Origin of the sequence: Streptomyces sp. NPDC096079 (genome assembly GCF_040303145.1) — a bacterium.
GTDB lineage: Bacteria > Actinomycetota > Actinomycetes > Streptomycetales > Streptomycetaceae > Streptomyces.
Genome location: NZ_JBEOST010000023.1, coordinates 57,672 through 110,641 on the forward strand (window position 1 = coordinate 57,672; position 52,970 = coordinate 110,641).

General features: G+C 71.1%; 70 protein-coding genes (2 of these 70 cut by a window edge). 42 read left to right on the forward strand and 28 right to left on the reverse strand.

The features are described 5' to 3' along the window. The 3 genes in view from ABTY59_RS31865 to ABTY59_RS31875 are tightly spaced (each overlapping or abutting the next) and all read right to left on the reverse strand, a layout consistent with a single transcriptional unit that may run on beyond the window. Positions 1-598 carry the 5' portion of a hypothetical protein gene (locus ABTY59_RS31865; RefSeq protein WP_352022562.1) on the reverse strand. It extends 1,025 nt beyond the left edge of the window, so 598 of the gene's 1,623 nt are visible here — the first part of the coding sequence; it begins with the start codon at positions 596-598; its stop codon lies beyond the left edge, outside the window. Then, positions 595-987: a hypothetical protein gene (locus ABTY59_RS31870; RefSeq protein ID WP_352022563.1), complete on the reverse strand. Its 393-nt coding sequence runs from the start codon at positions 985-987 to the stop codon at positions 595-597. The genes ABTY59_RS31865 and ABTY59_RS31870 overlap by 4 nt, the downstream gene beginning before the upstream one ends. After that, positions 968-1,654, reverse strand: a complete 687-nt coding sequence (locus ABTY59_RS31875) for an RNA polymerase sigma factor (protein ID WP_352022564.1) — start codon at positions 1,652-1,654, stop codon at positions 968-970. Before ABTY59_RS31875 ends, ABTY59_RS31870 begins: the two co-directional genes overlap by 20 nt. Positions 1,655-1,888: 234 nt before the next feature. Between ABTY59_RS31875 and ABTY59_RS31880 the strand changes: the two genes are divergently transcribed. Continuing rightward, the gene (locus ABTY59_RS31880; protein WP_352022565.1) at positions 1,889-2,149 is read left to right on the forward strand and encodes a hypothetical protein; all 261 of its coding nucleotides are present in this window, start codon (positions 1,889-1,891) and stop codon (positions 2,147-2,149) included. A 178-nt stretch (positions 2,150-2,327) separates the two neighbouring features. Continuing rightward, entirely contained in the window at positions 2,328-2,864 is a 537-nt protein-coding gene (locus ABTY59_RS31885) for a hypothetical protein (protein ID WP_352022566.1), read from the forward strand. A gap of 131 nt (positions 2,865-2,995) precedes the next feature. Here the strand turns inward: ABTY59_RS31885 and ABTY59_RS31890 are convergent, their stop codons facing one another. The 3 genes from ABTY59_RS31890 to ABTY59_RS31900 all read right to left on the reverse strand — a co-directional run bounded on the left by ABTY59_RS31890 (position 2,996) and on the right by ABTY59_RS31900 (position 6,045). Then, on the reverse strand, positions 2,996-4,276 hold the full coding sequence (locus ABTY59_RS31890) for a hypothetical protein (protein ID WP_352022567.1): 1,281 nt from the start codon (positions 4,274-4,276) through the stop codon (positions 2,996-2,998). A gap of 879 nt (positions 4,277-5,155) precedes the next feature. Beyond that, complete coding sequence (locus ABTY59_RS31895; RefSeq protein ID WP_352022568.1) at positions 5,156-5,632, reverse strand: hypothetical protein; 477 nt, start codon at positions 5,630-5,632, stop codon at positions 5,156-5,158. A 164-nt stretch (positions 5,633-5,796) separates the two neighbouring features. Further along, positions 5,797-6,045 carry a hypothetical protein gene (locus tag ABTY59_RS31900; RefSeq protein WP_352022569.1) on the reverse strand — a complete coding sequence of 83 codons (249 nt, stop codon included), beginning with the start codon at positions 6,043-6,045 and terminating at the stop codon, positions 5,797-5,799. Positions 6,046-6,291: 246 nt separating this feature from the next. Between ABTY59_RS31900 and ABTY59_RS31905 the strand changes: the two genes are divergently transcribed. The 3 genes from ABTY59_RS31905 to ABTY59_RS31915 all read left to right on the forward strand — a co-directional run bounded on the left by ABTY59_RS31905 (position 6,292) and on the right by ABTY59_RS31915 (position 9,283). Beyond that, the gene (locus ABTY59_RS31905) at positions 6,292-7,317 is read left to right on the forward strand and encodes a hypothetical protein (RefSeq protein WP_352022570.1); all 1,026 of its coding nucleotides are present in this window, start codon (positions 6,292-6,294) and stop codon (positions 7,315-7,317) included. 149 nt (positions 7,318-7,466) lie between these two features. Beyond that, positions 7,467-8,342 carry a ParA family protein gene (locus tag ABTY59_RS31910; protein WP_352022571.1) on the forward strand — a complete coding sequence of 292 codons (876 nt, stop codon included), beginning with the start codon at positions 7,467-7,469 and terminating at the stop codon, positions 8,340-8,342. After that, complete coding sequence (locus tag ABTY59_RS31915) at positions 8,339-9,283, forward strand: hypothetical protein (RefSeq protein WP_352022572.1); 945 nt, start codon at positions 8,339-8,341, stop codon at positions 9,281-9,283. The genes ABTY59_RS31910 and ABTY59_RS31915 overlap by 4 nt, the downstream gene beginning before the upstream one ends. A 102-nt stretch (positions 9,284-9,385) precedes the next feature. Here the strand turns inward: ABTY59_RS31915 and ABTY59_RS31920 are convergent, their stop codons facing one another. From ABTY59_RS31920 to ABTY59_RS31980, 13 genes are all read right to left on the reverse strand, one after another. Further along, positions 9,386-10,336: an AcrVA2 family anti-CRISPR protein gene (locus ABTY59_RS31920; RefSeq protein ID WP_352022574.1), complete on the reverse strand. Its 951-nt coding sequence runs from the start codon at positions 10,334-10,336 to the stop codon at positions 9,386-9,388. 247 nt (positions 10,337-10,583) lie between these two features. After that, the gene (locus ABTY59_RS31925) at positions 10,584-11,912 is read right to left on the reverse strand and encodes a hypothetical protein (RefSeq protein ID WP_352022575.1); all 1,329 of its coding nucleotides are present in this window, start codon (positions 11,910-11,912) and stop codon (positions 10,584-10,586) included. After that, positions 11,909-12,292 (reverse strand): hypothetical protein, encoded by a 384-nt coding sequence (locus ABTY59_RS31930; RefSeq protein WP_352022576.1) that lies wholly within the window; start codon positions 12,290-12,292, stop codon positions 11,909-11,911. Before ABTY59_RS31930 ends, ABTY59_RS31925 begins: the two co-directional genes overlap by 4 nt. A 93-nt stretch (positions 12,293-12,385) precedes the next feature. After that, positions 12,386-12,835 carry a hypothetical protein gene (locus ABTY59_RS31935; RefSeq protein WP_352022577.1) on the reverse strand — a complete coding sequence of 150 codons (450 nt, stop codon included), beginning with the start codon at positions 12,833-12,835 and terminating at the stop codon, positions 12,386-12,388. 185 nt (positions 12,836-13,020) lie between these two features. After that, complete coding sequence (locus tag ABTY59_RS31940) at positions 13,021-13,287, reverse strand: hypothetical protein (RefSeq protein WP_352022578.1); 267 nt, start codon at positions 13,285-13,287, stop codon at positions 13,021-13,023. Between the two features lie 155 nt (positions 13,288-13,442). Then, the gene (locus tag ABTY59_RS31945) at positions 13,443-13,784 is read right to left on the reverse strand and encodes a hypothetical protein (protein WP_352022579.1); all 342 of its coding nucleotides are present in this window, start codon (positions 13,782-13,784) and stop codon (positions 13,443-13,445) included. 71 nt (positions 13,785-13,855) lie between these two features. Continuing rightward, positions 13,856-14,437 (reverse strand): hypothetical protein, encoded by a 582-nt coding sequence (locus tag ABTY59_RS31950; protein ID WP_352022580.1) that lies wholly within the window; start codon positions 14,435-14,437, stop codon positions 13,856-13,858. 83 nt (positions 14,438-14,520) lie between these two features. Next, positions 14,521-15,921, reverse strand: a complete 1,401-nt coding sequence (locus ABTY59_RS31955; protein WP_352022581.1) for a hypothetical protein — start codon at positions 15,919-15,921, stop codon at positions 14,521-14,523. Between the two features lie 91 nt (positions 15,922-16,012). Continuing rightward, the gene (locus ABTY59_RS31960; RefSeq protein WP_352022582.1) at positions 16,013-16,462 is read right to left on the reverse strand and encodes a hypothetical protein; all 450 of its coding nucleotides are present in this window, start codon (positions 16,460-16,462) and stop codon (positions 16,013-16,015) included. Between the two features lie 132 nt (positions 16,463-16,594). After that, complete coding sequence (locus ABTY59_RS31965) at positions 16,595-18,100, reverse strand: hypothetical protein (RefSeq protein ID WP_352022583.1); 1,506 nt, start codon at positions 18,098-18,100, stop codon at positions 16,595-16,597. Between the two features lie 143 nt (positions 18,101-18,243). Then, complete coding sequence (locus ABTY59_RS31970; RefSeq protein WP_352022584.1) at positions 18,244-19,206, reverse strand: hypothetical protein; 963 nt, start codon at positions 19,204-19,206, stop codon at positions 18,244-18,246. Between the two features lie 127 nt (positions 19,207-19,333). Continuing rightward, the gene (locus ABTY59_RS31975) at positions 19,334-19,699 is read right to left on the reverse strand and encodes a hypothetical protein (RefSeq protein ID WP_352022585.1); all 366 of its coding nucleotides are present in this window, start codon (positions 19,697-19,699) and stop codon (positions 19,334-19,336) included. Positions 19,700-19,892: 193 nt separating this feature from the next. Next, the gene (locus ABTY59_RS31980) at positions 19,893-21,965 is read right to left on the reverse strand and encodes a hypothetical protein (protein ID WP_352022586.1); all 2,073 of its coding nucleotides are present in this window, start codon (positions 21,963-21,965) and stop codon (positions 19,893-19,895) included. Between the two features lie 275 nt (positions 21,966-22,240). Here ABTY59_RS31980 and ABTY59_RS31985 point away from each other — a divergent pair, with 275 nt between their 5' ends. From ABTY59_RS31985 to ABTY59_RS32055, 15 genes are all read left to right on the forward strand, one after another. Then, positions 22,241-22,531, forward strand: coding sequence for a hypothetical protein (locus ABTY59_RS31985; RefSeq protein WP_352022587.1), 291 nt, complete (start codon positions 22,241-22,243; stop codon positions 22,529-22,531). Between the two features lie 144 nt (positions 22,532-22,675). Continuing rightward, positions 22,676-23,119, forward strand: coding sequence for a hypothetical protein (locus ABTY59_RS31990; RefSeq protein WP_352022588.1), 444 nt, complete (start codon positions 22,676-22,678; stop codon positions 23,117-23,119). Positions 23,120-23,183: 64 nt separating this feature from the next. Beyond that, entirely contained in the window at positions 23,184-23,666 is a 483-nt protein-coding gene (locus tag ABTY59_RS31995; RefSeq protein ID WP_352022589.1) for a hypothetical protein, read from the forward strand. Between the two features lie 139 nt (positions 23,667-23,805). Further along, positions 23,806-24,330, forward strand: a complete 525-nt coding sequence (locus ABTY59_RS32000; RefSeq protein WP_352022590.1) for a hypothetical protein — start codon at positions 23,806-23,808, stop codon at positions 24,328-24,330. 70 nt (positions 24,331-24,400) lie between these two features. Further along, positions 24,401-24,652 (forward strand): hypothetical protein, encoded by a 252-nt coding sequence (locus ABTY59_RS32005; protein WP_352022591.1) that lies wholly within the window; start codon positions 24,401-24,403, stop codon positions 24,650-24,652. A gap of 177 nt (positions 24,653-24,829) precedes the next feature. After that, positions 24,830-25,222 (forward strand): hypothetical protein, encoded by a 393-nt coding sequence (locus tag ABTY59_RS32010; protein ID WP_352022592.1) that lies wholly within the window; start codon positions 24,830-24,832, stop codon positions 25,220-25,222. An 81-nt stretch (positions 25,223-25,303) separates the two neighbouring features. Continuing rightward, entirely contained in the window at positions 25,304-25,822 is a 519-nt protein-coding gene (locus ABTY59_RS32015) for a hypothetical protein (RefSeq protein ID WP_352022593.1), read from the forward strand. A gap of 95 nt (positions 25,823-25,917) precedes the next feature. Further along, the gene (locus ABTY59_RS32020) at positions 25,918-26,652 is read left to right on the forward strand and encodes a hypothetical protein (RefSeq protein WP_352022594.1); all 735 of its coding nucleotides are present in this window, start codon (positions 25,918-25,920) and stop codon (positions 26,650-26,652) included. Between the two features lie 88 nt (positions 26,653-26,740). After that, complete coding sequence (locus ABTY59_RS32025; RefSeq protein ID WP_352022595.1) at positions 26,741-27,001, forward strand: hypothetical protein; 261 nt, start codon at positions 26,741-26,743, stop codon at positions 26,999-27,001. A gap of 71 nt (positions 27,002-27,072) precedes the next feature. Continuing rightward, the gene (locus tag ABTY59_RS32030) at positions 27,073-27,330 is read left to right on the forward strand and encodes a hypothetical protein (RefSeq protein WP_352022596.1); all 258 of its coding nucleotides are present in this window, start codon (positions 27,073-27,075) and stop codon (positions 27,328-27,330) included. A 34-nt stretch (positions 27,331-27,364) separates the two neighbouring features. After that, positions 27,365-27,763: a hypothetical protein gene (locus tag ABTY59_RS32035; RefSeq protein WP_352022597.1), complete on the forward strand. Its 399-nt coding sequence runs from the start codon at positions 27,365-27,367 to the stop codon at positions 27,761-27,763. A 100-nt stretch (positions 27,764-27,863) separates the two neighbouring features. Then, complete coding sequence (locus ABTY59_RS32040; protein ID WP_352022598.1) at positions 27,864-28,709, forward strand: hypothetical protein; 846 nt, start codon at positions 27,864-27,866, stop codon at positions 28,707-28,709. A gap of 62 nt (positions 28,710-28,771) precedes the next feature. Further along, on the forward strand, positions 28,772-29,623 hold the full coding sequence (locus tag ABTY59_RS32045) for a hypothetical protein (protein ID WP_352022599.1): 852 nt from the start codon (positions 28,772-28,774) through the stop codon (positions 29,621-29,623). 16 nt (positions 29,624-29,639) lie between these two features. Next, a complete protein-coding gene (locus tag ABTY59_RS32050) occupies positions 29,640-30,158 on the forward strand; it encodes a hypothetical protein (protein WP_352022600.1) in 519 nt (172 codons plus the stop codon). Between the two features lie 211 nt (positions 30,159-30,369). After that, positions 30,370-31,704, forward strand: coding sequence for a DNA cytosine methyltransferase (locus tag ABTY59_RS32055; RefSeq protein WP_352022601.1), 1,335 nt, complete (start codon positions 30,370-30,372; stop codon positions 31,702-31,704). Between the two features lie 65 nt (positions 31,705-31,769). Here the strand turns inward: ABTY59_RS32055 and ABTY59_RS32060 are convergent, their stop codons facing one another. Beyond that, entirely contained in the window at positions 31,770-32,387 is a 618-nt protein-coding gene (locus ABTY59_RS32060; RefSeq protein WP_352022602.1) for a hypothetical protein, read from the reverse strand. A gap of 131 nt (positions 32,388-32,518) precedes the next feature. Here ABTY59_RS32060 and ABTY59_RS32065 point away from each other — a divergent pair, with 131 nt between their 5' ends. Beyond that, positions 32,519-32,686, forward strand: a complete 168-nt coding sequence (locus ABTY59_RS32065) for a hypothetical protein (protein ID WP_352022603.1) — start codon at positions 32,519-32,521, stop codon at positions 32,684-32,686. Positions 32,687-32,757: 71 nt separating this feature from the next. After that, a complete protein-coding gene (locus ABTY59_RS32070) occupies positions 32,758-32,991 on the forward strand; it encodes a hypothetical protein (protein ID WP_352022604.1) in 234 nt (77 codons plus the stop codon). A 6-nt stretch (positions 32,992-32,997) separates the two neighbouring features. Here the strand turns inward: ABTY59_RS32070 and ABTY59_RS32075 are convergent, their stop codons facing one another. Continuing rightward, positions 32,998-33,336: a hypothetical protein gene (locus ABTY59_RS32075; protein WP_352022605.1), complete on the reverse strand. Its 339-nt coding sequence runs from the start codon at positions 33,334-33,336 to the stop codon at positions 32,998-33,000. A gap of 81 nt (positions 33,337-33,417) precedes the next feature. Between ABTY59_RS32075 and ABTY59_RS32080 the strand changes: the two genes are divergently transcribed. Together ABTY59_RS32080 and ABTY59_RS32085 are read left to right on the forward strand one after the other, a co-directional pair. Continuing rightward, a complete protein-coding gene (locus ABTY59_RS32080) occupies positions 33,418-33,852 on the forward strand; it encodes a DUF8825 domain-containing protein (RefSeq protein ID WP_352022606.1) in 435 nt (144 codons plus the stop codon). Positions 33,853-33,941: 89 nt separating this feature from the next. Next, complete coding sequence (locus ABTY59_RS32085) at positions 33,942-34,145, forward strand: hypothetical protein (protein ID WP_352022607.1); 204 nt, start codon at positions 33,942-33,944, stop codon at positions 34,143-34,145. On the opposite strand, the gene ABTY59_RS32090 is transcribed toward ABTY59_RS32085, so the two are convergent. Next, the gene (locus ABTY59_RS32090; protein WP_352022608.1) at positions 34,132-34,512 is read right to left on the reverse strand and encodes a hypothetical protein; all 381 of its coding nucleotides are present in this window, start codon (positions 34,510-34,512) and stop codon (positions 34,132-34,134) included. The genes ABTY59_RS32085 and ABTY59_RS32090 overlap by 14 nt on opposite strands. Before the next feature lie 254 nt (positions 34,513-34,766). Here ABTY59_RS32090 and ABTY59_RS32095 point away from each other — a divergent pair, with 254 nt between their 5' ends. The 18 genes from ABTY59_RS32095 (at position 34,767) to ABTY59_RS32180 (ending at position 47,829) form a co-directional block, all read left to right on the forward strand. After that, on the forward strand, positions 34,767-35,036 hold the full coding sequence (locus ABTY59_RS32095; protein WP_352022609.1) for a hypothetical protein: 270 nt from the start codon (positions 34,767-34,769) through the stop codon (positions 35,034-35,036). A gap of 145 nt (positions 35,037-35,181) precedes the next feature. Continuing rightward, positions 35,182-35,739 carry a hypothetical protein gene (locus tag ABTY59_RS32100; RefSeq protein WP_352022610.1) on the forward strand — a complete coding sequence of 186 codons (558 nt, stop codon included), beginning with the start codon at positions 35,182-35,184 and terminating at the stop codon, positions 35,737-35,739. 76 nt (positions 35,740-35,815) lie between these two features. Further along, on the forward strand, positions 35,816-36,316 hold the full coding sequence (locus tag ABTY59_RS32105) for a hypothetical protein (protein WP_352022611.1): 501 nt from the start codon (positions 35,816-35,818) through the stop codon (positions 36,314-36,316). A 716-nt stretch (positions 36,317-37,032) separates the two neighbouring features. After that, entirely contained in the window at positions 37,033-37,392 is a 360-nt protein-coding gene (locus ABTY59_RS32110; protein ID WP_352022612.1) for an HNH endonuclease, read from the forward strand. Positions 37,393-37,705: 313 nt separating this feature from the next. Beyond that, complete coding sequence (locus ABTY59_RS32115) at positions 37,706-38,146, forward strand: hypothetical protein (RefSeq protein WP_352022613.1); 441 nt, start codon at positions 37,706-37,708, stop codon at positions 38,144-38,146. After that, positions 38,143-38,391 carry a hypothetical protein gene (locus ABTY59_RS32120; protein ID WP_352022614.1) on the forward strand — a complete coding sequence of 83 codons (249 nt, stop codon included), beginning with the start codon at positions 38,143-38,145 and terminating at the stop codon, positions 38,389-38,391. Before ABTY59_RS32115 ends, ABTY59_RS32120 begins: the two co-directional genes overlap by 4 nt. Positions 38,392-38,510: 119 nt before the next feature. Next, positions 38,511-39,131, forward strand: coding sequence for a hypothetical protein (locus ABTY59_RS32125; RefSeq protein ID WP_352022615.1), 621 nt, complete (start codon positions 38,511-38,513; stop codon positions 39,129-39,131). Between the two features lie 360 nt (positions 39,132-39,491). After that, a complete protein-coding gene (locus ABTY59_RS32130; protein WP_352022616.1) occupies positions 39,492-40,295 on the forward strand; it encodes a hypothetical protein in 804 nt (267 codons plus the stop codon). Between the two features lie 295 nt (positions 40,296-40,590). Then, positions 40,591-42,384 (forward strand): hypothetical protein, encoded by a 1,794-nt coding sequence (locus tag ABTY59_RS32135; RefSeq protein ID WP_352022617.1) that lies wholly within the window; start codon positions 40,591-40,593, stop codon positions 42,382-42,384. A 59-nt stretch (positions 42,385-42,443) separates the two neighbouring features. Then, the gene (locus ABTY59_RS32140) at positions 42,444-43,481 is read left to right on the forward strand and encodes a hypothetical protein (RefSeq protein WP_352022618.1); all 1,038 of its coding nucleotides are present in this window, start codon (positions 42,444-42,446) and stop codon (positions 43,479-43,481) included. A 33-nt stretch (positions 43,482-43,514) separates the two neighbouring features. Next, positions 43,515-43,934: a hypothetical protein gene (locus tag ABTY59_RS32145; RefSeq protein WP_352022619.1), complete on the forward strand. Its 420-nt coding sequence runs from the start codon at positions 43,515-43,517 to the stop codon at positions 43,932-43,934. A gap of 71 nt (positions 43,935-44,005) precedes the next feature. After that, positions 44,006-44,224, forward strand: coding sequence for a hypothetical protein (locus ABTY59_RS32150; protein ID WP_352022620.1), 219 nt, complete (start codon positions 44,006-44,008; stop codon positions 44,222-44,224). An 80-nt stretch (positions 44,225-44,304) separates the two neighbouring features. Continuing rightward, positions 44,305-44,688 (forward strand): hypothetical protein, encoded by a 384-nt coding sequence (locus ABTY59_RS32155; protein WP_352022621.1) that lies wholly within the window; start codon positions 44,305-44,307, stop codon positions 44,686-44,688. A gap of 24 nt (positions 44,689-44,712) precedes the next feature. Further along, on the forward strand, positions 44,713-45,318 hold the full coding sequence (locus ABTY59_RS32160) for a hypothetical protein (RefSeq protein ID WP_352022622.1): 606 nt from the start codon (positions 44,713-44,715) through the stop codon (positions 45,316-45,318). Between the two features lie 66 nt (positions 45,319-45,384). Beyond that, positions 45,385-45,672 (forward strand): hypothetical protein, encoded by a 288-nt coding sequence (locus tag ABTY59_RS32165; protein ID WP_352022623.1) that lies wholly within the window; start codon positions 45,385-45,387, stop codon positions 45,670-45,672. Beyond that, the gene (locus ABTY59_RS32170) at positions 45,669-45,944 is read left to right on the forward strand and encodes a hypothetical protein (RefSeq protein WP_352022624.1); all 276 of its coding nucleotides are present in this window, start codon (positions 45,669-45,671) and stop codon (positions 45,942-45,944) included. Before ABTY59_RS32165 ends, ABTY59_RS32170 begins: the two co-directional genes overlap by 4 nt. A 113-nt stretch (positions 45,945-46,057) precedes the next feature. Then, on the forward strand, positions 46,058-47,299 hold the full coding sequence (locus tag ABTY59_RS32175) for a hypothetical protein (RefSeq protein ID WP_352022625.1): 1,242 nt from the start codon (positions 46,058-46,060) through the stop codon (positions 47,297-47,299). After that, positions 47,296-47,829 (forward strand): hypothetical protein, encoded by a 534-nt coding sequence (locus ABTY59_RS32180; RefSeq protein WP_352022626.1) that lies wholly within the window; start codon positions 47,296-47,298, stop codon positions 47,827-47,829. The genes ABTY59_RS32175 and ABTY59_RS32180 overlap by 4 nt, the downstream gene beginning before the upstream one ends. 44 nt (positions 47,830-47,873) lie before the next feature. Here the strand turns inward: ABTY59_RS32180 and ABTY59_RS32185 are convergent, their stop codons facing one another. The 6 genes from ABTY59_RS32185 to ABTY59_RS32210 form a co-directional block, all read right to left on the reverse strand. Beyond that, complete coding sequence (locus ABTY59_RS32185; protein WP_352022627.1) at positions 47,874-48,317, reverse strand: hypothetical protein; 444 nt, start codon at positions 48,315-48,317, stop codon at positions 47,874-47,876. Between the two features lie 161 nt (positions 48,318-48,478). Then, positions 48,479-48,919, reverse strand: coding sequence for a hypothetical protein (locus ABTY59_RS32190; RefSeq protein WP_352022628.1), 441 nt, complete (start codon positions 48,917-48,919; stop codon positions 48,479-48,481). Next, positions 48,901-50,805, reverse strand: coding sequence for an FtsK/SpoIIIE domain-containing protein (locus ABTY59_RS32195; RefSeq protein WP_352022629.1), 1,905 nt, complete (start codon positions 50,803-50,805; stop codon positions 48,901-48,903). The genes ABTY59_RS32190 and ABTY59_RS32195 overlap by 19 nt, the downstream gene beginning before the upstream one ends. 224 nt (positions 50,806-51,029) lie before the next feature. Next, positions 51,030-51,299 carry a hypothetical protein gene (locus ABTY59_RS32200; RefSeq protein ID WP_352022630.1) on the reverse strand — a complete coding sequence of 90 codons (270 nt, stop codon included), beginning with the start codon at positions 51,297-51,299 and terminating at the stop codon, positions 51,030-51,032. A gap of 963 nt (positions 51,300-52,262) precedes the next feature. After that, entirely contained in the window at positions 52,263-52,718 is a 456-nt protein-coding gene (locus ABTY59_RS32205) for an HAD family hydrolase (RefSeq protein ID WP_352022631.1), read from the reverse strand. Continuing rightward, positions 52,715-52,970, reverse strand: the 3' portion of a protein-coding gene (locus ABTY59_RS32210) for a hypothetical protein (RefSeq protein WP_352022632.1). It continues 8 nt past the right edge of the window; 256 of the gene's 264 nt are visible here — the last part of the coding sequence; its start codon lies off the right edge, out of view; the stop codon is at positions 52,715-52,717. The genes ABTY59_RS32205 and ABTY59_RS32210 overlap by 4 nt, the downstream gene beginning before the upstream one ends.

Genomic DNA, 52,970 nt, shown 5'->3' on the forward strand with positions numbered 1-52,970 from the left:
CCTTCGTGGACATCACCATGCCGTCAGCGTCTGTGCACTCGGCGGCGAGCGGGCTGATCGTCGCGCACTCGATGTCGTTGGACCCGGCGAAGAACTCGAACTTCGAGTCGCGGAACGGGGCCGCCATGGCGCCGATGCTCGGGGAAGCGGACGGGCTGACATCGGGGGCCGCCGCCGTGATCCTCGTCGAATCGCTGTCGCCGAACTGGACGTAGCGGCCCAGCGCCCAGCTTGCCGTCAGTGCAGGCAGGATGGCAGCGATCAGCGCCAGGTTCCGGCGCCGCCTGCCCGCGAGGAGTCCCTTGGCCACGTCGTCCGCCGGCATCTCGACGGGCGGACGCTCCACGCTGGGCGGGGCGGGCGTGCTGACGCCGAGCAGGTCGTCGAGATCGCGGAACTCCGGGCACTGCTCACGGATCATCCGCTCGGCGGCCTCGACGGTGATGCCCGGCAGCACGTTGCGCACGTTGTCCCGCGCGGAGCTGAATGACTGGCCCTCGCGCAGCATGAGCGTGCGCACGCCGTTGAGGTCCCACAGCGCCGCGTCGGCCGGGAAGGGCCCGACGACGATGTCGAGCTTGTTGGTGGGGCTGGTCAACTCTGGGGGTCCTTGGCCTTGCGAGCGAGTATTTCCTTCATCACCGCGGCGGTCTCTTCCACGCGCTCTGGGGTGAGCTCCTCAAGGTCGGAGATCACAACCTGGCCGCCGCCGGGCAGCTCGATCTCGGTGCGGTGCAGAGGGAGGTCATCCAGGCCGTCGTCGGTGCCGGCATCATCGCGGGCTTCCAGCGGATTCAAGGTCCGCATGAAGACCGCCATCATGGCGTCGTGCGTCTGCCGGATACGGGCCGGGTCGCGGGTGTACCCGGGGGCGAGGGCACCGGCGGCCGCTACTGCGCGCCGTGTCTCGGCGTCGTGAGGGAGAGGACCGCCTTCGAGGGCGCGCTCCAGGCGCTCGCCGGCTTTGTCAGCGCGTCGTTGGAACATGGTGAGGCGCCCCTTCTCGTGTGGTCTGGACCCGTACGCCAACGACTTTCCCGCGGCCCGCTGCGATGGTGAGGAGCTCCTCCACCAGTTCGGCGGCTGAGTCCCCCTCCGGCAGCACCTTGGCCAGTCGGCGCAATGACCGTACCGTCAACGTTCGTACTGCACCCTCACTCTTGCCCATGATCTGCGCAGTATGCGTGGGGCTGCATCCGTCGAAGAACCGGAGCCGCAGGCAGGTGCGCTGATCGGGCTTGAGGGCGTTCATGTGCGCGGAGACGGCTTCGGCGAGTTGGCGGCGCTCGACCTGCTGCGGGATCGACAGGCCGGGGCGCGGGCGGTCGAGCTGGAGGTGGTCGGCCTGCAGGACCTCGGTGGGGCGGCGCTGCTCCCTGCGGAGGTGGTCGACCGCGGCGTTGCGCGTGATGGTCGTCATCCAGGCCAGGAGGTTGGTCCCGGGCCGGTAGCGTCCGAGGTTTTGCGCCACCTTGAACCAGACCTCTTGGGCGAGGTCCTCGGCGGTGTGCGGGTCGCGGATGTACTGCCGGACCCAGCCGTACACGGTGGAGTTCAGACGCTGGTAGAGCTCGCTCATCGCGGCGGGTGCGTCGTCCCCGCCGGCGGTCGCACGGGCGATGAGCTGGTCGAAGGTTGCTTCTGGTTCGGTCACGGCCGTGTGTCCCCCCATGTGCCGTCGCGGTGCCCCACGTGCGGTTCGGACTGCCTTGAACTAAGGGAGGATCGTCTTCCGCTATGGCGCGCGAGAAGCATAACCGTCCATCATGCGCCAGTCACCGTACCGTTGGCCAATGGTCCATTCCCCTTGGTGTGCTGTAATCTGCCGGCTGCAGGCGGACGGCGGGGGAGCACCCGGCGCACGCCAGACCAGAAGAGGAGTGCGACCATGCTGACCTTGCCCGTCCCTGCCGCTGCGCCGGTCGACGTCTACGACGCTCTGATGCGCTTCCCTCTGAGGGAGTGGATCCCGGTGCCGGCTGCGGCCGAGCATGTGGAGGGCGTGGGGCTTCCTCGTGAAACGTTGCGGCTCGTGATCCGCACGGGCCGGCGCCGTGGTCTGCTGCGTACGCGGCGCGTGGACGACGCGGTGGGGTTCTACGTGATGCGGATCGACTCTTGCCGAGAGGCTGCGGCACCGCCCGAGTGATTCCTTGGATAACGGGCCAGGGCGCCCCTCCCTCCTAGCCAGCCGCGCCGCGAGGCGCCCGGCCTGTGCGCGCGAAAAGCACCAAGGAGGAGGGGGTGCCCTGGCCCGTTATCCAGAGAGCTCTGCTGGGTAGTAGCGTGGCACGTCCTGACCTGTCGACGTGGGTAGGAGCCGCGCCGTGTCCGTCCCGTTCACCGAGATGTCCGACCCCCTGGTGGAACGGGTCCGCGCGGCCCGCGAGCACGGAGACGACACAGCCGCGAGACAGGCGCTCAAGGAGCTCCTCGCCCTCTACGCGCGGCTCGGCGAACGCCTGGTCGGCACCGTTGAGGAACAGAACGAGTACATCGTGCCGCGGCACCTGGGCTTCCTCCCCGCGGTCCTGCAGTCCCTCGGCGTACGGTCGGGCGACTTTCCCGAACCCCCCGGCCGCCGGCGCCCGCCCTCCCCTCCCCCGGCGCTGGATGTCGAGCGCATCGCCGATCGCTTCGCCCTGATCGGCAACGGCCGCGGCAGCGAGGACCAGGGCGAGGACGCCCCCGGCCGGTTCGACGTGGCGTACCGGCCGCAGGACAACGTGGTCGTCGGCGGTGTCCCGCAGAACTTCGCCGTCATCGACACCGAGGGAAGCAACCTGCCGGTCGCCTGGTACGAGTGCCGCGACTGGGCCGAGGCCATCGCAGCCATGGCCAACAGCATCCGCCGGGCCGCCTGACGGCCTGTATGCTCCTCGCCAGAGCAGTCCCTACCCCTCCGGCGAGGAAGGGGTAGGAAGATGAGGGGCGGCAACCGGGCCAGGTTGCCGCCCCTCTGCATGCCGGCCCCGAACCCGCTCCAGGCCGTGGCTCACACGGCGGCGTACGGCTCCTCAGGGGCGGGCAGGGCCGTCTCCCAGTGGCTCCCCCGGTCCTCGATCAGTTCCCGTGCCGCGGTGATCTCCTCGACCTGCGCAGCGAGCGCCTCGCCCACCACCAGCGGCCCGGCCGCCTCGCACAGCATGCTGAGCTCCTGTGACGTGGACAACACCCTGTCCGGCCGCGCGTCGGCCATCCCCCGGGCACGCTTCGGCCTCTTGCTCACCCCGGGCCGGACGTGCTGGCGGACCGACCGGCGGAGCTCCTCCTGGCGATCCCATTTCTGCGCCTGCTCGAGGCGGCGCGCGGCCATCCAGGCGTCGTAGCGGTCCTCGGCAGCCGGGGCCTCGCGGTAAGGAACCACCGACCCGTCAGGAAGGAACAGGAGACCGCCGTTGACGCGGCGGCGTACCTCGGAGGCAACGTAGGCGGCCAGATTCTGCGGGCGCAGGGGGACAGTCCAGCGGCCGAGCTCCCGGGCGATCTCCGGCCCGGCCCACCCGGCGTCGAAGAACGGGCGCAGGGCGTACGCGAACTGGCGCACGCACGAGCCCTGAGCCCACCAGGTGTGGAGCTGGATCATCCGGGCCTCCGCCATGGCGGAGGCTGCCTGCTGCGCAGTCCAGCCCGTGGAGCCCTTGGTCTTGCCGATCTTGGGCGATTTCCGGGATCCGGCTGCGCCCTGGCGCGGCCTGTCTTTGCTTTCCCCACGACGATAGGTGCAGCTGGTACCTCTACGAGGTACCAGCGGAGAAGGGGTGCACGAACTCCCGCTCTCCACAGGGTTTTCCACAGCCTGACCTGCGGCTTTCTCCGTGCGCTCCCGAACCTCGGCGACAGCACGCTCCCGGCCGGCTCCGGTCACGCCGATGACCCGGGCGGCGTAGCCCTCGCCGCCGATCCGGTGCCCCATGGAGTCGTCCCAGGCCCGCGGAACGACCAGGGCGTAGACCGTGGCCGAGCGGCGGAAGCCGTCCCCCGGGGCAACCTCGGCCCCGTGCCGCGTGCGCAGGGAGTTGCGACGGGAGCTGCCCCGCTCGACCCATGCCAGCAGCCCGAGCTCGCGCAGGATCTGGACGTGCAGCGCGATGCACCGCTTGGACAGTCCGAGGCGCCTGATCATGCCGGCCTGGCAGTACGCGACGGTGCCGCCTTCCCACATGCGGGCCGCCAGGTCCTGGGCGATCCTGACGGTGGTGCTGCCCGCGCCCGCGCGGAAGCCGGCGCCCACCATGAAGCGCACCGCGCGCAGCCAGTCCCTGCGGCTGGTCATTCTGCGCGAGCGAGTACCAGTGATCCACTGGTCAGATTCGGTCGAAATCGGAGCGAACGACGGTGTCGATTCGGGGATTTGTCGGCGTGCCGCCGGGTCAGGCTGGCAGCGCACGCGGGCATGCGGCATCATTACCTCGTGCTTAGGGCCCGCCCGAGGGCACAAAAAAGCCTTCGTTCCGGCGGGGGTCTGCTGAGACCGGTTGAACCGCACAGCTGTGCGGGGAGCCAACGGACCGCGTCAACGGTCCGAGTAGAGAAGTGGCCGGCTGCTCGACGCCACATCGAGCGAACGGCCTGGACTGCTGGTAGAGGACTCCGTGCCACCGGAGTCATCGGATCGCAGTCCGCGCAGTGGCTAGGTCATGACGGCCTCCGCAAGGAGAGATTCGGGAAGGTCAGGGATGCACGGAGCAGCGAGCCCGTAAGGCGCCTCCACGGAGGGGGAGCAGAACAGACCACCACGAACACCCACAGACACACGAAGGCCCACCGGACGCCGGCGAGACACTCGCCGCCCGGTGGGCCCTTCTGTTGCTGCGTCCCGCAGGTGTGCGGGTACATTGGTGCTCAAGAGACCGATCCTCTGTTGTAGGTCTCCAGGAAGATGCCTCGCATCGCTCGCTGCAAAGGTTTGCCGCCTTGACTTGCAGCAGAGCCGCGGGGCTCTTCCTGTTTCTATGTGGTCTTGTGGTCGTCGCCGTCCGGGGCTTCGGAAGATCCAGACCGCGGCGCTGGGGCCAGCGTAGACCTTCTAAGGGCTTCTACGTGCGGATCTGGCGGCCCGTCTGCCTGGCCGTGTCGGCCACGCGTTGGGGGTGCGATCACCATATCGGCTGGTTCCGACGCTCCCCTGTGGTGCCGGTTCGACCTGGCGTTCTCACACGGCGACTGCGGCCCAGGTGATTCGGCCGCCGTGGTCGCCGGCGTACTGGCCGAACTCGGCCGCCAGCCGGTGCACCGTGTACAGGCCGGGCTCGATCTCCGGCCGCGGCAACTCGCAGTGCATGTCTCCGACCGAGATGGTCACGTGGAAACCGTCGAACGCGACCCGCCCCACGAGGGCGTCGCCTGCCGCGTATCGGGCAGTGACGTCGACGAGCTCGGTGAGCACCGCAGCGGCCGGCTCGAAGGCCGCGAGCGAGCCCTTACGCCTCTCCAGGAAGAGGGGCAGCGCCATGCGCAGCAGGGCGTCGGCCCGTTCCATCGCCTGCGCCGGCGTTGCCTCCAGGCCGATGACGAAGTCGAAGCTGTCCTCGGCGGCCAGGGGCCAGGTTGAGCCGCTGGTGGTGTCGGATGCTACGGCGCCGATGCTGTCAGCTGCGGTGGCGCCGTTCTCTGCCGGAATGATCGTCACGGATGTCCGTCCCCTCGAAGACATATCGAATAATAGTTCGAATGGGTTCGTCTGTGGGTCCCTGGACGGGTGGGGGCCGATCCTGTAGGGAGGCCGCGCGGGAGGTGAGGTCGTCACCTCCCGCGCGGCAACTAAGAGAGGGCGGGCCCACTCTTAGGGGTGATTCATCCCCATTCGGGGTCCATCAGTGCTGCCGCCTTCGGTGCGCTGCCCCACTCCGGGTCGAGTTCGGTCGTGGGGAGCGGTGCGACACGGCCCCACTCCGGGTCGGCCAGGATGACCTTCGGGGTGGAGGTGCCCCACTCCGGGTCAGCCAGAACGGAGGAGGCGCCGCCGACGCCTGCTATCAGCAGGGCGGTGGCCGCGATGACGCCGGCGAGGCCGGTCAGTACGGTGTGCCGCAGATTCTTCATGGTCTCCACTTTCTCGGGGGCTGCTCGAACACGTCTCGGTCGTATCAGACTCCCCCGCGCAACGTCTTCACGTTGCCGAAGGCGTGACTGAGTTCATCGCCTCGAGCCCCCGTGCGTCACCACTGGTTAACGCCAAGTGGAGTCGACGAACTTTCGGAACCGAGCTTGATTGATTCGGACTTCAAGAATCAAGCTAGATGGCGTGCGCGTGCACGCATTTCCTGAACAAGCAAGGGGCGGGATGGCATGGACTACCGCAAAGCGGACAACACTTCGTCAAGTCTGATCGGCGGCCTGTCAGCTGTCGCACGCACTCTCTACGCCTTGCTCGCGGACGGCGCCGAACGTATCGAGCCAGGCACGCCGGGGCTCGAGGAACTCCTCGCGCGAGGCCTCATCGTCGCCAACCAGTGGAAGGCCGACCACTACGTCCTGCTGGAGAGCAGCGATGTGCTACGCCGTCAGGTCGAGATCGAGCTCCGCGCAGTGCAGGCCCGGGTCGCCCGCGTCCTCGAGACAGCCCGACTCGTCGAGGAGCTCCCCCGGCGCCCGACCTCGGAGGAAGGCGGCATGAAGTTCCTCGCCACCCTTGAGGAGTGCCGCGAGGCGGTTGTGGAGATCACGCACGGCGTCAGGGCTTCGATCTGGACCGCGCAGCCAGTCGAGCGCACCCCGAAGACGATGGAGAAGTCGACCCCTCGCGACCTCGACAACTTGGTCAAAGGGGTCAAATACCGAACGATCTACCTCGACAGTGCGCGCCATCAGCCGCACCAACGCACCTGGGCGGAGAAGGTCACCGAGCTCGGCGGCGAAGTGCGCACCTTGCCCGGCGGCTTCCAGCGCATGGTCATCGTCGACGGAAAGGAAGCGAACGGCCGCGCCATCATCTCCGACCACCGCCCCGGCCCTGGCTACCTCAGCCGGAACACAGGTTGGCTCGTAACGAACGCCGGCATGGTCGCCCAGCTCGTCGCCGTCTACGAAGAGCAGTGGAACCGCGCCGACCCCTGGACCGGCGGCTACGCCCGATTCGCCAGCAGCGTGGGCTTCACGTCCGACGACGAGAAGATCCTGCGGGGTCTCCTCGAACGGCGCACCCACGAGTCCATCGCGGGTGAACTCGGCGTCGACCTTCGGACCATCACCAACAGGCTCGGCCGGATCTACAAGAGCCTGGGCCTGAATGGCGGCGACAAGTTCTCACTGGGAATGGCCTACGAGCGACACCTGGCGCAGCGCCAGGAGCGGCCGCAAGCCGCCGACCAGTAGGCCGCGGCATTCCAAGATCATTCTTGCCCAATTGGGCAAGAGCCCCGGACCCCGTACGAGTGACGGGCGGGGCCCTACCACGTGCACTCTCCGCGCCGATAAGGCATTGCTGCCCGAAACGGAACGGCAGTCTGACTATCGTCCCTCCCATGACAACGAACACCCCGCCCCCCTGGGCGCTCGCTCCACACCCGCGCTACGCGTACCTGATGGACCGCGTGCGCGCCCTGCGGGAAGAGTCCGGCCGAGCCATCGTCATCGCGATGTGCAACCAGAAGGGGGGCGTCGGCAAGACCACACACACCATCAACCTCGCCGGCGCCCTCGCCGAGTTCGGCAAAAGGGTCCTGGTGAACGACTGCGACCCGCAGGCCAACACGACCAGCGGCTTCAAGGCGAAGCGCCCCAACCCCACGGGCTTCACCCAGCGGACAGCCATCCTCGAAACAGCAGACGCCCACCCGCTCATCGTCCAGACGAGGGTGCCGAACATTCACCTTCTGCCCGCGAGCATCGACATGGCGATGCTCTCGGCAGATCTGCGAGCGACCGGCATGGGTCTCCCCCTGCACCGCCGCATGCTGGAGCAGTTCAGGGACGAGTACGACGTGATCCTCCTGGACATGCGGCCGGCCCTGGACACCGACACCGAAGGGCAGATTGCCGCGTCGGACTTTTCGATCATCAACGTCGACGTCGACGAATGGTCCATGGAAGGCGTCGGCTACCAGCTTGCCCAGCAGGAGAAGGCCCTCAAGCTCGTCGACCGCGTGGGCGAGCACGAGGCTCTGGGCCTGATCATCGGCCGTGTCACCAAGCCCATGGGCGCCTTCGACCGGGTGGTCTACGACGCACTGTGCGCGCACCCGACCCTGCCCGTCCTCGGCGAGGTCCCCATCCGGTCTGCTGACCTCAAGGAAGCTCGCCACGACGGCCTTCCCATCGTCCAGTACCGGCCCAAGGCCGACACTGCTGGCTTCTTCCGGGAGATCGCCGAGCGCTCGGGGCTGGTGAAGGCAGCATGACCAAGGCACCAAAGGCGCCCAAGTTCCACGTGGGGTGGGGCGACACCGAGTCGGACACTCTCGTCACAGCCCAGGAGCTCGAGGTCGCCGAAGCCTCCAGCCACCAGGCGAGCACGACCGCCGTCGAGGAGCGCATCGCCGAAGCTGTCAGGGAAGCACAGCCGGGGCTGCACAAGATCCCCGACCCAGTCCTGCCCGAGGGCGACGGCCCCCTCACGCCCGCCGAGGAGAAGCGACTCCGCGACTGCCAGGGCGGCGTGGCGCTCGGCAACGACGCGTGGTTCATCCAGGGCAAGGCCCTCGACACCATCGCCGTCGGCCGCCTCTTCCGGACCACGCCGCACAAACTCGAGCCCGAGCGCTGCTACGCGTCGATCGAGGAGTGGGCGCCCCTCGAGGCCGGCATCCCCCTCAACTCGCTGAGCAAGCTCCGCGCCGGCTGGGCGATCGGAGAGGTCCTCGCCGCCCGCGGCTACCCCGCCATCCCGGGCCAGGTCCGCGAGCTCGTCCCGGTGAAGAACCAGTTCAACCTCAACGCCGCCATCGCGGTGTACGTCTTGGTCGCCGACAGCGTCGGGGCCAACAAGGTCACGGCAGAGCGGCTCCGCGACATCGTGAAGCTCCTCCCCGTCAAGCTCGAGCTCGACGAGGACGACGACGTCGACGCCCTGGCGAAAACCATCAAGGGGGTCCTCGTCGACGAGGTCGAGCCGGTCGTCTCCCGCGCGATCCCGCCGGCGGTGACCCGGGCCGTCGACAAGCAGTCCCTTCGGATCGCGGACGCCCTCAACCGATCCCGCATCCCGCGCACGGAGGTCACCCTGCACCTGATGCAGGCGTTCACCGACCAGGAGGACACCACGGTCTTCGACGCCGTCCTGGAGCGTATGAAGCAGGCGGAGAAGGACGCCAAGCAGGCCGCGAAGAAGGCTCTCGGGTAGTCACTCCCGCGGACAGCGCGAAGGCCCGGCCAAGGGTAGTGGCCGGGCCTTCGCGTATGAACCTCCCGTGCAGCATAGGGCAGTTGCCTGCCGCGGGCCCGGTCACACCGGCCGCAGGCCCGCCCGGGGCGCAGTCAGGCTCACGCGCCACCGAGTCAGCTTGTTCGCCGGCTCCCAGCGCGGGCCGTCCGGGCTCGGCACGCTTACGGCGCGCTCCGGCCGGTCGCCCGGCAGGTCCCACCGGCTCACCGTCATGGTGGGATCGACGAGGGCCTCGACGAGGGGCCACACCTGGAACGGAACCGACTGCCCGAACTTGGCGGCCAGCTCCTGCGTGTCCTCCTCGTTCCCTACCCTCTGCACGAGTCCTTGGAGGACGGAGTCGAGCCCCTTGCCCGCCAGCTCCCGGCTCGACGCGAGCAGCGTCGGACGGTCGAGCAGCACGGGGTGGGGCTCGAGCCCGTCCCAGGTGCCGTCCATGTCCACGACCAGCCGGAGCTCAGGACGCCCGTTGTTCGCGTCGTGCTCCAGGTGGATGAACACGCCCAGCGGCCACCCCAGCGGCCCCGTCTCTGTGGGCCGGTCCGCGGGGGGAAGCGCCACGTACACGCAGTGCTGGGGCAGGTGCGCGGCGAACCGTTCCAGGCCCAGCCGAGGATCGGTGGGCACCCCCTCCGCCTGCCACAGCCGGTCGACGTGGACCTGCTGCGCGTCCGGCTCGAGCCAGTACACGCCCTTCGTCAGCCGCCAAGCCGACAGCGCCCCGATCCGCCCCATGTCCGCCATGCGCGAGTCGCCGGCCGTCAGGCGGTTCGCCCCGCCACCCGAGGCCACGGCGTACGACGCGCCCAACGGGAGCCAGCACCAGTCCGGCCAGTCCATCAGGCCCGGTGAGCCCTTCTGCCGCGCGAATCGGTTGAGCTGAGCGAACCCGTCCGGGTACCGCTTGCGAACCTCCGTCAGGTACCGCGTGGTCCGCTTCTCGGCGAGCTTGAGCACCGTCTCGGCGTCGTCGCCAGCCTGGGGGATCAGACCACGGCCTACCTTGCCCATCACTTCCTCATCTCTCGTTGGATACCGCAGCTCTATCGCACACCACCGACAGGCGGGGCGGCCTTGTGTCAGCCCGTAGAGCGCGCAGAGCACGCAGGGGTGACCCACTCTCGGGATGCGCCTGAAGACGGCGCAGAACCGGGCTCAGGCCCGTTGGGAACCCCCGCGTTGGCGGGGAAGGCGGCCGCGCAGTGGACGCGGGCCGTGGAACGCACGATAGCCGGAAGAACGGCCGACCGGGGCTTCTCTACGAACGGTGGTACTGGCGGGCGTGGGCGCCTTGTTCGTTGGACATCTCGGTGTAGCAGTCGACACCGCACGCGAGACCGACCGACGCGGCCATCCAGCCACCGCCCTCCGGCTCGGCGATGCCGCAGTGGTCACAGTGGCGCACATCGTCAGCGGGGCACGGCGTCGTCCGCCCCGCGCGCGCCGGCGACCACCGCCAGGCCCGGGCCCGCGGCGGCGCCGCCTCGTAGCGGTACCGCTGGTACTCGGCGCGCGCGTCGGGGAGTCGGAAGAACCGGCCGCCACGCTCGTCGACCTCGTCCTCCCGGCCGCGGCCGCCGTACACCGACACCTCCCACCAGCACGCCAGCTCACCGTCCGACAGCCGTACGGTGACCGCGTCCAGCCGCATACGCGTGCCGGTCGGATCAAGGCCCTTGTCGAAGGGGGTGGTTCGGCTGAGCGTCTCGACGACGTCGAGGGTCTCCACGCGCCGCTGCGTCTCCTCGGCCGCGGCCTTCTCCAGGCGGCCCTGTTCTGCGGCCGCCGCCTTCCGCTTGGCCGCTGCCGCCTCGCGCTTCTTCGCCCGCTTCTCCTCCTCGGCCTTCGCCTGGGCCCGCTGTGCCGCGTCGGCGGCCCGGTTCTCGGCCGCCTGCCGCACGTACTCCTCGTACGACACCTGGCCCTCGCAGGGCAGGGTGTGCCGAACCTCCCACCGGCCGGCGTCCTCGCGGACCATGACCGTGGTGGCCGTACCCGGCGCGACCGACACCGAGCACAGCCCGCAGGCGGTGCCCGGCTCCGCGTGCCGCGCGGGACAGCGCTGCCGGTGCTCGACCTCGGCGTCGGGCCCACGCCCCACGAGCACGCCGGCACCCACCGCGAGGCTGCCACCGCACCAGCGGCACGACCCGGCCTTGAAGTTCGGCCGACCCGGGCCCGGGTCCACGACCACGACGTCCAGGTCCTCAACCGGCGGGTGAGCGGCGAGGTGCTTGCGGATCTGCCCGAGACCGGCCGCCCCGAACGCGCCCTTCGCCGTCTTGAAGTGCCGCGTCCACAGAACCTTGAGCCCGCCGTCCTCGAGGACCAGGTGCAGGGACACCGCGGCGTCCATGAGCGGGTACCGCTTCCCGCCGTAGTAGGTCTCCCCCCAACCCGTGATGCTCTCGTCGACGACCAGGAGCAGCACACCGGGCGGCACATCGACGGAGGCGCCGTGTCCGACCTCCGGACCGTGCACGGCCTGCTCACCCGTGCCGTCCCCCACACCCGTCACAATCCAGCGCTTCGACGCATGGACGTCGGCACCGTCCGGCACGACCGGCACCGTCACCAGCGCGCTCACTGCTCTCCGCCCGGGGTGGGGGCCAGCTCGTATACGTCCTTCTCCACCTCAACGAGGTAGCCACCCTGCTGGAGCGACTTGAGACGGGCCTTGGCGTGGCTGGAGGGCCTGGCCTCGCGCTTCGGGTGCACCTTCAGGTAGGCGTACCAGTCCGCGGCTCGACGCCAGTCCCACCGGCCGCCCTGCTCCCGGATGCCGTTCAGGAGCAGGTCCTGCTCCTCCAGTGCGTCATCCCTGTGGGAGTTCTTCTCCGGCGCCGAGAGCGCCAGGACGGCGTGCGTGAGGGCTGTGAGGAGGGCGTGGGTGCGCTCCTGCCCCTCGACGGTCTGCGCGTCACGGAGCGCTGCCTCGGCCGCGGAACGGGCCCGATCCTTGTTCACTGGGCTCTCTCCTTCGAAGTCGTGCACATCAGATTGCCCGGCCGGGCTGACACCCCGGGCCGATCACGCGGTTTCCATTCCGTCCAGCCGTACTCACCGTCCACGGTGCGGAGTCCGGTAGTGGTGCTCCATGGTCCCTCGGCGGTGCGGGAGGACGGACGCGACGATCGCGGCCCAGTCGACGGCCTGGTGCTGGAGCTCGGCGGTCGGGTTCCGCTCCCAGTCGGGCGCACCGACGTTCTCCTGGAGCAGGGCCTCGGCCAGGCACTCGCCGCACACTCCCGCGGCCTCGCTCTGGTACCGAAGCAGGGTCTCCTCGCGGTCGGGGTGCAGATGCATGTGCCGCCACGACGCCTCGACGAGGAGACGAGGCCAGTCGACGGCGACGGCGACGGCGACGCGCTCGAGGATCGCAGCCATCGCGTCCGTGACGTCGTCGTACGGCTCGACGGGCATGGTGGCGATCTCGCCGAAGCGGTAATGGTGCCGCGGGCCGATGACGTCCTGGCGAAGGACCTCGACGACTGCCTTCCTGTTGGGCATGGAGTGCTTCCGTTCCTGGGGCCGCGGGCCGGGTGCGCCGCGGCGGTCGGCGTGGGGGTGGGCGGCTACAGCGGCGGCCGGCGGCGGGCGTACTCGGAGCGGTCGGCCACCCAGCGGCGGCTGTTCGGCTTCCGGCGGCGGTGCGCGCGGTACTGCATGGCGGTGCCTCTCTCGGTGTGTGGTGGTCAAGCGGCGTGGGTGTCGTCGCGAACGATGCGGAGGTGACGCGGGCGGGCGGCGCGCTTGGCCTCCCGGACGCGCTCCCGGTTCCTCTCCGACCGCTCGTCCGGCAGGCGCCAACCGTGCTGCGCCTCTTCGAGGGCGGCGCGGCGGGCGGCCTGCTGGGAGGCAGTCGACGCGGCGGCGGGCGGGCGCACCTCGCTCTCAGTGCGGGGGCCGCCGAAAGTCCCCGTGGGGATTCCTTCGGCCATGAGGCGCTCGTACGGCGTCATCTCGCACTCCTGACGGGTAGGGCAGGCGGATCCGGGGCCGGTCCGCATGAAGGAACGTCGCGACCCCGGAAGCTGTGTCAGAACAGGGAGGACTGGCCCGCGGCCTCGACGGCGCCGCGCTCCTCCGCGGCCGGTCCGCGCGGCCCGGGGACCTGTTACGGAGTGGCGTCCGGCGCGGCGCTGCGACCAGGGACGCCCTCGACGACGCGGATCTGGTCCATCGCCGTCCGCAGTTCCTCGGCGCCCCGAATGTGAATCCGGGACCAACGCGCGTGGTCGTCGATGTCGGCGGGGATACGGAGGATCTCGCCGTTCCGACCGGTGGCCGTGGTCATCAGGTGGTAGACGAATCCGCTGGCGGTCTCCCCGGCCTCGATGTGGTCGGCCAGGTACTCGTAGCGGCTGGTCCGTTCGGGGTTGATCTTGTGCCAGGTGCGCCCCGGCAGGCTCGGCGGCGGGACGTCCGACGTGGGGGTGGTGTTGGTCTCGGTAGACACGGTGGGCTCTCCTCTGTGGCTTCGGGGGGAGGGCGGGGCGCAGCGGCGCTGCGCCCCGGCAGGGCGTCGACTCAGCGGGCGTCGTAGACCACGGAGCCGCCGACCGTGATCTGCAAGGGGACGTTGCCCGTCGGGCTGAGCAGGTCGTCCGGGATGTCGCCGGTGTCCGGGTGGACGGAGACGACGAACTGGCCGCGCTCGGCATCGACGTAGGCGTGGACCGCGAGCCCTCCTACTCGGAGCGCCTTGGTCTTGGCGCTGTCGTCGTCCTCGAGGTACGCCGCGCGGTTCAGCTCCTGGGCGCGCTGCTCGGCCTGCGCCTCGGCCGGCTGCTCCATGCCGCACTGGTAGGTGCCGCCCACGGCCGCGCAGGTGCACGTGGGCTCGTTGCAGCAGTACGTGTATCCGTCGTGGACGTCGTCGTGGTCGACGAGGTGGCCGCAGCCGGTGCAGTGCTGGACGGGCAGAAACACCCGGTAGTCCGGCTCGACCAGCTCGTGACGGGTGTACTGGCGGCCCTCGGGGCGACGCGCGCGATCCCAGGTGATGACGTTCCCGCGGTCGCCGTACGCGGTGACGGTGCCGAACCGGCCGTCGGCGTTGCGCTGAACGCGGGTGCTCCAGGGGAGGAAAGAGGTCGTGACGGTGCTCATCGTCGTAGGTCCTTCTATGAGTGCCGGAGGGGGCGACGGGGCCGGGGGCGCAGCGTGGGCCGCGCCCCCGGCGGGAGGCAGGGTCAGGCGTCGCCGAGGAACCGCTCGGCGGCCTCGCCCGGCGTGAGCTCCTCGCCGTCCGGGAGGCGCCACCGCAGGGCGCCCGTGCTGTCGTTGACCATCTGGCCGGGGGCGCCGGACTCCCGAAGGCGCGTGGGGATCGACTTCCGGGTGTATCCGGCAGTGACCGTGATGGTCCGGCCGCCCGTCTTGTGGACGCTGACGACGCGGGGCGCCGGGAACTGGGGCACAGCCGAGGACGGCTCCGCGGGGCGAGCGCGCATGAAGACCAGACCGCCCGACCCGGGGGATGCGGCCTGCACCTTCGGGTCCTGCTCGGCCACCTGGACGGCGTGGTCGAAGTTGGTCGCCTCCACCTGCGTAATCAGGTTGCCCTCGCGGTCCTTAACGGACCACCAGCCGACAAGTCCGGAGGCATCGGCCTCCACGGCGGCCCGGATCTCCGAGGGGAGCTCAGAGGTACGCAGGCGGCGGTAGGACAGGCCCCCGAGCCGCTTTGCGACCGCAGCGGTCTGGGGGTCCTTCTCGACCTCGGCGCGGGCGCCCTCCACGGTCTCGGCCCGTACGACGGTCACCTCCTGGCTCTTGTCGTCCGTGACGGTCCAGTAGTCGGTGGGGATGCCTTCGGGCGCCGGGGGCAGCTCGGGCAGCTCCTCCAGCCGGGCGAGCGGGACGTGCAGCGGCTTGCCGCCCTGCTTGACGCTGAGGACCTCGACGGCGCCGTTCTCGTCCGGTCCGGAGTTCAGGAGGACGACGTCCTGCTCCGTGCCGTCTTCCGGCAGGTACAGGAGGGCCGAACCGACGGTGAACGGCACGACGGCGGTGGTGTCCCCAGTGGCGGCCGGCGGCTCCGCCTGCTTCGGCGGCAGGATGCGGAAGCTGTGTCCGTCGGCGGCGGTGATGGTCTCGCCGTCCGTCAGGGCCTTGACGCTGTCCTCGTAGCGGGTCGGGTTGGCGGCCGTGTTGCCGAGTCCGTGTTCGCGCAGCTTGTTGGTGCCGAAGTAGGACGGGTGGCCATCCCGGGCGGAGCCCGAGAAGGCGGCCGCAATGGTGGCGCCGTAGCTGACGGTGACCCACTGGCCGTGTTCGGGCGCGCGGACCTGGGCGCGGTAGGTGTGGGTGGGCGCGTCCCAGCCGAGCGGGCGGTGGAGGTTCTCCGGCACGCGGGCGACCATGCTCGTCTTCTTGACCCGGCGGGTGTGCTCCTCGCCGCTCACGGTGTCGACCTGCGTGATGTTGAGGAACTGGGCGGAGGCGTTCTCGATCTTCGTGATCTGGGTGGTGCCGCCGTAGTTGTACATGAGCTGGTCACCGACGATCAGTTCGTGCGCTTCGACGGCGGGCACGCGTCCCATGCCCTGGAGGTGGATGGTTCCGGTCGCGGCGTCGATGCTCTTGGACATGCGGGTACTCCTCGGTGAGGTGTGGCGAGATGGGGGAGGGTGCCGGGGCGCGGCGCGTACGGTCGCGCCCCGGCGAGAGGGGACCAGACGGTCAGATGACGTCGGTCTCGTCGTAGAACCGGGTCAGGCCGCCCATGAGCCGCGCCAGCGGGAGCGTCACGCCCAGGTCCTGGCGGGCGTACTCGCTGCGGACCAGGCGCTCGTACTCCGCCTCGGCGATCGCGCGGTGCTGGTGGTCCACGACCTTCTTGACGGTGCGGGAGTCGTAGGTGACCGCGTACCGGGTCTCGGCGCTGCCGGGCTCCGTGTAAGTGGTGACGTGGATGTCGAGCACGGCCGCGCCCCGGTCGGTGAGGCGGCTGTGCCGAATGCGGCTGCCCTCCCTGACGGCGAGCACGTACAGGCCGCGCGCGTCGTCGTGGATGTCGACCGGGCGCCAGACGAGCCGGCCCGGGTCCTTGGCCAGGTTCTGGATGGTGCGGAGCGCGCCGTACTCCCGCGCAAGTCGGACGGACGATTTCAAGGCATAGGTACCGTGCATGGTTCCTCGCTTCGTGGTCTCGGCGGGTGCTCTCCCGCCTTCAAGAAGAGTAGTACACCAAGGGGAACGGAGCAAGGGGGGAGTCATGCTCTATCGGGTGGATGATGGGTCGCGTCTCCCTGGGTGTACTGCTTAGCTGATCAGGGTTACGTTCCCGATCGTCCGGGCCCGACGGATCGGCGGCGCTCCCCCCGTCCGCCGACGCGGCTTCGTCTCCGGCAACTCCCGCACCGGCACGCCCACCGTCCCGTCCCGGCCCGTCATGAGGGTGAACCGCTCCTCGAACTTCGGCCGCTGCTTGTCGTGCACCCCGGCCGGCGCAGCCACCAGGTACGCGGACGCCGTGGGGAACGTGTCTCCCTCGGTCAGGTAGTGGGCCCGCTCCACCCCGGAATGCTCCCCGCGCTCCAGGCGCATGCCGTGCTCGGCGGCCATCGCCCACACGTACGCCTCGGCCCCGGCCCGGTCGCCCTCGAACACGGTGCGCACCGAGCGCCAGGCCTGGCCTTTCTGCGCCTCGCCCCGGCAGCCTCGCCGCCCCCAGCACCACGGGTGCCCATCGGAGTGGGTTGGGTGCTTCTGGACGCAGTGTTCCGTGCGGGGCTGACGGCACCACCACTGCGGCGCCCGGCAGGAGCTGCCGTGCCACTTCCGGCAGTCCGCCGTGCGCGCGGCGTGGTAGATGCGCCGGACCTCGTACACCGCGTGCGGCGCCGCTGCCAGGGAGCGGGCGAACGCGTCCATCACGGCCGCGTTCTGCCCGTCCTCCGTCAGCCGGCCCCGCAGCGACGTCGTCCCGTACAGGGCCACGCGCTCGTTTAGGGCCTGGGAGACGTACTCCATGCGCAGGACGTCCGCCGCGATCCTCGGGTGCGCCCGCAGCCGCTCCTCGTGGGCCCCGCGGGATGCGCACACCCCGGAGAACGGGCACATGGCGCAGTAGCTCTTCCGGATCGGCTCGCCGAACCGCTCGAGGACGTACGCCTCCACCGCGGCCCGGTCCATCGCCGCGTGGATCAGCGGGTAGTGCGGCTGGCAGATGGTGCGCCCCGCGGCCGCGTTCAGCCCGTCCTGGATCCGGGAGTCCTTCTCCGCCCGGCCGAGCTCCCCCGCGTGGTAGCCGATGACCCGCCGGAACCAGCGGCCGCCGAACTCCGCCGCGGCCCACGCGTCCAGGCACCAGCCCTTGAACTTGATGGAGCACGTCCGCTGCCCGTTCGCCATCTGGGGGACCGTCCCGGCCGCCCGAAGCTCATCAGACAGCCGCCACGGCCCCTGGGCGTAGATCCGGCGCGGGCTCCGGGAGTCGTCCAGGATCACGACCCCGTCGGCGTCCTCCGGTCCGCCCCGCGCGATCTGCACCAGGCGCACCCGGGCGGCCCGAAGGAGCGGGAGCACCAGGCGCTCCACGTAGTCGAGGGAGTCGGGCCACTCGTCGCCGGTGACCGCGTGCACGACCACCAGGTCGGACAGGTCCGCGCGGAGCCCGTACCGCTCCGGCTCGGCGAGGAACTGGCCCAGGATCGCGGTGGAGTCCGCGCCGAGCCCGTACGACAGGACCGTGACACCGGACGGCCCGAACGCGGCGGGGACGGCCGGCGGGCTGACCGGGACGTCGAACAGGGCAGAGGAGGACATGGGCTGAGCCTTCGTGAGAGCGGCGTACGGCACGCCGGGGCACCCAGGGGGCGGCCGCGGGCCTACGGGCCGGGAGAGGGGCGTACAGGGGCCCGGCGGCACCCCTTGGGGAGGAGCGCCGCCGGGGCGGGATGGAACGGGACCTACGCGTCGTTCCGCTTCGCGTTCTCCGCGAGCGCCTCGCCGTGCGCGGCCTCCACCAGGCGCCGCATCGCCTCCCGGGTGGCCTCCCGCATCTCCCCGTAGGACGAGATCAGCCGCAGGTACGTCCCGTGGAACCCGCGCCCGTGCTCCACGATCCACCCGGCCCGGTCGAACAGGCCCGCGTACCGTTCCAACTGCTCACGCCACATGTCGCCGTTGGCGTACACGGCGCTGAGCGCCACCAGGTCGTGATTCGTCCGGAACCGGAAGCCCTCGCGCCCGTCGGCCCACTCGGAGTGTCCGGCCCCGGCGAGGATCCGGCGCGCCTGCTCCTCGGTCACCGCGTGCCTGGCCGCGGCGAGCGCCTCCATCCGGGTCGCATGGATCCGCTCCTCACGGGACCCGGCCGTGAAGTACTTGATCCGGCCCGTCTCCCGCGGCTCCACGGGCGGCACAGCCGGGCGCAGCTCCCGCACCTGGCACTTCCGTACGCCGTACGTCTTCCCGTCCTCGTCGGGCTTCACAGCGCGCACGCCGTACCCGCTGCCGTTCCAGCCCACGATCGTGCCCTCGTACTCCGGCAGGACGAACGTGCGACGGGACAGGTGCTGGTACCAGGTGCCCCGGACGATGACCCGCTGCCCGTCCTCGTACCGCTCCGCCTCCGGCTTGACCACCATCACGGACTCCGCGCCCGTCGCGGGCCGCAGCTCCACCACGCCCCGGACGTCGTGGTAGTCGATGCGCACGCTGTGCCCGTCCTCGCCGGGGATCACCTCGACCGGGGGACGGGTGTACGCGTCGAATCCGCCCGCCGCACGCTGCAACCTGCCCTGCTCCCGGGCGTAGTCGACCTCCTGCACCGCCTTGGGCGATCGGATCCGCTCCGGGGTCCCGCCGTTCACCGTCCGCATGTGGTAGCCGTTACCGGCCAGGTCCGTGACCGTCCTCGACAGAATCATCAGGGGTTCCTCTCTCATCGTGGTACCGGCGTGCTCTCGCCGGGGGATTGGGGCGCCATGGCCCCGCTTACGTCCTGCACCGACCCCAGAGGGCAGGCAGGCAGATCGATCGGGCGACTGCGCCGGCTCAGAGGCCGCGCCACCACCGAACCAGTCGGCACGGGCGGCGACGCTGCTCATGGCGCGCCCCGCGCTCGTACGCCCGGACCATCGCGGCGACCGTCTCCGGGGACGGCGACAGGTGCCACTGCACGGTGACCGTGAGGCCCTCCCGCAGCTCGGCGTGCGGCCGCTCCAGGAACAGCGTCGCGCCGTCGTTCTTGAGACGCCACGTCAGCCACACCCGCCCGGTGTCGTACCTCCGCACGTACACCTCTCCGGGACGGGCGGACGGCAGATCCAGGAGAGCGGACACCGCATCGGTGAACACCACGAACGCCTCGAACGGGGAACCGGCCGGGAGGTGACCAGCGAGCCAAGACGGCTGAGACATGAGGGGCAAGAACCTTCCTGGGAGCGCCCCGCAGCGCCCCGACGCCGAGGAGGGCCAAGGGGACGCCGAGAGAGCGGGAGAGCGGGGTTTCTGGACTTTCTGGACCGTTCACACGCGCGCGTGTGCGCGAGGGGCGTGCGGGCCCCTGGTCGGCGCCGCCCGGCCGATCCGAACCGGGCGGCGCCGTGGCGGGTCAGACGCGGCGGTCGTTCTCGTACTCGACGGGGACGTCGACCTTGAACATGGGGCCGATGAGGCGGCGGGCGCTCTCGGCCGGGTCCAGGCGGCCGTCCTTCCGCGTGAACTTCACGACCAGCGGCGGGTGGGCGGGGAGGAACCCGAAGGGGGCGTTGACCCCGGCGGTGATCACGGCCGTGACGGTCCAGCCGCTGCCCCTGTCGGAGCGGCAGCGGACGCGGACCACGGCCGGGCCGTACTCCGTGCCGATCAGCTCGTCGGAGGTGCTGCCGTAGGCGTTGTAGGCGCGGGCGGCCGCGCGGATCGCGGTGTCCGTGGCGGGCAGGTCCGTGCCGTGCATCCGGTGAGCGCGGGGGGCCACGGCCAGGATCGCGGCGCGGGCGCGGGTGACGGCGTCGCGGGCCTGGTCGTACGCGGCGTTCCGTTCGGCGAGTGAGCCGGCGGTCTTGATCAGCGGCCATGCGGCGTCTGCGGCGACGGCGGCCGCGTGGATCTGGGCGTGGAGGCGGCGGGGCGCTGCGCGGCGCAGCTCCTCCAGCTGGTGGGCGACGTCCTGGATATCGGAGGGCGCCAGGGAGGTGGCGTGCATGACGCTCTCGTAGGCCGCGTGGGCGGCGAACAGCGGGGCGGCGGCCACGGGGGGCGTGCTGGCGGCGATGGCGTCCCTGATGGCCGGGTAGAGCTTCGGGCGGGGCGGCTTGGTGCAGTGCTGGAACGCGTCGCGCAGCGCGTCGTCCGTGGGGGTGTCGGTGCCCTGCTCGGCCCACCACTTCCCGGCGTACGCGTGGGCGCGCCGCTGGTCCTTCTCGGCGGCCCGCTGCCGCTCCTCCGGGGTGAGAGACCGGCCGCCGGTGCACGGGCCGTCACCGTTGCTGGCGTACGGGGTGGAGCAGCCGGGGCACAGGTCGGCGGAGCAGTCGGCGATCAGGGAGGCCGGGATGTACCGGGCGGCCTGGTACCCGTTGGACACGTAGACGGTGCCGTCGGTGTCCACGGACACCCGGGCGTGGGCCGAGGACTTGCGGACGTAGGCGGTGGCGCCGATCACGTCCGCCCGGGTCAGGTGCGCGCGGTTGTCGTGGTTCGGGAGCTGCCACGCACCCCCGTTGCGCTCCTGGGCGACGTACGCGTCGTGAGCGACGGCGTCCCGGGTGGGCACCCCGGCGGGGCCGACGGACTCGCCCGGCATGTCGGTGAGGACGGACCCGTCGACGGGGATGGGGTCGGTGGCCAGGACGACGGACGCGGGGCGGGCGGCGGGGGCGGTGGTGAGGTCGGCGGCGGTGGCGGGGCGGAGTTCCACGGTGCCGCGCTCGGCGTCCCGGTAGACGATGCGGGCGCGGCTCCCGGCGGCGGACATCTCGCGGACGTGCCGCTGGCCCGGCTTCATCATCGCGTCGTTCATCTCGGCGAGCGCGTCGCGGGTGGAGATGATCTGCGGGGTGCCGCCGTCAACGGTGCGGACGTGGCGCCGCTCGTCGACGGGGGTGGCCGGTGCGCCGGCGGTCTGGTCGACGAGAGGGACGTAGCTGCGGCCGTTGTCCGTGTGGATGGTCCCGGTCTCGTCCTGGTGGCATCCCCAGCCCTTGGCGCGGCGGGTCTTGACGACGTGGCGGACGTTGTCGGCAGGAAGGCCCGGGTGGACCTGGCGGCCGTCGACGTGCACGGTGTGCGGGGCGTCGACGACCTCTTCGGGCAGGGGCGCGGTGGCGCGGGCGTGCGTGGTGGACTCGTGGCCGAGGAACTCGACGGCGTCGCGGACTTCGCGGAGGGTGCGCAGCTTGCGGGAGCTGGTGGGGTCGAAGCGGGTGGCGTCGTCGAGGCGGCCGCGGGAGCCCTTCCGGCCGCTGCGGGTCCACAGGAGCGTGAGGGTCTCGGCGGCGATGAGCCGGCCCAGCTCCGTACCGGCGTAGGCGGGCGGGACGGGGATGGAGATGCGCACGACGTGGCTGGTGAACCCGTCGTCGGTGGTCTTGGTCTGGACGTCGACGGTCAGGTCGAAGGCGTAGGCGAGTTCCAGCAGTTCGTCAGCGTTCGCGATGCCGGTCGTGGGCTTGGCAGCGGACATGGGGGCGCTCCTTCGTTCGTGGTCCGGCCGGGATGCTCTTCCCGACCCCGCCTTAGTGGCGTGCCCTGAACGTACAGCCCAACATTGAAGCGCGCAACCCAGGGGAACAAGTGGAATGCTGCCGTGCGTAATTCATGGGCACTGAGCTGCGAGTTTCATGGAATCTTCCGTGATGGGGTTGCGTGGCATTCCCCTTGGTGTACTGTTCGTCTCAGCGGTTCACCCCGCAGCCCCGGAGAGCACCGGGGCCAGACCACAAGCGAAGGACACACGCCATGGCCGTCAGCCTCGACAAGACCCCGCAGCTCCTGTTCTTCCTCGCCGTCGTCACCGACGCGGGCACCGACCGGGCGGAGGTCCACTCGCTGCTCCTCACCCGGGACGCCGATTACGACTCCCAGGTCGACTACATGCACGTCCAGCGCGACATGGTCGACGGCGGAGAGCTGGTGTGCGTCGTCGCTGGGGACCGCAGCGAGGCGTACCGCGAGGCCCGGCGCGGCGACTGCAACGAGGAACTGATGAGCCGCTGGATCGACCAGGAACGCCTCCGCGCGGGCCTGTAGGCCCCCACACAGACCGCACCGCCCGCCGCCACCCCCCGGCGGGCGGTGCGCCCCGCCCCTGAGCCGGCGCACAGCCGGAACGGGCGCAGGGCGCACCGCCCCCGCCCCGGAGAGCACCGGGGCCGACCACGACCGAGGAGCACCATGGACCCCGTCCTCACCCCCGCCGACGTGACCATGACCACCGATCACGCGGGCCGCGCGTACGCCGTCGTCCCCGACGAGGTCGCCCGCCTCCTGGCCCTCGCCTCCCGCAAGGGCATCGACACCGAAGCGCGCGGCATCTGCTTCGAGTCCGACCCGCACCCGGCGGACTCCTGGACCGCCCGCACGGTCCGCACGATCTTCGAGGCTGTACTCGCCTCCCCGGAAACCACCGAGGACGTCCACGCCCACGGCCTGTGGCTGTACCGCAAGTGGGACGGCGGCACCTTCTACGGCTCCATCGTCGGTACGTCCGGATGGGACGCGGACACCCGCTGGTGGCGCGACTACGCGAACACCCGGGACCTGCGCGTCAGCGGCTCCGCCAACATCGCCAGCAAGGACCGGCGTCACGTCGCTGGCACGTGCACCTTCAGCACCTGACCCGCCCCGCACCGCCCCCGCCCCGGAGAGCACCGGGGCCGACCACGACCGAAGGAGCGCACCCATGTCCGTGACCCTCGCCAGGGACACCCGCCCGTTCTTCGTCCTCCTCTCCACCGACAAGGACCACGTCCGCACCGTGGCGCACGTCGCCGCCGCCCCCTGCGACGTCCGGCCGTTCACCGAGGAACACGAGGAGTGGATGGAGACCGCGATGCACACCGCCCGCGAAGTCGTCGCCGTGTACGCCACCGACTATGAGTCCGCCCGCGAGATCGCCCTCGACGACACCCGTCCCAGCGCGATCGTCCGCCACCCCGCGTACGGCCTCCAGGGCATGCCGCGCACCGCGCCCCAGTACGCGGCGAGCATGAAGACCCCCCGTGAGGCGGCCGAGTGGCAGATGGGCGCCGACTACCTGCGCCGCCTCCTCCTCGCCGTCCTCGCCATCGACGGAAGCCGGGCGTGGGCCGAGGGCCGGACCGTACACGCCGAATCCCCCTCCCAGCGCGGAACGGTCACCTGGGAGTTCAACCCCGCCGACTGACCCGCCCGCACCGCCCGCCACCCCGGCGGGCGGTGCGCCCCGCCCCCGAACCGGCCCCGCCGGCGCGGGCGCAGGGCGCACCGCCGCCCACGGCCCCGGAGAGCACCGGGGCCGCCGACCACGAAGCAAGGAGCGCACCATGCGCCGTCTCCCCCGTCCCATCCGTCTGTGGGCCCGTACGCCCCGCCTGGCGTCCCTCCTGGCCGCCGGTGCCACCGTGGCCATGTTCGGCGCCCTGGCGGCCATCGGGACGTCCGACGCGACCCCGGCCGACTTCCTGCCCCCGCAGGACCGTCCCGCCACCCGGGCCGACGTCGCCGCCGCCTACCGCGACGGATGGGCCGCCGGGCGGATCGGCGACGACAACGGCGACGGCCGCGTCGACGAGGACGAGACCGGGTGGGACTGCCGCACGATGGGCAACGGCCTGTGCGGCTCCGACGTCCCGGCCGAGTGCGAGCAGGCCGGGGAGACGCTCCAGCTCTGCGTGGCCATCGCCTCCCGCCCGCCGTACGGCTGGACCAACCCCGACGGCTCCCAGGTCGACAACCCCGACGGCCGGACCCTGCTCCGCGACTTGGACGAGACGCCCGGCACCCCGGAGTGGGCCGACGCGCTCCAGGCCCTGGACGCCGAGTACCGCGAGCACGCCCCCCGCCGCTGAACCACCCCGCCCGGGGCGCCCGCTGCGCCCCGGGCTCAACCCGGACCGCGCCCGAGACAGGAGAGACCCCGTGACGACCCCCAGCAGCTCCCCGCGCCCCGACTGGCGAGACATGGACCCCGCCGCCTTCGACCGGGCCGTGCCCGCCGCGCCCCTCGCTCTGGTCGACTCCCGGGCCGTCGCCCGGCGCATCCCGGCCGTCCCGGACCGGTTCGGGACCGAGGCTCTGTTCGGGGACGCGCCGAGCAGCCGCCGCGCCGCTCGCCGCCGTGGGCCGGCTGTCACGGCGGACCCCCAGCCTGACGGTCTGTTCGACCTGTAGAGAGCAGTACACCAGTGGGAGCGCATGCGGCCGTGTGGCGAGGGTCGTATGTGCTCCCACCTGCACATATGAAGCCCTGTCGGATCTTGTCTTGTGCCACTGGTTCCCCTTGGTGTACTGTTCTTCTTGTTGGCGGAGAGCACCGCCGACACAGACCACACAGCGAAGGAACACACCATGGCCACTACCAAGACCCACAACGCCGACAGCCGCCGCGCCGCCCTCCGCACCCGGACCCGCGAAAACCGCGCCGCCGCCCGCACCCGCCGCGCCGCCCTCATCGCCGCCCACCGCGTCCGCACCGCCGCCCGCTCCCTCTACACCCACGTCCTCGCCACCGGCGCCACCGCCGCCACCGCGAAGGGCATGGTCAGCAGCCTCCGCGACCACGCGAAGAAGAACGCCATCAAGGGCCTCCGCGCCCGCTCCCGCCGCACCTCCGGCGGCTTCCTCCGCAAGGCCACCACCGTCTTCCGCTACACCCGCGCTCAGGTCGCCGCGATCGTCGCCACCTACAAGCCGCGCAAGGCCGAGTACAAGGCCGCCCGCGCCGCCCTCATCGCCGCCTGACCCACCCCCATACCGCCGGGGCGCGGCACCCCCTCCCCCTGCCGCGCCCCGGCCCCTCTCGCACCGAAGACGGAGACACCCGTGATCACCACGCCGCGCGCCACCCCGTACGCCCAGGCCGCCCAGCGCGCCCGCGTCATCGCCGAGACCGCCCTCGACCGCTTCGCCGGGCCCGGCACCATCCAGGTCCTCGTCCGGATCTCCGGACTCCTGGAGGCCGCCGCGCTGTTCCTCGACGACGAGCAGCCGGGCCCGTACGTGTCCGTTCCCGTGGAGGCCACCGAGGCGCTGTGGAAGGCCGACACGCTCGCCGAGGAGCACCCGGACACCCGCTTCCCCGAGGGCTTCACCAACTACGTGCTCCACGCTCTCACCGGCCGTCCGCTGCCCTTCCCGGCCCCGCTGCACCCCGTCTCCGACCGCATGGTGCTCCGTGAGATCGACCTGCGGAACCGGCTCTCCCAGCTCCACGCCGACACCGAGCAGCAGGCCGCCCGCCCCGACGAGTGGCTGCGCGCCGTCCTGACGACGTGGCAGAAGCACATGCGCCTCGCCACCGAGGTCCGCGTCGACAACGCCCGCCCCTGCAACCAGTCCTGACCTGCCCCATCGGGCGGGCCTGTCACAGAACCGGCCCGCCCGACGTACTACCCGGCGAGAGCACGCCGGGCCCGACCACACACGGAGGAACCACCATGCCCACGACGACCCTTGTCGGCCCCGACGCCGACCATCTCGCCTCCGTCCGGACGGCGCTGGACGTCTTCACCCGCGACGGGGACGACCAGGTCGCCACGCTGCGCCTGCATCGTGCGCTCGGCGCCATGGCCGCCCGCACGGGCACGTACGACAGCCTGGACGCCGAACCGGCCGGGCACTGGCTCGATGCCTACTGGGTCGCGTTCGACGCGCAGGACTTGCTGAGGGGCGTCAGGACCGCACAGGCCGGGGGTGTCTCGCTCACCGCCGATGATGTACGCGCCGTCAGCCAGCGCGTCACCCGCGCCATGGACGTGTTCGAGGACGCCGCGTCCAAGGCCCCGGCCCCCGGTCTGCCCGTCGACGAGCACGGCCGCTACAGCCCCGCCCCGGGCACCGAGTACCCGTTCAGCGTCTCCGACATCGCCCGCGCCACGGCCGCCCTCCTCGGCCCGGACTGGACGGCCGAGTCCGGGTACTACGGCGTCACCGGCACGGTCTCCGGGCCCTACGTCACCACCTTCACGTTCCAGGTCGACTACGAGGGCGACCTCGAAATCGTGTACGGGGACCCCGTCGTGGACGACAACTGGCCCGAGATGCCCGAGCTGCCGGACGACGTGGACTTCACCGACAGCGGGGTCTACCTCGTGGGCGCCTGCGCCCCCGACGGGCTTGACTCGCACGCCGAGCGTTCCGCCGCCGTCATCCGCGCCGTCACCGGCCGCTGACCGGCCCTCTGCTGCCGCGCTCCGGGGCCTGGACGCCCGAGCCGCCCCGGGGCGCGGCCCCACCCCTACTTCCAGAACGGACTGCGCCATGACCACCATCGCCGCCCCCGCCCCCGCCGCCGTCGACCTCACCGGACACCCGGCCGTCGAGGAGATGGCCCGGGACCTGCTCGTCGCCACGCCGAACACCCTCGTCGCCCTGGAGCGCGAGGACGGCGGCCCCACCGCCCTGTTCATGGCCGCCGCCCGGGACCGGTTCGCCGAGCGCACCGGTGAGCACGGGCAGCGCATGGGCGACGTCGCACACGCCGTGCTCGCCCGCCTCCGGGAACTGCGCCCCACCTCCTGAACCGCCCCGCGCCCCGTGGGCCGGCTGCCTGGCCCCGGGGCGCGCCCCATGACCCGAAAGGACCCACACCCATGGCGATTCTGCTGCTCGGCCGCTGGGACCACGGCGGCAACCTCCTGGTCGAGGACTCGCAGGAGTTCGAGGACAACGACGACGAGGGCATGAACGCCGCCGCCACCGAGGACGACAAGGGCGGCATGGCCTGGGCCGCGTCGTTCCTCGTGGACAACCACAGCCGCGCCGTTCAGTGCGCGTACGAGGAGTACGTCCGCGACGAGGACGGCGACCTGATCGACGAGGTCGAGGGCTTCCAGCCCACCACCGACTGACCCCACCCACTCACCCAGATTGGACCCCGCTCCGATGGCCACGATCCCGCTGCCCGTCGACCTGACGCAGCTCCCCGACAAGGCGTTGCAGGAGCTTCGCCGCGCAGCCGCAGACGAGCTGAAAGACCGCAACGCGGCCGCGCTCCCAGGAACCGTGCTGAACGCACTCACGGCCGATCTCCTGGACGTTGAGGTCCCCCGCATCGTCCTCGCCGAGTTCACCACCGCCCAGCACGAGAACGGTTACTACTGGTGCGACTTCGCCGTCGAGGTGACGTTCGACGACGGCAGCACCCGGACGCTCGACCTCAGCGAGCACTCCGCGCTCGACGAAGCGCTCGTCGATCACGCGTCCTGGCACGAGGCCACGATCAACGGCGGTTCCTCGCTTCGGTTCGCCCCGGGGCTGCCCGCCCTGATCTACAAGAGCTGACCCCGGGTCGGGGGCGCGCGACACAAGCGCCCCCGACCCGGCTTCCTACCGGCCGGAGAGCACCGCGCCGGGACAGACCACGAACCGAAGGACCCCACCCATGGCTACTGCCACGCCCACCATCCCCGCCGTCGCCCGGCTCCTCGCCTTGGCGCTACCCGCTCGCCGGGGCGAGCCCTGGACCGTCGAGGCGCTCACCGCGCCCGGCGCGCCCACCGTGCTGTCCAGCGGCTCCCGGCGGCTCGTCGTACAGGCCGACGGTTCCCGAGTCGAGGTGCTCCCCGAGTCCGAGAGCTACCCGCGTCTGCCGGGCGCGGTCGCGGACCTGGCCGATGGCGAGACGGCGGCCGTCGAGGACCTGACCCGGCGTCTCCTGCGCATCGTGCTGGCGAAACTCGACGCGGCGCAGGCGCCCCGGGGGCCGTGGACGCCGGACTTCGCGGAGCGGGACCGCGCCCGCCGGGTGGGAGACCTGACCGAGCTGGGGCTCGCGCTCCTGGACTACGGGGTGATGCCCGGCCAGCACGAGCGGACCGACGGCACCGTCCTGGCGTGGCAGACCGCCGACGACGGCGTGTGGCAGGCGTACACGGTCACCGGCCACACGGGGGCCACCCTCCGGTATCAGGGTCCCCTGCGTGGCGTGTACGCCGTTCTCCCGTCCGTTCTGCGCCCCATCGACGCCCCCGCCCCCGTGACGTCAGCCGAGCCGGTGTCCCCGACGGTGTTCACCCGGTACCTGACGGACCGCTTCCCGCAGATGCGGCCCGTGTGCGGCGACGACGTCGAGTCCGGCGGGGGCCAGGAGCCGTCCGCGTCGGTCGGCCTGCCGGACTCCCCCAGCGGGGAGCACGCGAACGACCCGGTCGACGACCACACGACGGTGTGCGCCGAGTTCTCCGTCGGCTTCGACCTGCTGCTCTCCGCCGTCCGGCACCTGGCCTGACCCTCCCCCTGCCGTGCCGCGCCCCGGAGCTCCGGGGCGCGGCTCCCTCGAAAGGCCCCGCCATGACCCCGCCCCTCACCGCACCGACCCGCGCAGCCGGCACAGCGCTGACGCTCGCCGAGGACATCGCCACGCTCCTGCCCGCGCGCGGCGGCACCGTGTGGACCACCGAGCCGTACTCCGCGTGGTGGACCGCCAAGCACCCCGCCGCCCGCCTGGTCCACGGCCACCGCGCCCTCGTCGTCGTCGCCCGCCCCTGGGACACCCAGGTTGGATGGCAACTCCCCGACCGCGAGCCGTACACGCCGGACGTGACCCTGCCTCACGTGGCCGCCGGACCGATCGCCTGCGAGGTCCTGCGCCAGGTGCTCCCCGTCCTCGACGACCAGGCCGCCGCCACCGTGACGGACCCGGCCCGCGCGCGGCACACCCTCCTCGCCGAGATCAGCACCGCGATACGCGCCCAGGGCGCCGCGACGTACGAGCGAGCCGGACTCCTGGTGAACACCGGGACGGTCTCGTGGGGGTCGGGCGGCGCCCGCTACTCGGCCACCCTCAACGGCTCCAACCCGGTGTGCGACGTCCAGATCACCGGCCCGGTGCACGCCGTCGAGAAGGCCGTCGTGCACTTCCTGCCCGCCACGCCCGGCGAACGGCGCCCGGGATTCCCCGTCGACCAGGTCCGCGGCCTCCTCCCGCGCCGCCTGGCCGCGTCCCTGGCGCCCCACACCTGCGTCGAGCAGACCGAGCAGGGCGGCATCGCGTTCGGCCCCAAGAAGGGCGGCCCGTACGGCTATGCGGCCCCGGCCGCCGACCCCGCCGCCCGCGTGCGGGACACGACTCCGGCGTCCGTCGACATCCACGGTGTCGGCATCGACCTCCTGCTCTCCCTCGCCCCGCTCCTTGCCCGCTGAAGGGACCGCCCCCGCCGTGACCACCGCCCCGAACCCCATGGCCACCTTCAAGGCCGCCGCCGACCATGCGGCCGCCGCCGCCCGGCTGGTGCTCCCCGTCATCGCCGCCACGCTCCACGCCCAGTTCCCGACCGGCGCCCATCTCGTCCTCAGCCGCTCCCGGAGCGACGAGGGCGGAGGCCTGTCCCTGGACTCGGTCCGGAACGCCGACGGCACGGTGCTGCGGAACTTCGACGCCGGTTGGGCCTCGCACGTCGTCGTGGCCGCCAACGGCTCGACGTGGTCCCAGATCGTGCAACCCGGCATGACGCCGATGCCCGCCGCGCCCTCGGAGCTGGCGTCCCTGTGGGGGGACGTCGACCACCGCGACCCGTACGCGCTCGTCGGGCTCATTGCCCGGCTCGACGCCCAGGTGCCGCACGGGCTCTTCGACCCGATGCCCGAGGAGCACCTGACAGACGAGGAGTTCGAGGAGCAGGAGGACGGCGGGCCGTCCCTGCTGTGGCTTCCCCTTGCCCCGCTGCCCACCCTCTGACCCACGGTGCGCCCCGCAGGCTCCTGGCCGAGCACACCGGCATGTGCGACCGCAGCACCTGAGGACCGCCCACCAATCAACAAGCGCGCCACCCACGGGAACGGGTGGCGTGTTTCCCCTTTCCCCGCAACTATTGATTCCCCTTGGTGTACTGTTCGTGGTGTTGGTGGAGAGCACCGCCGACGAGGACCACGAAGAAGAGGAACACCAGATGCGGACTCTGCCCCCGGCCATCGCCACCGCCGTCCACGTCGCCACCCTCGCCCGTAAGGCCGGACGCCCCATCCCTCCGAAGGTGTACGCCGTCCTCCAGGCCGCCGCCGCCCCGTGGCCCGCCGAATGGCTGCTCGCTCCCCTGCCCGGCGACCCGATCCGCGTGGTGGAGCTGTTCGCCGGCCCCGGCGGCTGGTCCGAGGGCATCGCCGCCGTCCTGGGCGTCAAGGTCGACGCCGTCGGCGTGGACATCTCGTCCGACGCGTGCGCGACCGCCCGCGCCGCTGGGCACCGCCGAATCTGCGCCGACATCACCACCCTCGACCCCGAGCACATCGCGCTGCGCTACACCGTGGCGGTCATCATCAGCCCGCCTTGCCCCACCTTCTCCCCGGCGGGGAAGTTGACCGGCCTGGACGCCGCGAACATCGAGATCATGTGCGACGCCATCTCCTACGTCGGCGAAGCCGCCGGGTTCCTCCCGATGGAAGAGCTCTACGACTTCCACGATGAGGAGGACTACGACGAGCACGGCCAGTGCCCGTGTGGCGCTGAGGAGGGCTGCCGCGCCCCGTACGCCCCCCGCTCCGGCGCCACCTGGAACGAGGTCCGCGCCCTGGCCGCCGGGGTGAGCGACCCCCGCATCGCGCTGATGCTGGAGGTCGTGATCTGGCCGATGGCTCTCCAGGCCGCCGGTGCGCCGATCCAGTGGATGGCCATGGAGCAGTCCAGCAACCTGCCGGAGGACATCCTCGACTACCTGTCCGGGGAGTTCCGTGGAGCAGACTGGTACTACACCAGCAACGAGATCCTCGAAGCCGCCGACTACGGCCTGCCGTCCCGCCGTAAGCGCGTTTACATGATCGCTTCCCGTCACGTGGCCCCCGCCCCGGTCCGCCGCATCCGACCGCTCCCCTCGACGGCCATGGCCCAGGCCCTCGGCTGGGAGCCCGGCGAGCGCGTCAACACCCGTGGCAACCGGCCCATCGACCCCACGACCGGCCGCGCCAAGGGCGGGAACGCGTTCTCCGCCGACGGCCCGTCCTGGTGCCTCACCGGCAAGTCCCGCACATGGAAGCGTGAGAGCGACGGCCTCCGCCTCACCGAGTCGGAGGCCGGTCTCCTCGTCGGATTCCGTCGCTCCTACCCCTGGCAGGGCTCCCGCACCTCCGCCTTCCAGCAGGCCGCCGACGTCGTCTCCCCCGTCATGGCCGCGATCGTCCTGTCCGGCATGTTCGGAGCCCTCGGCGAGGCCCTAGTACGCGACTACCTCGCCCAGCTCTACGACATGGACGACATGATGGGGCCAGACGACTACTGCCTCGCCACGTAGAGGCGCTCCCGGCCCCCGCCCACCCGGCGGGGGCCGTTGCCGTTCCCAGCGCTTCCGTGGGGGCGTCAGCCTGCCTGCACCCAGTTCCCGGTCCAGCCCACTTCCACGCTCAGCTTCCACGGCTTGTGCCCCTTGGCCTCGCAATCGATCCAGAGCCGCAGGTTCTCCGAGTCCGGGTGGTCATGCCGCCAACGCTGCGCGCCCTCCGCACCCTCGTACCAGAACGGGGCCAGAGAGGGATCCAGTGCAAGACGATGCTCGTCGTGCACGTCCAGGGTGAACGGGCCCAGCGTGCGCCCGAGGGGATCGGCATCGTCCGTTCCCGGACGGAAGCGGAACGGCCCGAAGATGACTTCCGCGCGCTGCTCGGCCGTGGGGCCTGCGCCGAGCACCGGGTCGTTGCTGCGGTCCCGGTCGTTGCGGATGGTGAGCCGCACAGCGTCCAGCCGGCCCAGACCGACCGGGCCGTTGAAGCGCACGTCGAGCCCCTCCAGGCGGCCGTCCTGCCCCACGATCCTTGCGGCGAACTGCGGCGTCAGCTCCGTGTGCCAACGGTCCCGTTCGATCTGGGCCACCGATTCGGCGGTGCCGTGAGCCCGCTGCGCCGTCTTCCAAGAGGCGAACGCGGATATGCCGCTGAACAGAGCTGCGGCGGCTGCGATGGAGGTGTCTGCGATACCCATGCGCGACGGTATCGCGATGCCGCCCACCGCCCCGCTGCGCCCGGCTGTCAGTGGCAGGTGGCACCCTGGGCGGGCCCGGCAGCGTCCAGCCGATGCCGCTGCCGGGCGGACAAGCCCAGAGGAGCCCCCTCATGCAGAGCTACCGCCTCACCTGGACCACGCCGGACGGCGAGCCGAAGGTGTCCGCCGTCTCGTTCAGCGCCACCGCCGCCGAGAGGTACCGGCCGTCCTACGCGGCCCGCGCGGGCGTCCCCGTCGAGATCGTCCTGGTCGACCCGCATGAGGGTCTCCGCCGCTGACCGGAAAGCATCAGTCGCACTGGGCTGACACTGCCATTCTGAACGTCGAGCACCTTCCTGAGGAGCAGCACATGACGCAGAGGCACAACCACAGTCCGGCTGACATCACCCCCGGGACGATCACCCTGTGCGCGACGAAGGAGGTGGCCGGGGGGCTCCAGTGGGCGCACCTGCCCGTGGACCGAGGCCTGTGGGCCGAGGAGGAGTTGCGAGAGGGCTTCCGCACCCGGGTACGGCGCGCGGTGGGCAGCTCATCGGCGCCGGTCGAGGAGATCGAGATCGTCCCGGTCAAGCCCGGCGAGTAGGGCGCGCTACGCGTCCCGGGGAGGCAGGGGGCCGATCCCGCCCCACCGCTCCTTGGCCTCGCTGACGTCCATGCCGAGCGCCCCGGCGATCTCATCCCACGTGTTTCCCCGACCGAGCGCCCGGCCGATGCCCATCATCACGTCGGCCTCGGCGCTGGTGGAGAGCCCGAACGCGAGGCCAAGCGCGCCCAGCGGGTCGCCGAACTCGTCCTCGTAGGCGTCGCATTCGGTGAGCGCCTGGTCGAAGACCCGGAGAGCGTGATGCATGTGCTCGGGCGGCCCGTCAGGCCCGTAGCGGCGCTCCTCGTACGACAGGGGCTCTTCTTCTTCTTCCACGGTTGTCATACCGGGTGAACGAGCGAACGCGGGAACGGGCACGACGCGGCGCAGCCAGCGATGTCAGCGGCTCGAACTAGTCTCCGACCCATGAGCACCGCCGCCCCCGCCTCCGCTCCCGCCGAGGAGCAGCCGTTCGACCCCACCGCCTTCCCCGCCGACCTGCGCGCCGCGCGGCTCCGTGCGAACGCCCTGTACGCCGAGCAGCACACCTTCTCCGCCCGTCTCCCGTGGTCCAGGGAGCCGCACCCCGGATGGGAGCCCGTGTTGAACAAGAACAACAACACGGTCATCGCCCCCGGCCGCGAGGCGTCTCCCGGCTGGGACGCGGACGATGCGGCTGCGTACGACCGGCTCGGCGTGGAGCTGCGCGAGGTGACTGCGGCCATCCAGATGCACCCCTGGTGGGCCACCTGCCGAGAGAACGGAGTCACCGGCCTCGACATCGTCCAGGCGCGCCAGGCCCTCAAGGCCCTCACGGACGCTGCGCCCCTCCAGCAGGACGACGTCGAGAAGACCGCCTGAGCGGGCGGTCCTGTCCTCCGGCACCCCAGAGCACCTAGGGGGTGAAGGGCGCGCCCACTCAGGGCCGCCCGCCCCGCGAGGAGGCCCCCATGGAACGCCCCATCCGCACGTACCAGGTGACGAACCCCAGCGTGCTGTTCACCCCCAGCACCCGCATCACCTTCCGCAGCACCCGCCCGGCGGGCGCGACCGTCACGATCCCCGTCGGCGGCCGCCGCCTCGAGGTGCTGCTCACCGACGTGCCGGTCTACGGCGGCATGTTCGCCGCCGAGCTCCAGGTCACGTACCTGTAGCCGTACCGCTCTGCGGGCCCTCCGGCGGCCGGCGGCGCGGCGCATGGGGCATGTTCCCCTGGCGCCGCTCGTCGGCCGTCCTGGACGGCCCGGAGCCGCTGCCGTGGCTCACCCGCACCCCGGGCTGGGGCCACTCGTACGTCGCGGACGTGACCATCGTGGTCCCGCGCAGGTCCACGTCGACCTGGTAGCGCACCGTGCCGTCCGGGTAGTCGTGCCGGGCCGCGACCGGGGCATAGCGCCAACGCCCGGCGGACCACACCTCGAGCGCGGGCCGGTCGCCCTTCGGCCACGTCCACACCTGCGGGGGCGGGCCGTCCTCCGGGCGCCACGGGCGGGACTGCTCGGGCTCTGGAATCGCGCTCATACCTTGAGGGTAGGCACCGCTCTTCCGTGCGCGGGGCCGGGGAAGAGCTGCTCCAGGAATGGTTGGTGGCGGACCGGGCGACGTAAGGCGGCCGCATCAGGGACTGTCCGGCCGTCCCGTTCCCCGTACCGAAGGATCACCCCGTGTCCGACTCTGTCCCCTCCCCGAAGGCCGTCTGCACGAAGGTGGAGCCGTGTTCGCCGTGTACGCGCTTTACGCGTCTCCTCGCCGCCTACGCCGCCACCGTTCTGGTCTTGATCGCCACCGTGCTCTCCGTGCTTGTTGCCCACGTCCGTGAGCACGAGACGGGCCCGACGCCCGGCCCGTCCCCGACCGTCTCGACGCCTGGCCCCCGGCCGACGACCACGCGCCCGCAGCCGACGACGGCTCCCCCGACCACCGCCCCGCCGGCGACGACCCCTCCGCCGACGTCGGAGCCGACCAGCACGCCCTGCGGCATCTTCGACCCCGAGTGCCCGCCGGGCGGCACGGACGGCGGCACCGTCCAGGGCGTCGGCGACTGATCTCCCGCGGCCCACGACCAAGATCTCAAAAACGTGGGTTAAGCCCCCCCCTGCGCCCCGGCTCGAGGACTTCCCGGCCGGGGCGCAGCTGTGCCCGCTCCCGTGACCGGCCAGTAACCAGGTGCGGACACAAAACCTTCACACCATGCAGGGTGCGCTCCTGCCCGCGGCACGCTTCGCGGCCGTCGCCCGGCGGCCCCGTTCCTCGGGCGGAAGGGAGCAGCTCGTGCAGCCGCACGTCATAGAGGCACTCGACTACTGGCGGACCACCTGGGAGGAGCAGCAGTCCGCTGCGCAGGAAGCGTTCACCGCGGCGTTCCCCGCCCTCGACACGGCCGATCCACGGTGCCGGTGCTACGGCCCGACCCTGCGCTGGGAGAAGCCGGGAGAGGGCTCGGGGAAGGTGTGCCTGGACGATCACGGGCGCGCCACGATCGAGTTCGAGGACGTCGACAAGGCCGCCGTCGGCAAGGCCATGGAAGAGGTCTGGGGCGTCGACTGGTTCGACGAAGGCCCCGGCGGGTTCGCCCAGGCCGAGCCTGGCGAGTACACGTACGAGGATGAGTCCACGTATGCGGAGTACTACATCAAGGTCCACGACAACGGTCTCGCCACCGTCGCGGTCTCGTACGTGAAGGTCGAGGACATCGTCACGCACCTTGAGGCCCTTGAGCGGGCGCTCGCCGAGCAGCGCACGGACTGACCTGGGTGGGAGGAGAGGTGACGTGGTGCCCCGGATCCGTATCGCGTCACCTCACTCGCCCGGCAGAATCGTGGGCATGGAGCCCATCCTCGCCTTCGCCGCCGCGCTCGCGGTCTCCGCCGCCGGCGTGGCCGCGGCCCGCGTCATCGCCCGCCCCCGCGCGGCGCTCGCCGTGCGGACCCCCGGCCGGACCGTCGACGTCGAGGGGTGGCGGCAGGCCCACGTGGCGCGTATCGAGACGTACGCGGAGTTCGCCGCGGCGGCCGACCGGATCGGCGCCGTCGTCGAGATGTGGCCCGCACTCCCCCAAGAGGTCCGGCACGACCAGCGCGCGGCCGCGGCTGCGCACCTGCGGGACCTTGAGCAGCGTCGCGCCCGGCTCGTCCTCCACGGTGGGCCCGTCTTCCAGGCCGCTGCCGGCGAGCTCGTCGATGCCTGCACACGGCTCGTGGACGCCCTGGACGTCGACGCTCCTTCCGGCCCTGTCACCACGGCACAGCGCGCGCTCGCGGCGCCGTTCCTGCGCGCGGGCCGGGAGCACCTGGACGCCGAGGCCCGGCAGCACTTCGGGGCGTAGGCCGCGGGCGCAGCCTCTCCCTGAGGCTCTGGCCGCCCGTCCTGTGCCACGTGCGAAGGGGGCACAGGACCGGGCACCCACCGACACCCGTCCTGTAGGGCGTCGCTGTGACCGTACGGAACAGGACCCGGCTGCGCACCCGCTGACGGCCCGCCGGGTGACGACGACAGGTGAGGTGACGCGGCCAGAGCAGGAATCGCGCGTCACCTCACCTCACGAGGCACGGTAGCCGTGCCGTCCCCGTTCTCCGAGTCGTTCAGCCAGCGTGAACACCATCGACGAGCACGCCGACGCTGTCGCGGAGGCGGCGAGCGTGCTGGCAGACGCCGGGCCCTGGAGCGACATGGCCATGTACGACGTCCTCGCCGCCGTGGAGATCCTCAGCCGGGCCGCTGGTGATCGCCTGGCCCCGGCGGTGGCCGACCATCTCCGTGCCGCTGCGGCGTCCGCCACTGCTGCCCGGAGCCAGCTCGAGGGCTCCGCACCGGAACGGCCTCGGAGGCCTGCCGCTCGTCCGGGCCGTCGGCGAGGGCTCGGCCCCGGCGCGCTCACCGCTCTCCAGCGCCCCCTGTAGCTACGCGAGACCGGGCGCCAGGCCCACCAGGCGACGTAAGGCGCGGCCGCCCGTCACTCTCCCCGCCTCGCCCCCGGGCGCGCCCACCAGGGCCGTGAACACCGCGGCCCGGCGCCCGGGGGCAGGCGAGGAGAGCACTGCTGTGAAGGCGCGACGGCGCACAGGGCCCACCGACGTGGTGAAGGCCCTCGTCTACGACCGGGACGGCGGCGCGTGCGTGCGCTGCGGTACCCGTGAGCACCTGACGATCCACCACCGCGTGAACCGCGGCATGGGCGGCGCCAGGGAGGCGTGGATCAACCAGGCGCACAACCTGCTGCTCGTCTGCACGGTGTGCAACGGCTGGTTCGAGGACAACCCCCGGCAGTCGTACGAGGCCGGGTGGAAGGTCCGCCGGCCGGAGCTCCCGAGCGAGGTCCTGGTCCGCTACGCCGACGGCCACGAGTACCTGCTCACCCCGGATGGCGTGCGGGCCGCCACCGTGGCGGCGGTGGCCCGATGAAGCGCCGCCTGTGGGCCGCCCGCGGCCGAGAGAAGTACCTCCCGCTCCGGCGCCCCTGGCGGGCGCCCCGCCGGTCATCGGCCAGGACCGACTCGAGTTGGCTCGCGTCCTCCCTTGAGGGGCTCATCGAGGGCCTCCTCGACGCCCTGTTCTCGTGGGGGCGGCGATGAAGTTCCTCAGGCGTGAACCGTGCCGTATCCGGTCGTGGCTCGATGCAGGGCTGGAGTGCCAGCGGCCGCAGAAGCACAGGGGCCCGCACCGGGCGTCCCCGGCCGACACGGATCCGATGCACCGCTCGTGGACGGGGAGCGGCATGTACGAGTGGCGCCCCGGCACGGCGCGGCACTGGCAGCACCGTCTCGACGAGTATGTGGGCCTCGCGATCGGCGTGGCGTACACCTCCGTCCTGATGGCGTTCTCCCTGCTGCAGCAGGCGCTCATCGTGGTCGTCCTGTACGCGGTGATGCAGACCCGTCAGCCGCACTTCGTGGACCTCGGCCGGTTCTCCGCAGGGATCTGGCCCGAGCCGCGTCGAGGAGGGTCGACCTCGTTCCTCGCCATCGGCTGGGGGATCGACGGCGGCGGGCGGGCGCCGCACCGCTCGGGTCTGTGGATCACTCTGGGCGGGGTGACCGTGGGCGCGTTCGCCTTGATGACGCGGGACGAGTGGGCCCAGTGGACGGCGTACAAGGCGCAGGGGTCCCCGTACGCCCCGGAGAACTTCGAGCGCTTCCTCAAGGACGGTGACCAGTGAGCCCTCGGATCACAGTGCGGCGCCGCATCCGGGCTCCGCGGTATCTGCGGCTCGGGCTGTACCGGGCATGGATGGCCCGGATCCCGCAGAGCCCGCCCCTCGGCTTCGGCCGGATCGCGACCACGGACACCCCCGAGGCTCCGGCGCCGGGGCAGACGGTCGTGAACGATGGGAACGGCTGGGTCCTGGTTGTCGCCGGCGTCGGGTTCGCCGTCATCCGGTGCAGGTCGGTGCCCGTGCGGTAGGCGCGCCCCTGACAAGACTGTTCCCCTTGGTGTACTGTTCTCGCCGATGCGGAGGCATGGGGTTCCCCCAGTCGCCGCGCCGGCGCACACCGCGCCACATCGGATGGAGAACAGCCACCATGTCCAAGGCTGATTTCAAGTTCGGCCCGCGGATCGCGGCCCCTGACTACGCGAAGATCACCACAGACGCACAGCAGCAGGTCCTCAAGGAGCTCGGCCTCGACCGGCCCGAGAACGTGGTCGCCATGGCGCGCCCCGACCTCCTGCTCGAGAAGGCCTCTCAGATCGTCCAGCAGGCAGACGCCGAGCTCGGCCTGCACCTCGCTGAGCGAGACAAGGCCATCGGACACCTGTGGTTCTACGAGCAGCGCCTCGGTCTGGCCAAGTCCGCCGGCCTGACGCACACCGGCTACCGCAATGTCCTCTCCGTCGTTCTGCACGGCAACAAGAAGCAGCCCGTCGGGGACTTCCGGACCGTCCCGGAACTCGTCGCGGCTGCCGAGGCCGCCGGCGTCGAGCGCGTCGACAACGCGGAGCAGAAGCTCCTCGAGGCCGCCCCGATCGTGGTCGCGGCTCGGGCGCGCAGGGAGACGGCCATCCGCTACCAGCACGACGCGGTCCTCGCCCTGCTGCGCCCGCCCTACAAGTGGTCGACCGACAAGATCGCCGACCTCGCGGGCATCGACCGGAAGCTGGTCCTGCGACAGAAGTACGCGGCCGAGAAGCGCGAGACCGCATAGAGACCCCTGCACCACCCGAGACCGGCCCCAGCAGCACTGGGGCCGGTCTCTTTGCTGTAAAACCGCTGGTCACACCGGGGCCCAGGAATCGGGCTCCGGTACTTGTGCATCACCGGGGCCCAGGAACCGGGCCCCGGTTTCCCGGGCGCCGGTCTTCCGGGCGCCGACAGACCGGGTTCCGGAAACCTGGGCCCCTTTAGTAACAAGATCAAGCACCACCATTAAGTAGGTTCCGATGCCTTCGCTTCGCTCAGGCATCGGCGCGTTCCGGGTGGCCTTAGCGCTCGAGCGGGACAAGACGCAGCGGCGGCACGAGGGCGGGGGTGTCACAGAAATCGACGGTCCGACGTTCCCCCTCACATGACGCAGCGATCCATGCCCCCGCGCACGATGCTCCCGCCCAACCTGAACCGGCACCTCTACGAGGTCCAACGCCGCGCCGCCCAGGAAGAAGGCAGGGAGATGCCGCCGTGGTGGCGCCTTAACGCAGAGCAGCGAGCAGCCATCGAGAACGCTCTGAACCTCTTCCGCGAGGCCATCCGCGCCTCCGAGGAGGAGCAGGACCTCGTCGGCAGCTACAACGCCAGCGCCCCCTCCACGCCGCCAGCCCCGGAACCGCCCGCCGCTGAGACATCGACGACCGGCCCCTGCACCTGCCCCGGCTGTAGCACAGCCGCCGCGATCACCCAGGCGCTCCGCACGGCCTTCGCGTCGAGCGGCATGACCGTCTCCGAACCGCCGCCGGGGGGCTTCAGTCCGCTCTCGGTCCGCGTCGTCCCCCTCGACGCCCGCCGCTGGGGGATACCGCTGTCCGAAGAGGAGAAGGCCCGGCTCGAGGCCGTCGCGAACGGCGTGCTCGGCCCGACACTCATCGCCGCGAGCATCGACCCCGCCATCCTCGAGGGGCGGGCGCCCCGCGGCCCCCGCGTCGACCGGGTGGAGTTCGGCCCCACCGAGGCCTCCCAGGGCCAGGGCGCGCCCCCGGCCGTGACCCGGCAGGACGTCCTCAACTGGTTCAACGACGTCCTCGAGGACGGGGAGCGCCAGGAGCCGGTCCTGTCGTTCGACCTGCAGCCGATCCGGCTCGAGGGCAGCCTCACGACCGAGGTCGAGAACTTCCGCGCCAACCCGCGCCTCTTCGGCTTCCCGCACGGGAGGGTGTAACAAATTCGGGCCGCCGACGTACTACATGTGCGGCCGACCTACTGCCCCAACATTTCCACCGGGGCGAGGGAACCTGGCCACATCCCCCGAAGCCGGGGTGACGCCCTGAACATCCATCCCCGGGTGCGAGGGCCTCACCCCGGCACAGACTTCCGGCACGGGCGTCACCCCTGACAGGCAGCGGGTGACACGTTGTTCATGCGACTGCCGGAACCGCGGCCTGGTCGACGGTCTGGGCATGGACCCCTCGGCCAGGCCGCGACACTAGATCCCGGCGAGCGGCACCTTCCCCGGCATGTCCCGCACGCAGCCCCCGCCGACCCGCCTCCGCGTGGCCCCTTCCCGCAGGGAGCTGCAGAAGGCGCGGAAACCCGGCGTCGTCTCCCGCGACGCCGCCAACGTCGCCGACATCCTCCTCCGTGCGCCCGCCGCCGCCCGACGCCGGGCCTTCAAGCACGACGTGAGCGTCCGCGAGCGCCCGTACGTGATGCGGGAGGTCGAGCGGGCCACCGGCTCGATGTACGGCCTGTGGCAGGACACGCCCTCCGGCTTCATCGAGGACGTCCTCGGAGAGAGCATCTGGTCCCGCCAGCGGGAGATCGTCGACGCCGTCCCGTTCCACAAGCGCACCGCCGTCCCCGCCGGCTTCGGCGTCGGGAAGACCTGGATCGCTGGCCGGCTCGTCGCGTGGGCCGGGTCGGTCAACGCCCCTGGAACGATGGTCATCGTCACCACCGCGACCCGGTTCCGGCAGGTCCGAAATCAGTTGTGGCCGCACATCCGGAAGACCGTCGCCCGCGCGGGCCTGCCCGGCTACTGCGACACCACCCAGTGGAAGATCCCCGACCAGTGGGGCAACGACGTCATCGTCGCCTACGGCTTCACGGCGCCCGAGAACGACGAAGCCGCCATGCAGGGCATCCACGGCACCCCGAAGCTCCTCATCGTCGTCGACGAGGCCGGCGGTATCGCCCGGACCATCGGCAACGGCACGAACAACCTGCTGACCGGTGACGCCCGCATGCTGGCCATCGGCAACCCGGCCATGGACGACCCCCGTTCCTGGTTCGAGGGCCTGTGCGAGGAAGGCGAGGACCCGGAAGAGCCCGGCACCATCACCATCCCCATCGCGACGTTCGCCTCCCCCGCCATCACCAAGGAGCGCGTCCCGTACTGCAACGACTGCCCCGACGGCGTGCCCCAGCACTCCCTTGCCATCCACCTGCCCGACCAGGAGTGGGTGGACCGCACCATCCGGGAGTACGGGCCCGACCACCCGTACGTCATCGCGAAGGTCCACGCGAAGTTCCCCAAGGGCGGCGGAGGCCTCACGATCCCCGTCACCTGGGTCGAGGCGGCGCAGCAGAGCGACGACCCGACCGGGCCCGGCTGGCACCGCCTGTGCGACCTCGGCCTCGAGGAGGAGACCGCCACCCACACGGTGAAGGAAGGCGCCTGGATCCGCCTCGGCGTCGACGTCGCGGCCGACGGCGGCGATGAATTCGTCATCACCCGCATCGTCGGAGACGTCATCGAGAGCCGCTACAGCTCTTCCGGCACCATGAACGACGACCAGGTCCTCCTCGCCGAGAAGGTCCTCGAGGAGATCGCCGCCGCGCAACGCCTCGCCGTCGCACTCCGCTCCCCGCACCCCGTCCGCGTCAAGGTCGACCAGAACGGCATCGGCCACGGCGTGGTGTCCATGCTCAAGCGCTGGGCCGACACCGGCCGCCACCAGGCGCAGATCGTCGGCGTCATGGTGTCCGAGTCCCCCACCCAGGACGACCCCGGCGCCGTCATGCGCCCGTACCGCAAACGCGACGAGATGTGGCTCGCCACCAGAGGCCTGCTCCAGCCCGACCCGTCCACTGGCCTCGGCCGCCTCCGGCTCCGCGTCGACCGGCAGACCGGCATCCAGCTCTCCACCCCCCGCCTCGGCTCCAACGCCGCCGGCTACTCCGTCGTCGAGTCGAAGAGGGCCATGAAGCAGCGCGGCATGAAGTCCCCCGACCGCGCCGACGCTGCCCTGCTCACCGTGTACGAGCCTGAGCCGATCAACCCGCCGCGCCGCCGGGGTCTGCTGAACTAGCCGGCCCGATTTCGGGCACCGGATACGGAATCCGCAGCTCACAGTGCAAACTCTCTGCCATGAGTTTGACCGCACTCCGCCATGGCGACGAGGGCGACCGCCCCACCCCCGCGGTCGCCCTCGTTGCCGTACCCGGGACGCCGCTGGCCCTCCGCGAGCTCGAGCGGGTCCTCGACGTCTTCCGGACCGTGAACCGCAAGGCCAAGGACGTCGTCTCGGACTCCCGCCTGCAACAGCTCGAATGGGTCGCCGGCGAGCTTGCCATCGCGCTGCCCCTGGGCCTCAGCGAGACCGCGGGCGACTCCCTTGCCGACCTTCTCGCCCCCGAAGCCGTCGAGGCGTACCTGCTGTACGGCCGCGGCGGGTTCCTGCGTACCACCGCAACGGTGAGCACCGACCCGACCAGTTACGACACCTCCGAGCGGATCCGGATCTTCTGTCTCGAGGCCTTCGCCCGCCAGGCCGGACATCCGTTCCTCGCCCCCGATCTCCCCGCGTGGAGGACGCGCCCCACGGTCTCCCCGTACCTGGCCGACCTCATCACCCGGCATCTTGAGCTCGAGGCCGGCGAAGCCGCAGGGTGGACCGAGTCCGACCGGCCCGACGTCCTCGTGCGCGGCCTGGCGATGTGGGCCGTCATGCGCGACGTCCTCCCGCGCCTCGGAGAGATCGAGTCCATGCTCCTCGAGGACCTCGACCTGGCCGCGAGGCAGCCCACCCTGTCCCTCATCCGGCAGCCCCAGGGCGGCCTGCGCGGGAAGATGCCGGAGCCCGAGATCGTCGCCCTCAGCCCGGACACCGTTCGCCGCCTGAACGACTGGCTTACCCGACGCTCCCGCCTGATCGAGCGGCTCGAGGGCGGCACCCCGCGGCACCTGTGGCTGTCCTGCCCGCCCAGTGCCGACTTCGGCGTCCCGATCCTGCGGCGCGGCATCAGCAAGTGGTACAAGAAAATCGCCGACGCCGTGCAGGACAAGCAGGACGCCGAGGGAGTCGCGGAGGCCGATCTCGTCCCCACCCGCTGGGAGACGATGCGGCGCACGCTCCTCGCGCAGCGCCAGTCCCTCGATGTTGCCCATCGAGGGACCCGCAGTTGATCCGTACACTGCGTGGTCCCATAGGGTTCGCCAGTGACTTTCAACCCTGAGATAACCCTGGGCGACATCCTTGCCACCGCGCTGACGCTGGCGGCCCTCGGGTACGCCCTGTGGCAGGGCATCGGTGCCCGCCGGGACCTCATCGCCGAGCGGCGCGCGGACTTCTACCTGGGCGAACTGATGACCATCTCAATCGCCATGGGCGCCGACCCGATTGAACAGGCTAGGACTCAGGACATCAGGCTGCGACTCAAGATCCTTCCCGAGGACTATCTGCCGGTCCTACGACGCATCGCAGACAGTCCTCACACCCTGCAGTGGCTGGACGCGGAGCGGATGGGTGAGCCTGGGCTCACGTCGTCGATGCAACTGCGGGACTACGCACGGAAGCGAATCACTGACGACATCTCGGAGGCCGTCGACCACGCCCTGGGTAAGCGCCCGACGGTCTGAGAAGCGATGGTTGCTGCCGCGGGTGCCGCAGAGGCCGTTGAGGGACCCCAGGACGCTGGTACGGTCGCCAAATGGATGTCGACCAGGCCCAATCCCTACCAGTGCCGCTGACGGCCGCTCAGCAGGCCCAGGTGCGGGCTGCTGCGGCGTCCACGGGCAAGCCCGTTGACGTCTTCCTGCGAGACGCGGTCCTCGAGGCCGCGTACGACCCGTTCCTCGACGCCCTTGAGCAGGCCGTCAACACCATCATCCGCCAGGCTGACCAGATCCAACACAACTACGCACGCTGAGCCCGCCAGCCCCGTAAGCTGCCCGGCATGGCCGATCTGACCACCCTTGCCAACGCCTACGACCGCGAGCGGGTGCGACCGTGAGCAACGTTGACGACCTTCTCGGGCCCGGGTTCGGGCGCATCGTGAAGGCACGTAAGGGCTTGGAAGACGCCTGCCGAAGCGTGGTCGAGATGGCCCAGGACGTTGATGACTTCGGCCCGATGGGGACTCAGGAGCTACCGGCCGCTGTCGCGGCGCTCCAGTCCTCTGAGTATCTTGACGAGGACGAATCGGCTGCCCGCTGGGTCTCTCGTGCCTTCACCGCCATGCCCACGAGCCTGATGTCCACGGGCATGGCCGGCCTGGCGTTCGGTGGAGCGGTGCTGATGATGCGCGCCGCACTGCTTGAACTCGACGAGGCCGTCGCCGCCGTCGACAACCTTCCCGGCCCGACTTCCCCCGGCGGCACGTTCTCCGCCTGACCGGCCACCTTGAAAGGCACCACCATGGCCCCTTCCTGGGACGACCATCTGCTTGCGTGCATCGATGACGACTACGACCGCGAGTACGGCGACGAGGGCGGCCGGTTCGCGGCGTACGTCCGCAAGAACATCAAGGACTTCCGGGACGCCTGGAGCGACGACGAGGCCCCCCACGAGGACCCCCGCCGCTTCGCCCTTGCCGCATGGCGGGTGGCAACCGGGCCCGTGATGGCACCCGGGTACGTACGGCTCCGCCCCGATCTTCACGGGGTACGCCTGCACATCGACGAATGGGACGGCGCGCTCTACGCCGACGTCACGTTCCCGCTTCCGCAGCACTTCCTCAAGGGCCCGCGCATTCCGTACGAGTGGCGAGACTGGGAGAACGACGACTTCGGATTCGGCGACTACCGATCCATGGTGGAGCCGAGACTCGAAAACGCGGTCACGCCGGCCGTCCTGACGACCACCGTCGTCCGGATCACGGGACGCCACTGGGAGCTGGTCAAGCCGACCGCGTACGAGGGGCCCACCCTCGTTCAGGAAGCGCGGCGCGCCCTGAACTCCATCGTCGATCACATCAACCGTGAGGCCGGCCCTCAGGTCGCGTCGATCCTCAATGGGGCGTAGCCAGAGGCTCCTGGACGGCACCGTTCCAGCTCTAGACTCGGCACTACTGACCGAAGGAGAGAGGCCGTGACAGCACAGCCCGAACACCATGACGTCGTGCCGCCCATGCGTACGCTCGCTGACCTGCGGAACGCCCTGCGCGTCTGGGGTCTCCCCGGTGACGCGGACACGTTCGAGAAGGAACTGGCGGAGGCCGACCTGGACGACCTCACGCGCGTCCGCGAGATTACTCAGGCGTATCGGCACAGGGTCCTGCTCCGGTGCGATCCGGAGGGGATGGCCGCCCTGATGCGCAGCACCGAAGACGTGAACGATGAGCTGCGCCGCAAGATGACCGAGGCAGGGACTCGGTGACCCACGCGTTCTACAGCGACGCCGCGGAGAAGATCCTGCGGTCCGATCTGAGCACGACCGAGCGGGCGGTCGTCATGTCGCTGCGCGCCTCGCTGGAGGAAGACCCCACCCCCAGCCACGCCCGCGGACTTCCGGACGCCGATCCTCGCTCCGAGTCCTACGCCATCGACCTCCTTCCCGAGGAGACCGGCGGCCGCGGCCTCACCGTGGTCTACCGCTACAGCCAGGACCTGGACGCCGTGCTGATCCTTTGGCTCATCGCCGGCCCCTGACCCCGGCCAGCGAGACGTCCCGGCGCAGCGCCAGGACCAGGCAGGTGCCTGCCAGCCTCGGGCGAGGTTGTGATCCACAGTGCGCTGTCAGCGCCAGGCACTACCGTGCTGCCATGCCACGACCCCAACCGGCCGACCTGTGGGACGTGCTGAACCCACGTCAGCGCATCTATCTCACAGCCATCTACAGCGCGGATCAGGGCGCGGAGGCCCGCAACAAGGGCGGCGCGTTCGACTGGGGCCACGGGCCGCCGGCCAGCGAATGGCGGTGGCAGACCTTCTGCCTCAAGGCGTCGAAGGAGTTCGTAGGGCGTACGAGCATTCAGTACGAGCTCGCCAGAAAGGGCGAGCATGACCAGGGAGCCGGGTCCAGTCTGGCCGCACTCCGCCGGCGCGCGCTGATCGAGCTCATGGAGGACTACGTCGAGGTCTTCCCGCTCGGCATGGTGCCCCGAGTCCGGGTGAAGCTGACAACCCTCGGTCGCGCCACAGCCCGCGCAGGCCTTGGGCACACCGCGCCGAAGAGTCCTCCGCGCGGCATGCTCTCCGAATGGCTCTGGTCCAACCTCGTCCGCCTCTACCGGGCCGGGCCCGGCGGGATGGCAACCAACGTGCCACGCGGCACCCCGCAAGAGGAACGCCCGCCATCCGAGAAGGCCCGGCTCTTCCTCGAACGCGACCGGCGCCACGGCAAGGAGCCGTTCATCGAGACCAAGCGGATCCCGACCGGGGAGCCGTACGAGAGCCCGGTGTACGCCGGGCACATGATTTACCCGTCTGAGCAGCGCATTTTCCTCACGGAGGCGGGCCAGGCGCACTACGAGCAGCACGTCCGATGCTATGCCGAGCTCTGGCCGGACGTTGATGCTCCGGTCCCGAACAAGTTGCCCGACACCGCGCATGCAAGCCTCGACGACCACAAGGTCCGCAAGCCCCGCGGCCTCCTCGACCGCGCGCCGTACGTGCTTCTGGTCGCGATCGTCCACAACGACCTGGAGGGAGAGCTCTGGCTGCGTCGGCAAGGCCCCCAGGGGTGGAAGGCGGAGCTGGAGAAACTGCCGTCCGGCATCACCCACCCCCACCTGGTGACCCGCAGCACCGCCGCGCCCACCAAGTTGCTGCAGCACCGTGGCGGCCCGCTCGCCGCCGAGACCTCGGTGCCCCACTGGCTCGACCCGGACGCCCACAGGCGCACCGGCGCGCTGCGCATCCTGCACGTGACCGACGCCGGCCGCGCGCACTACGCCACCCACCTGGAGACCTACCGAGGCCTGTACGGCGACGTCGACACCCCAGACGCCCCAGCGGAGTGGAGCACAATCTCCACAGCACACGACCCGGACGGAGACCAGTGATCACCACCGAGCCCAACCCGTACTGGGGGATCGTCACCGGCCGCGCCGAAGAGGTCTGGGAAGCCCACTGCACGCCGGATGCCGACATCACCTCCGGCATGCGCGTCTACCTCCGGCACGCCGAGGAGTTCGGGCTCCTCCAGGCCACCCACATCGCCCAGATCTGCCTCCTGGCCGTCGTCCACGACGACGCCCCGCCCGCTACCCGCCGGCCGGACGGCACCGTAGACATCGACCGACTCGTTCCGGCCGCCGACGCCGACGCGCACACCAGGAACGAGGCCGCCGAGTACCTCGTCACCATGGTCGGCCTCGGGTTCTCTCAGGCGCTGGAAGCCGCCGAGCAGCAGATCGCGGCCTCCGCGCAGGTACGGGCCACCATCCAGACCATCCTCGACGGAGCCCTCCACGGCCTCCCAGGGCGCGAGCGCGCCCTCAACGCCCTCTGGGACCTCCGCGACGACGAACGGGCCCTGTGCGGCGTCCTGGCGCTCACGGGCGCCGCCCTGCAGGCCGTACGCCAGCCCTAGAAACGAGGAGGCCCCCGGACACGCGCCGGGGGCCTCCTCGCTCACTACTGGGTCGGGTGCGCGTCCAGCCAATCCGCCAACTTGTGCGCCGAGCCCAGGACATCCGGCCGGTTCGTCGTCGGCGACGTCGCCCCGAGATCCTTCCCCACCCCGATGCCCTTCTCCATGGTGTCGATCAGCGCGTACGCCTCCGACCAGAACGCCGGCCCCGCCTTGTCGGCATTCGCAGCCGTCCGCAGCTCCCGGGCCGGCTCCATTACGGCCTGCATCTGATCCCAGCACGTGTCCGGCGCCGCCTCGAGACAGCCGCCGTCCGTATCGAACTTGGTGACCGCGGCCTGGAACGCGGCGGACGCGTCCTTCACGCTCGGCGCCGGGGCCGCCGACGCGGGCGCCTTCCCCGAGGTGCTGTCGTCGTTCGAGCCGCAGCCGCTCACGGCCGCCACAGTCACGGCCAGGACCAGTCCGCCGGCCGTCTTCCCCCACATGTGTCTCCCCATGACGGGGGATCATCGCACGCACCCTCACGATGCGTTCCACAACCAAGATCGCAAAAATGTGTGTTACCCGGAGTTCTCCCAGGTCGTGACGCCCATGAAACGACTGGAGGGCCCCGGCCGCTGGCCGGGACCCTCCAGATTCCGCAGGCTCACATCCGCGTCGACGAACGTCCGCCCCAGCTGTTGATGTTCGTCACGTTCACCGTCTTCCCCGGCCGGCTGGAGGGCGACATCTTCCAGGCGAGGAGCAGCAGGGCGATCGCCACGACCGCGCTCCCGGCGCCCGCGGCCGCGCTGACGAGCCGTCCGGCCCCGGTGAGGAGCTCCCCCGCGCCCCAGCCCGTGACGCCCGCGCCGACGCCGCCCGCGAGCATGCGCTGCGCGAGCGGGTCGAGGAGCGGCTGCGGGGTCAGGTCCCGGGCAGGCGTGGGCGCGATCGGCTGCAGGGCGGAGCGGCGTACCGCGACGGACCGGCTCGGGTCGTAGGGGTCCTGGATGTGGACGATCGGGTCGTGCTCGTCGCCGAGCTCCACGAGGCCCACGACCGGCTGGTGGACGGGCCTGGAGGGGGTCACGAACTGGCCGGACATGAGACGTTCTCCTTGCTGAATGCGGGGGCTTCGGGGACAGGTGTGTGCTGGGCCGCGGTGAGGACGTAGACGACCGCGCGGTCGCGCTTGCTGCTCTCTTCCACCCAGCCCGCGCCGACCCACTGCGAGAGCCAGGGGGCGATCGACGTGTGGTGATTGCAGATGCCGCGCCGGACGGCCTCGGGCTTGGTCAGGCCCTCCTGCCCGGCCTTCTCCAGGGCCTGCCAGAGCGGGAGCCGGTTCGACTCGATCCGCGACCCGTCCGGGTACGTCGGTACGACGTGCAGCACGGGCCGGCCGCCGCCCGGACCGCGGGGAGGCGTCGGGTCGGGGTCGGGATCCGGCTCGGGCGGAGCAGGGGGCGCGAGATGCGGGGGCAGGAGCGCCCCGGCGGGCAGGAACTTCAAGCTGGTGAGTCGGATCTGCTCGTCGCTGATCCAGTAGCAGCGGCCCTCCTCCGGCTCGGTGTAGCGCTCGGACGAGACCATCACCTTGCCCGGGGCGTCGAGCCAGTCCAGGCGCCAGCCCTGCCCGTACGCGCCCGTCCCGAAGATCATGTTGATCGGCGTCGGCTCGTTCACCGGCAGGCCGATGCGGGTGCCGTACTGCTGCCGGGCGTCGGTGCCCTTTCCCCCGAACGCCTGCTCGCTCGGGGACTGCGTCGCTGCGACGATGCGGATGCCCATGGCGCGGGACACCTGCATCAGGGTGAGCAGCTCCGTGACGACGTCCGGGGCCTGACGCAGGAGCTCGGCGAGCTCGTCGATGACGAGCACGATGTACTTGCCGTGCTCGCGGGTCCACTTCCGGACGCGCTCGCCGTTCGGGCCGCGCAGCGTGGACAGGTACTTCCCGCGCTCCACCATCTTGCTCTTGAGCCAGACCAGGACCTGGCGGGCGGTCTCCGGGTCGTCCGCGAGCGCGACCATGTTGTCCGCCCACGGGCCCAGCTCGAGCGCGCCGGGCTTCATATCGATGCCCGCGAGGTCGACGTCCTCGCACGCGACGAGGTTGGCCATCAGGACGTTCGTGGCCCCGGACTTGCCCATGTTCGTGCCGCCGGCCACCAGGACGTGCCCGGACAGCAGGTCGACGAGGATCTCCCGGCCGTCCGGATAGATCCCGATCGGGATGGGCTGCTCGATCGAGGAGACCCGTACGCCTGGCCATGGGATCGGCTCGGCGAGCGCGTCGGTCGTCTGCATCCGGACGTAGAGCTGGTTCCCCTGGGCGCCCTCCGCCAGGCGCAGCTTCCCGGGCAGGTCGAGGTTCGCCTGGAGCTGGGTCCGCTTCGCGATGACGGCCTGGGCGGAGGTGTTCTTGCCCGGAGGCAGGGTCACCACGGCGTGCCACCCGGTGTCGGTGAACACCAGGCGGGTGACGTCGACCGCGGGCGTGCCGAGGGCCCACAGGGCGCGGCGGAGCGCGGTCTCCTCCTCGGTGTCGCCGACGATGCCGGGCTCGGCGACGTTGACGCCCATGCTGTCCGGCAGAGGCTTCGTCTTCGCGGCCTTGATCTGCAGGTTGATGCGCTCGTGGCGGGTCTTGACCAGCCACGGCACGAACACGGCGTACGAAGCGATGGTGACGACGCCGCCGGCGATGAGGGACGGGACGGACGGACCGGTGATGGCGCCGATCGCCGTGTTCACCACAGTCCCCGCAGAGGCGACGCCGAGCGACGTGGCCACGGAGCTCTTGAACTTCAACCCGCCCCACGTCAGGGCGCCCGTCGCCGCCAGGCCGAGGCCGTACCCCGCGTACGCAGCCACGTCCATGCCGACGGCGTGGTGCACCCACCCGAGGCAGGTCATGCCGAAGGACACCGCGGCCGGGACCAGCTCGTAGCGCAGGCGCCCGCACGTACGGCACACCGCGGCGGCCATGCGGTGCGTGCGCCCATGGGTAGAGGCCGTGGCGGGGGCGGCCTGATCAGTAGGAGCCTGAGGGATGAACACGCCACGTCACCTCGAGAGGGACGTGGACGTGCGGGCAAGGGCAACGGTGCGCGAGGGCATCGGAAGTTCCTTCACTTCGTGGGTCTCGGCGGTGCTCTCCGCCGGGGTCTGGCCTGACGCCAGGTGTTCGGTTGTTGTGCTGGCCAGGAAGCCTACGGCGCTTCGGGCCCCAGGGTCGCCGGCTCGGTCGCCGTGTCGTGCCAGACGTAGCCCCACTCGTGCCGCGTGGTGATCGTCGTCTCCGGCGGCAGTTCGCGCGCAGCGATGGCTGTGACCGCAGTTCGCATGGCCTCCACGGCGGCCATGCGCCGGGCGGTGCGCACGTTGGTCGGGGTGCCCGGTGGGATCTCGAACTCGAAGGTCACCCGCAGCTTCCGCGGGGCTTTCTTCTCCGCCACCATCTCCCCCTCATGATCAGACACAGCCCTCATTGTGCCCGATTTCTCAGCGAGAGTGGTAGTTCTCGGTGAGAATGTTCCTAACTGCACGCTCCTCGCAGCAGTGGCCTCGCTATTTGCAGCAGAGTCGCTACGTTGTCGTGCACATCCGAGGTCCCCGGCAGGTCGATTCCGAGCCATTCACGGGCCAACTCCTCGGGCCAGTGCTGCCACACCACGAGAGCTCTGGCGTTGCCCTTCGTCACCCGTTCGAGTGAATTGGCTGGTGTGCAGGGGATAACCGGCACCCCCGGATCGTCAGGTACGTGAGACGGGGTGTTCATCGCGGCTCGCTCTCCACGCGGCCACGGCACAGGTGCTCCTTGCAGTTCCCGCACCGCAGGACACCGCCCCGGTGCGGGTGTTCCTCCACCCTCGTTGGGCCGCACGTCGGACAGTCGATGCCGATTCGCTGCCCGCGCAATTCCACGGCCGGCGCCGGTGGAGCACCGTGCGGCGTTGCCGCGTCCGCAGAGTCGCACCAGGTCAGCCAGACGCCTTCACGATCTGGTGCGGACTGGTGCCAGCAGCCGGGGTCGCGCTGGTTCAGGCCGCTGAGCTGCTTCGGGGCGTTCTTCTCGTCGTAGTGCCCGGCCGGCAGAGAGCACCGCAGCACTCCCCCGACGGCGTGCAGACAGGTTGCCGTGCACGCGGCGCACTCCGGGCACAGCACGGCCTTCGCCGTCTCTCGGCGACCCCGGTGGAGCGGATCCGGGACGACGCCGCTGCCCTGGCACGTCCCGCACGGCGCGGGCTCTCCCGTAGGCGTGGTGCCGGGAGGGAACGCGACCTCGAGCTTCACCAGGTCCGCATGCTGATCAGAGGTGCTGATCGAGTCGACCTGGCAGTGAAGCGTTGTCGTCTTCCAACCCTCCAGCGGCAGCTCGCCCGTGAGGAGGGCGGAAAGCTCCGCAGGCGCGAGCTCGCGGTTCCCCACGGGGTGCCTGCTCACTGGGTCTCCCCCCAGTAGCCCGGGAGCTCGCGGACAGCGATGCCGTCCCGCTCCGAGAGGCGGGTCACGCTCGGGTCCGCGCTCCAGACCGTCAGGTCGGCGAACCGGCGGCGGGCGGCACGGAGTCGCTCACGCTTCACCACGGCCCCCGGCCGGTAGTCGCCCTGGCAGCGCATCAGCAGTACGGCCGCCGGCACTTCGTTGTCACCGAGCCACGCCACGATGCGCTCGCCCAGCCGCCGGTCCCCGCCGGTCATGACGAGGACCGTCAGCCCGTCGCGGTGCGCGCGCCGGGCGTCCGCCACGATGCGCTTGTTGGGCGGGCACCCGAGGCTCGCCTCGTGGAAGCGGGCCGCGTCCTTCGCCAGGTGGCGGATGCTCCTGACGTTGATGAGCCCGCCCTCGAGGTCGATGACCAGGCCGGTCCGGGGCGGAGCGGCAGCCGTGGTCACACCGTCTCCCCGTTGTAGAGGCGGACGATCTTCACGGACTTGTCCGTGCAGTCGTAGCAGCCCGCACGGTTCCCGGTGCCGCATATCGCGGCCGCGACCGCGTCCGCCGCGCCGGTGCTCGCAATGTTCAGGAGGGCAGCGCTCTTCCGGGAACAACCGTCACAGGACTTCGTCTTGCCGGGCCGCTCACCGCAGGCGATCAGGGCGATCCGATCCTGGAGGGCAGTCAGGTCGCGCTCGGGCGCGAGAGTG

Bases quoted from the DNA above. Each gene is read 5' to 3' on its own strand.
- ABTY59_RS32030 (WP_352022596.1), top strand. From the start codon at position 27,073: ATGGCGATTCTGCTGCTCGGCCGCTGGGACCACGGCGGCAACCTCCTG.
- ABTY59_RS32115 (WP_352022613.1), top strand. From the start codon at position 37,706: ATGTACGAGTGGCGCCCCGGCACGGCGCGGCACTGGCAGCACCGTCTC.
- ABTY59_RS32060 (WP_352022602.1), bottom strand. From the start codon at position 32,387: ATGGGTATCGCAGACACCTCCATCGCAGCCGCCGCAGCTCTGTTCAGC.
- ABTY59_RS31940 (WP_352022578.1), bottom strand. From the start codon at position 13,287: ATGACGCCGTACGAGCGCCTCATGGCCGAAGGAATCCCCACGGGGACT.
- ABTY59_RS32195 (WP_352022629.1), bottom strand. From the start codon at position 50,805: ATGGCCGCCGCGGTGTGCCGTACGTGCGGGCGCCTGCGCTACGAGCTG.
- ABTY59_RS32140 (WP_352022618.1), top strand. From the start codon at position 42,444: ATGAGTTTGACCGCACTCCGCCATGGCGACGAGGGCGACCGCCCCACC.
- ABTY59_RS32130 (WP_352022616.1), top strand. From the start codon at position 39,492: ATGACGCAGCGATCCATGCCCCCGCGCACGATGCTCCCGCCCAACCTG.
- ABTY59_RS31935 (WP_352022577.1), bottom strand. From the start codon at position 12,835: ATGCCCAACAGGAAGGCAGTCGTCGAGGTCCTTCGCCAGGACGTCATC.
- ABTY59_RS31880 (WP_352022565.1), top strand. From the start codon at position 1,889: ATGCTGACCTTGCCCGTCCCTGCCGCTGCGCCGGTCGACGTCTACGAC.
- ABTY59_RS31985 (WP_352022587.1), top strand. From the start codon at position 22,241: ATGGCCGTCAGCCTCGACAAGACCCCGCAGCTCCTGTTCTTCCTCGCC.
- ABTY59_RS32070 (WP_352022604.1), top strand. From the start codon at position 32,758: ATGACGCAGAGGCACAACCACAGTCCGGCTGACATCACCCCCGGGACG.
- ABTY59_RS32055 (WP_352022601.1), top strand. From the start codon at position 30,370: ATGCGGACTCTGCCCCCGGCCATCGCCACCGCCGTCCACGTCGCCACC.
- ABTY59_RS31990 (WP_352022588.1), top strand. From the start codon at position 22,676: ATGGACCCCGTCCTCACCCCCGCCGACGTGACCATGACCACCGATCAC.
- ABTY59_RS32160 (WP_352022622.1), top strand. From the start codon at position 44,713: ATGGCCCCTTCCTGGGACGACCATCTGCTTGCGTGCATCGATGACGAC.
- ABTY59_RS32135 (WP_352022617.1), top strand. From the start codon at position 40,591: ATGTCCCGCACGCAGCCCCCGCCGACCCGCCTCCGCGTGGCCCCTTCC.
- ABTY59_RS31910 (WP_352022571.1), top strand. From the start codon at position 7,467: ATGACAACGAACACCCCGCCCCCCTGGGCGCTCGCTCCACACCCGCGC.
- ABTY59_RS31970 (WP_352022584.1), bottom strand. From the start codon at position 19,206: ATGATTCTGTCGAGGACGGTCACGGACCTGGCCGGTAACGGCTACCAC.
- ABTY59_RS31900 (WP_352022569.1), bottom strand. From the start codon at position 6,045: ATGAAGAATCTGCGGCACACCGTACTGACCGGCCTCGCCGGCGTCATC.
- ABTY59_RS32035 (WP_352022597.1), top strand. From the start codon at position 27,365: ATGGCCACGATCCCGCTGCCCGTCGACCTGACGCAGCTCCCCGACAAG.
- ABTY59_RS31905 (WP_352022570.1), top strand. From the start codon at position 6,292: ATGGACTACCGCAAAGCGGACAACACTTCGTCAAGTCTGATCGGCGGC.
- ABTY59_RS32185 (WP_352022627.1), bottom strand. From the start codon at position 48,317: ATGTGGGGGAAGACGGCCGGCGGACTGGTCCTGGCCGTGACTGTGGCG.
- ABTY59_RS32085 (WP_352022607.1), top strand. From the start codon at position 33,942: ATGGAACGCCCCATCCGCACGTACCAGGTGACGAACCCCAGCGTGCTG.
- ABTY59_RS32045 (WP_352022599.1), top strand. From the start codon at position 28,772: ATGACCCCGCCCCTCACCGCACCGACCCGCGCAGCCGGCACAGCGCTG.
- ABTY59_RS31960 (WP_352022582.1), bottom strand. From the start codon at position 16,462: ATGCACGGTACCTATGCCTTGAAATCGTCCGTCCGACTTGCGCGGGAG.
- ABTY59_RS32175 (WP_352022625.1), top strand. From the start codon at position 46,058: ATGCCACGACCCCAACCGGCCGACCTGTGGGACGTGCTGAACCCACGT.
- ABTY59_RS31965 (WP_352022583.1), bottom strand. From the start codon at position 18,100: ATGTCCTCCTCTGCCCTGTTCGACGTCCCGGTCAGCCCGCCGGCCGTC.
- ABTY59_RS32125 (WP_352022615.1), top strand. From the start codon at position 38,511: ATGTCCAAGGCTGATTTCAAGTTCGGCCCGCGGATCGCGGCCCCTGAC.
- ABTY59_RS32020 (WP_352022594.1), top strand. From the start codon at position 25,918: ATGCCCACGACGACCCTTGTCGGCCCCGACGCCGACCATCTCGCCTCC.
- ABTY59_RS31915 (WP_352022572.1), top strand. From the start codon at position 8,339: ATGACCAAGGCACCAAAGGCGCCCAAGTTCCACGTGGGGTGGGGCGAC.
- ABTY59_RS31920 (WP_352022574.1), bottom strand. From the start codon at position 10,336: ATGGGCAAGGTAGGCCGTGGTCTGATCCCCCAGGCTGGCGACGACGCC.
- ABTY59_RS31870 (WP_352022563.1), bottom strand. From the start codon at position 987: ATGTTCCAACGACGCGCTGACAAAGCCGGCGAGCGCCTGGAGCGCGCC.
- ABTY59_RS31980 (WP_352022586.1), bottom strand. From the start codon at position 21,965: ATGTCCGCTGCCAAGCCCACGACCGGCATCGCGAACGCTGACGAACTG.
- ABTY59_RS32090 (WP_352022608.1), bottom strand. From the start codon at position 34,512: ATGAGCGCGATTCCAGAGCCCGAGCAGTCCCGCCCGTGGCGCCCGGAG.
- ABTY59_RS31950 (WP_352022580.1), bottom strand. From the start codon at position 14,437: ATGAGCACCGTCACGACCTCTTTCCTCCCCTGGAGCACCCGCGTTCAG.
- ABTY59_RS32100 (WP_352022610.1), top strand. From the start codon at position 35,182: ATGCAGGGTGCGCTCCTGCCCGCGGCACGCTTCGCGGCCGTCGCCCGG.
- ABTY59_RS31890 (WP_352022567.1), bottom strand. From the start codon at position 4,276: ATGACCAGCCGCAGGGACTGGCTGCGCGCGGTGCGCTTCATGGTGGGC.
- ABTY59_RS32025 (WP_352022595.1), top strand. From the start codon at position 26,741: ATGACCACCATCGCCGCCCCCGCCCCCGCCGCCGTCGACCTCACCGGA.
- ABTY59_RS31955 (WP_352022581.1), bottom strand. From the start codon at position 15,921: ATGTCCAAGAGCATCGACGCCGCGACCGGAACCATCCACCTCCAGGGC.
- ABTY59_RS32065 (WP_352022603.1), top strand. From the start codon at position 32,519: ATGCAGAGCTACCGCCTCACCTGGACCACGCCGGACGGCGAGCCGAAG.
- ABTY59_RS31975 (WP_352022585.1), bottom strand. From the start codon at position 19,699: ATGTCTCAGCCGTCTTGGCTCGCTGGTCACCTCCCGGCCGGTTCCCCG.
- ABTY59_RS32105 (WP_352022611.1), top strand. From the start codon at position 35,816: ATGGAGCCCATCCTCGCCTTCGCCGCCGCGCTCGCGGTCTCCGCCGCC.
- ABTY59_RS32150 (WP_352022620.1), top strand. From the start codon at position 44,006: ATGGATGTCGACCAGGCCCAATCCCTACCAGTGCCGCTGACGGCCGCT.
- ABTY59_RS31995 (WP_352022589.1), top strand. From the start codon at position 23,184: ATGTCCGTGACCCTCGCCAGGGACACCCGCCCGTTCTTCGTCCTCCTC.
- ABTY59_RS32190 (WP_352022628.1), bottom strand. From the start codon at position 48,919: ATGTCCGGCCAGTTCGTGACCCCCTCCAGGCCCGTCCACCAGCCGGTC.
- ABTY59_RS32080 (WP_352022606.1), top strand. From the start codon at position 33,418: ATGAGCACCGCCGCCCCCGCCTCCGCTCCCGCCGAGGAGCAGCCGTTC.
- ABTY59_RS32040 (WP_352022598.1), top strand. From the start codon at position 27,864: ATGGCTACTGCCACGCCCACCATCCCCGCCGTCGCCCGGCTCCTCGCC.
- ABTY59_RS32010 (WP_352022592.1), top strand. From the start codon at position 24,830: ATGGCCACTACCAAGACCCACAACGCCGACAGCCGCCGCGCCGCCCTC.
- ABTY59_RS32075 (WP_352022605.1), bottom strand. From the start codon at position 33,336: ATGACAACCGTGGAAGAAGAAGAAGAGCCCCTGTCGTACGAGGAGCGC.
- ABTY59_RS32000 (WP_352022590.1), top strand. From the start codon at position 23,806: ATGCGCCGTCTCCCCCGTCCCATCCGTCTGTGGGCCCGTACGCCCCGC.